Origin of the sequence: Bacillus sp. 95MFCvi2.1 (assembly GCF_000374965.1) — a bacterium.
GTDB classification, from domain to species: Bacteria; Bacillota; Bacilli; order Bacillales; family Bacillaceae_G; genus Bacillus_A; species Bacillus_A pseudomycoides.
This window is the reverse complement of sequence record NZ_KB895721.1, coordinates 1-42,016: the sequence shown is the minus strand read 5'-3', so window position 1 is coordinate 42,016 and position 42,016 is coordinate 1. Positions and strand designations below refer to the sequence as shown.

Below are 42,016 nucleotides of genomic sequence, written 5' to 3'. Positions count from 1 at the left end.
CAACTGCTGCTGTTCATAACAATACAGATTATATTGAGACTACAACTACAGAATATTCTAGTGCTAAAATGACGCTTGATCATACTGGTGGATATGTTGCTCAATTTGATGTATCTTGGGATGAAGTCTCATATGATCAAAATGGAAAAGAAGTACTAACCCATAAAACTTGGGAAGGAAACGGCAGAGACAGAACTGCTCATTTCAATACAGTTATACCACTTCCGCCGAATTCAAAAAATGTAAAAGTTGTAGCAAGAGAATGTACAGGTCTTGCATGGGAATGGTGGAGAACAATTATCAATGAACAAAATGTTCCATTAACAAATGAAATGAAAGTTTCAATTGGAGGAACAACATTATACCCAAGTGCTAATATTAGTCATTAGGTAAAAGTGAAGCGCCCTGTTTACAGGGCGCTTTTTTACTTGGTCGCAAGGGTTCTGGTGCAAAGATAAAATAAAAGAGAATATAGCTCATATATTTCTAGCGGAATTCTATTTTATGCTGTAAGCCCAAACAATCGATGGATGAATTCTTTCTGGTTTTGGACAGACTGATCCCGTAAATCAATCTGTCCAAGTTTAGGAGATTACTTGCAAAAGTTTTAGAGTTTTTGCACCAGAACCAGACTTTTTATGGATAGTGCAACTTTATTTTGGATGGATAATTTTCACAATACACGTAACGTTCTGCTTACGATAGATCCTGCAAATCATTTATCCGAAAATTTACAATAAATACATAAATAATTAAAAATTAATAGATAAAATAATACAAGAAAAGTGTATCTGTTCTAGTTAACGGGATAAAGAAAATTATTTTTTTCAAGGGGGAACTACAAATGTTAAAGGAAATATCAACAGTTGCTTTAATGACGAGTGTATTATTTTTAACAGTAAATTCTACACCGAATTTGGTGGGGGAATTTTCAAATCCAAGTGTACAAGAGAAACAAAAACATTCAAAACTTGTAAAAGTGGAAGCAAAAGAGGAAACAGATGCAGTTGCCAATGCGGGTGATGCAGCTGATGATCCAGCAATTTGGGTTCATCCTCATGATTCTGAAAAAAGTAAAATTATTGGAACGAATAAAGAGGGGGGGATAGCTGTCTACAATTTAAAAGGAAAACAACTACATTCGTATAACTTTGGGAAACTAAATAATGTTGATGTACGATATGGATTTCCAATTGGAGGTAAAAAAATTGATATTGCGGCAGCTTCAAATCGTTCTACAAATACAATCGATATTTTTGCGATAAACCCTAAAACAGGAGAATTAGAAAATATTACGGGATCTCCCATTCAATCTAGCATGAAAGAAGTATATGGGTTTAGTCTCTATCATAGTCAAAAAACGGGTGTTTTTTACGCATTAGTTGTAGGGAAGGATGGAACTTTTGAACAATATGAGTTATTTGACAATGGAAAAGGAAAAATAGAAGGAAAGAAAGTACGTGAATTAAAGCTAAGTTCTCAATCAGAAGGAATTGTAGCAGATGATGAGTATGGAACAATATATATCGGTGAAGAAGATGTGGCAATTTGGAAATTCAATGCGGAACCAGACGGAGGAAACCAACCGATTGCAAAAGTAGATGGTGCGGATGGAAACCATTTAACAGCAGATATTGAGGGTTTGACGATATATTATGGAAAAAATGGGACAGGGTATTTAATTGCTTCTAGTCAGGGGAATAATAGTTATGCAGTGTATGACCGTAAAGGCAACAATGAGTATATTGGTAATTTTACTATTGTTGATGGTAAAAATGCTGATGGAACGAGTGATACAGACGGTATTGATGTAATGAGTTTTGGATTAGGAGAAAAATATCCAAATGGCATTTTCCTAGCACAGGATGGAGAGAATATGGATCATGGGAAAATAGTAAATCAGAATTTCAAAATGATAGATTGGAAAAGGATTGCAAAAGGATTCGACTCAAAATTACAGATAGAAAATAACGTAGATCCTCGTAAACTAAAATTTAGAGAAATATTTAGCAAATAGTTAAGGTGAATAAAAGATCATTTCATAGTATATTGAAATGATCTTTTTTAGAATTTTATAATGCCTCAAAACAAAAAAAGTGTACATTTTCAACTAGAGATGTCAATTTTCTCGTTTGGGGGGTATTTGCTTTCCTAAGCTTGATGACGATGGGATAGCACCACATTCCCATCAACTTAAGAAATTGGTTGTTCCCCAAAACGAAATTTCTATCTAAGGAATAAACCATTAAATGTAAAATTAAAACAAATGTATTTTATTTTAATTTCTTAAATACGCATAACCCCGTTCCAATTTTAGAACGGGGTTAAAATAAACTTTTTTAGTTTCTGGTGTGATATAATTCCATATTAAAAATATAATAACACACATTCGTTTAAATATGGTTTGGGTTATTCCACAATCACGCCTGATTGCTATAGATCAATAATTTTTTTAAGGTTCTCAATTTAACAGGGTAAATAGTGATTTATCGGTAATTGTTATGAATTGGTTGAAACAAATCCTCTTGGCTGGTCCGAACAACAGAAAAATTGTCAACATTGTAATGACCATGAAGTATTTCATTATGATGACTTATTATCTTTTCAGCAGATAGGATTGAAGAATCTGTCGTTGAATGACCATCCCCAACTAAAGTAACATCAAAATGATTCACCGTTGCAGTTCTAACCGCTGTGTCAATACAGTGTTCTGTTTTACATCCCATGATAACAAGATGTTCGATCTCGTTTTCCTTTAAAAAATCCATTAATAGTGTACCATAAAACGCATTTGTAGCTACTTTATCAAATATTTTTGCATTGGTTGGCACTTTTACTGTCTGGTGTATTTGAAAACCTGGACATTTGCCATCAGCAACATCTTTATCCCTCACAAAGATAATCAAAGCATGTGATTCTAGTGCTTTATTAATAACCAAATTAACATTATCTAACAATGCTTCTTTATTAAGCACATTTTTAGTTTCGTTATTACCATCAACTAATTCTTGTTGGACATCAATAATAAGCAAAGCTTGGTTCAATATAAAAACTCCTTTATGCTATAATTTATATATATGTTCTCCATATCTTTCTTCATTCTAATAATCATAATATCGCCCCCTTTTATCTTTTGAACCTATTTCGTTACGAACCTAATAAGTAATATTGTTATATGTTAAGAGAGCAGACACTACTAGATAGGGGTCTAGGTCTTTTAACAAGTTCTCCTTGACAATTAGGACATACATAATTCATTAATTTTGTACACTCCTCACAAAATGTACATTCATGTGTGCAAATAAAAGCCAAAGATTGCTCTTCAATCTTATTATTACATTTCTCACAACATTTCCTCATCTCAAGTCCCATTTTTATTCCTCCAATAACATTTTTTTCATTATATACATAAAATTATAAATATAATATAATTTTGTTTAAATACAAATTATTAGCTATTTCATCCAAAAGACTTAAAAAATTTATTCATTATAAGCGTTTTGCTTTAAATAAAAAGGGGATGTTTAGAATAGACCATATTGACCGAAAGATTTTACATATTCTTCAAGAAGATGGACGTATATCTATGACTGAACTAGGAAAAATGGTGAACTTATCAACACCAGCTGTAAAAGAAAGAGTAAAAAAATTAGAGGATAAAAATATTATTACAGCCTATAGGGCAGTTATAAACCCAGAGAAATTAAATAAGAATGTAACGGCTTTTGTTTTGTTTGAATCAAAAAAATGTCAACAATTCAGAATTTTTTGCAAAGAAAATCCTATGGTCTTTGAGTGCCACAGATTAGCCGGACAATATAGTTATTTGGTGAAAATAGTCACTGAATCGGTGCAACATTTAGAAGAATTTATAGATGCTTCAATGGAGTTTGGCTATCCATCAACTTTAATTAACTTATCATCACCAGTAAAATATAGATGTATTTTTTAGAATAGAGTTCTTCGAATTTATTTAAGGGATGCTGCCACACATCCATCAACTTAAGGATTTAGACTATTCTTGAAGTTAAAAGCACGTTACTATTCTCTTATGTTAATGAGAAGGGGTGACGTGCTTTTTATGAATATGCATCAAAAACAAGAGTTGTCTTTATTTGCCGAAGAGTTATATCGCTATATGTCTCCCGCTACACTTAATCAATTAGCTATAGAAGCAGGCGGAATGAAACGAAAACGTAAGTGCCATGGGCACCATTTTTTATCTTTGTGTGTATGGTTAAATCAACAAATCGCTACTACCTCTCTTACTCAACTTTGTAGTCAATTAGAAACTTCAACAGCAATTTTATTAAGTCCTGAGGGACTTAATCGACGATTTAACGCGGCTTCTGTAGCCTTCTTTCGAAATGTATTTACTACACTTCTACAAGCTAAAATTGGAGGGTTATCTAGGATTTCTCATTCTCTTTCTGCTTACTTTGAGCGTATTCGCATTCTTGATTCTACAACCTTTCAAGTTCCAGATCGATTCGCAGCTACTTATCCTGGTGCCGGAGGATGTAGTCATAAAGCTGGTGTAAAAATTCAACTAGAGTATGACTTGTTGAGTGGAGAATTTTCTGATGTGAAAATTGAACCAGGAAAACGAAGTGATCAGGCGTATGGTGCGGCTCGAACAGGCATGGCACAAAAGAATGAACTATATATTCGTGACTTAGGATATTTTCGTTTACAAGAACTTTAAGTCTATTCAAGATAAGCAAGGATATTATTTATCACGTCTTAAGTTACCAACTAAGATATATAGAAAAGAATTCGAAACAGTCGTATTTAAAACAAAACCCGCTCAACTGAGACCGTTATAGGATAGCACCACATGTCTATCAAGCTAAGAAATCGAGTCACCCAAAAAAACGAAAAAGCTCATTTCTTATCTGAAAAAAGATACTAAGTGAGCTTTTTCGGATACTACCAATAATGATAGGTTATGTAAACTTCACATAAATAAGATATATAATATAAAAATAACGATTAACTGAGGTGAGAGTATGGAAAATACATATGAAATTCCCAAATTAGAAACAAAGCGTCTTTTATTAAAAAAACTAGATTTTGATGATTTAGATGATTTATTTGAAGTCTATTCGGATCCTCAAACAACTACATATGTACCTCGAGAAGTACACAAAAATAAAGATGAAACTCGTATTTTTTTAGAAAACACGATGGACACAGCTAAGAAAGGTAAGTCCTTCATATGGTCTATTATCTTTAAGAGTGATCAGAAAGCTATTGGAACCTGTGGGATCTGGAAATTATCACACAGTAGCGCTTCTTTAGGAGCTGTTATTAACCCACTGTATTGGGGAAAAGGAGTTATCGTCGAAGCTTTAGAAGAACTAATAAAGTTTGGCTTTCAAGAATTAGATTTAAATCGTATTGAAGGAAGATGTGACATAAGGAATACAGCGTCTGAACGAGTTATGCAAAAGCTAAAAATGACATATGAAGGAACATTGAGACAAAGTGTAATGATCAATGGTATGTATTGCGATTCTAAGATATATTCTCTTTTAAAACATGAATATGATAACTTTCGATAACGGAGATTATATAAAAGAAAGGTCCCTTCGAAGATCTGAAGGGACTCTTTTAAGTTTCTAGATATAGAGACTGCTGATAAGTAGGATTATGTTAACTAAGTTTGTATATGAGATGTAAAAAACATTTACAATATATATCCAATAATGTTAGTATATATGAAATTAAATGCAATGAAGAGAAGAGTAAATAAAGTGAATTCTATACAGAGAACCCTGGTAGCTGAAAAGGGGTTAGAATTTCTTTATTGAAGCAAGGCTCAGAGCAGCACATTGGAACCGACTATAGGGGGATAGTGTGACGGGCGCTCCCGTTATAGAGCTAGGGTATAAGCATTTTTGTTGTACCTGATAAGGTTAATATGGCGACATATTAATAAACTGGGGTGGTACCGCGATCTAAAATCTCGTCCCCAAGACACTTAAGTCTTGGGGGTGGGATTTTTTTATTTTGTTTTAAGTGTTGCATTCTATCTGATTATATTTTAGGAGGAATTCAATTGAGTTTAAAAAAAACATTGGGAAATTGGCGGTATCCATCTATCTTATTGTTTAGCATTGGTGTTTCAAGTGTTGGAAGTTGGGTTTACTTTATCGCTCTAAACCTTATCGTTCTTAACATAACAGAGTCGGCCATTGCTGTCTCTGGTTTATATATTATTAGGGCTTTATCAACGTTGTTTACTAATATTTGGTCAGGAAGCCTTGTAGATCGTTTAAATAAAAAATATCTCATGATAGCACTAGATGTTTTTCAGACTGTGCTAATTGCATTATTACCTTTCTTCTCTTCTTTAGGGCTTATATATGCTATGGTCTTTCTTATTACAATAGCGAGCTCTATGTACCACTCAACATCGGTAACTTATATCACGAAGTTAATACCAATAGGACAAAGAAAACGTTTCAATTCTTTACGTAGCCTACTTGATTCCGGAGCTTTTTTGACTGGACCAGCAATAGCAGGAATGATGTTTACAATTGGTACACCTAATATGGCTATTTATATCAATGCTGTAGCTTTATTTTTATCTGCATTCATTACAGTAGGAATGCCTAATGTTGAATCCTCTGCACAATTAGAAAAAACATCAGATACAACAAAATTATCTCTTAAGTTATTAATAGATGATTGGAAGCTTGTTATTAGATTTAGCCGTAAGTATTTATATATCATGATGATTTATCTTTTGTTTAGTGCGATGATAGTCATGATGACAGCTACAGATTCGTTGGAAGCTGCTTTTGCAACTAGGATACTTTCCTTATCTGAAGGTGAATATGGAGTCTTAGTCAGTATTGCTGGAGCAGGAGTATTAGCAGGTTCTTTATCCAATGCAATAATTATTGAAAAAATACCTACCTCATGGCTTATTGGTATGGGTTCCTTAATAACTGCAGTAGGTTATATGGTTTTTACATCCTCTAATACCTTTTTTATAGCATCTATAGGAGTTTTTGTTTTGTCATTTGCTACTGCCTTTTCTAATACTGGTTTTTACACATTTTATCAAAACAATATACCTGTTGATGTGATGGGGAGGGTTATAAGTATTTACGGGTTTATTGAGGCTTTTTTAATTATTACCGTTACTGCAATCTTTGGTATTTCTTCCGAGCTTATATCTATACGATTTGTTGTAGTTTCAGGAGCATTTATAATGTTTTTGGTATCTATTACACTATTTATTTGTAGTGTTCAACCATCAAAAGCGAAATTCTATTCTAATTCACCTGAGCTTAAAGATTCATTCCAATAAATTCTTTTTTTAATGAATAAAATTAGATAATAGTTATGAAATAAAAAGGATCTTTATTCAAAGATTCTTTTTACTACCGATAACGAGAATTATGTAAAAAAGTTAGTATGGATCTAACTTTTTCTTTTTTTGTTACAAACATTATATCCTCTTTATTCACAGTGTTTTGAATGTATACTTTTCTTGATGTTTTTGAAGAAAATGATTAACTCACGATAAAATGAGTTATTATCTATTTATGATGGTAATAAGTATCGCAATGATAATTGTCGTTTTTTTAGGGGATGGATTTAAGTTAGGCTCTATTTTAAAATGGATTGTGTGTATTATATGGTTTTTTGTATTTATAGGGAATCTTTGTTATTACATTAAAAGTTTGAGAAAAAGAAATTTTAAGGATTAGATTGATATGTAAAAGCCTCAATTATCTAATATACATTTAGATAATTGGGGCTTTTGATTTTGTTATTTATCTTTTATTAATGTAAGCGTCAAAGTGTGTCCTGAAGGATTTCTTGCACGAAAAGGAGTGAAAAAAATGCGAGAAATTCATGCTTTGTAAGAGATGAGGGAAGGCCCCCATATCCATCAAGCTAACAAGGACGAGTTACCCCAAAACGATAAAAACGATCAACATGCAAAGATTTTTCGTTCTGGGGGTATTATGATATCTTAACTTGATGGGTGCACGGTTAGTCCCCTTTTATAAACTCATTATTTACCAGACAGGTCTTAACCTCGATGATGATTTACCCTCATTTGCTTCATAAACTAACTTTGTTAAATCTTCCTTGAGCATTTGCATTCTTTCATCGCCTATGTTTTCAATCCAACGTTGTTCCATTTCAGTTAGTATCTTCTCTTTTGCTTGCACTACTAGCCAACCTTTTTCGGTCAAAACAATAATTTTCCCTCTCTTATCAGTTGGATGAGCTTTGCGCATTACATAACCACTTTTCTCAAGATAATCCACCATTTTACTCACAGCTTGCTTTGTAATTCCTAAATATTCGGCTAGTTCTATACCTGTCGCTCCATTAGGAGTGATGCATTTAAACATAAAACCGTGTACAGGTCTAATATCTCCAAATCCCAATTCACTCAATTTGTCATGTAGTTCATTGATTGATGCGCTAAAGGATAATGACAAAAGTGACGTAAGGTCCAATTCACTAAATACTGGATGACTCATACATAAAACCTCCTTAAATAAAGTCAATACGGTTGACTACATCTGATTTCTATTGTACTATATGGCATATAGTCAATCAAATTGACTATAATTAGTTATAAGAGAAATAAGGGATTCAACGAAACAAAAATTAATAAATTATGGAGGTTTCTCATGGCTAACATCGTGAAAATTAGAGGAAGTGTGTTTGCCCCGTATGCTTGGTTAGAACCTATTAAAGATCCTACAACAGGAAAACTTTTTGAATATACTGGTGATGCACGTGAATTTACACCTTATGCTGTAAACACAATGCGGTCAAGATTAGAGCAAGAAGTGATTATTGATTTTTATAAAAAAGAAATTTTTTCACATGCAAATGCTTGTATCGTAACTGTGAAAATTACAAATCCAGATGGTTCTATCGAGTATAAAAAAGGGAGAACAAGCACAGAAAATATTGTATGCACTAATGTTGTGTGGGGTACTGATGAAGTTTCTTTTAAAATGAGTGCAAGTGCCAGCAATCCTTTAAATACAGCAGCACCTGCAGCTGACTATGTATTAACTATACACGTTAACAAAAGTGGGGTTGCACAAATTGAAGGTGCACATGATGGGTTCCCCTGCTATGAATTTTATAAACAAACAGATTTTGGTCCATTTGAATTAATATATACACATGATTTCAGAAAAACTGGTGACACTCCAGCAGCACTAGCTGGGGAAATGGAATACAGTTTTAAAACGACAATCTAGATATAAATATTGAATAGAAGTTTACAAGCAGCAAAATTATTTATACGAAAGAAATTGCGATCTGTTTTGCTCAATGGGTCAATATTATTATTACCCAAAATAAAATTAAGAATTGCAGAGGTGTGTCTCATGACTAATATCGTTAAAGTTAGAGCAAGTGTATTTATTCCAATGTCTTGGACTGAACCTAAGAAGGATACTCAAACAGGAAACGTGATTCAATTCGAAGGTGACTCACGTGAATTTACACCATATGCTGTAAATACTATGCGTTCTAGAATTGAACAAGAAATAGTTGTAGATTTTTATAAAAAAGAAATTTTCACATATGCGAATACCGGCATAACAACAGAAAGAATCACAACTCCTGATGGTTCCGTTAATAAGAGAACAGGAAAAGCTAGTACGGAAAATATTTTGTGCACTGATGTTGTATGGAAGTCAAATGACGTCAAATTTAAAATGACTGCAAGTGCTAGCAACCCATTAAATGTATATGCACCTCCTGTTGACTACCTATTAACTGTACATGTCCAAAAAGATGGTACCGTCGATATTGAAGGTGCACATGATGGATTCCCTTGTTATGAATTTTATAAGCAACTAAATTTTGGTCAGTTTGAGAAAATTCATACACATGACTTCAGAGAAACTGGTGATACAGCTGAAGCTCTAGGTGGAGACATGGAGTATAGTTTTAAAAAGATATTATAAAGAACAATATAATACCCTTTTTATTAAATAAATATATAACAACATCAAAGAGTGAGTAACAGGAGGAAAAGCGAATGACAACAGTTTTATTTGTAAAAGCAAACAATCGTCCAGCAGATCAATCAGTTAGCGTGAGATTATATTATGCTTTTTTAGCAAGTTATAAAGAATCTCATCCAAATGAGACAGTAGTAGAGCTTGATTTATACAACGAGGAATTGCCATATGTAGGAGTAGATATGATTAACGGCACATTTAAGTCTAGTAGAGGATTGGATTTAACAGCAGAAGAAGCAAAAGCAGTAGCTGTTGCTGATAAATATTTAGATCAATTCCTTGCAGCTGATAAAGTTGTTTTTGGTTTCCCATTATGGAATTTAACAATCCCAGCTGTATTACACACATATATTGATTACTTAAACCGCGCGGGAAAAACATTTAAATATACGTCAGAAGGTCCAGTAGGTCTTATTGGAAATAAGAAAATTGCATTATTAAACGCAAGTGGCGGTGTATATTCTGAAGGACCAAAAGCCCCAATGGAAATGGCTGTTAAATATGTAGCAAGTATGATGAGCTTCTTCGGTGCAAAAGATATAGAAAAAATAGTAATTGAAGGTCACAACCAATTCCCAGATAAAGCAGAAGAAATTATTGCTGCAGGGCTTGAAAAAGCGATTAAAGTAGCAAGTACGTTTTAATTAACAAAACACTTGTCACTCTATATGGCAGTACCAACACTTTTATAGCGGTGGTACTGCTTTTTTATTCGCTTAGCTCGCATCAATTGGGTAGTAAGGATCCAATTGATGCGAGCTTTCCATTCTCAACTTATTAAACGAAAGAAAGCAGGATTACATTACAATGGAACGTTTATGGACAAAAAACTATATAATGCTGACCATTACAGCATTATTACTATTTAGTGGTTTTTATTTACTCATGCCAACACTACCTATGTTTATTAAACAATTAGGTGGAAGTGAATCTCAAGTTGGATTTATTATTGGGGTGTTTACAATATCGGCAGTCATTTTTCGTCCTATTGTTGGAGGATTAATGGATCGATATGGTCGAATGGTATTTATAATAAGCGGACTACTATTTTTCGCAATTACAATGTATTTTTATGATTGGGTAACAGGGGTTATATTTTTAGTGGTCTTACGTATTCTCCATGGAATCAGCTGGGCAGTTGCTACAACTTCGATAGGAACGGCTGTGACTGATGTTATTCCACAATCTCGTCGTGGAGAAGGAATGGGATGGTATGGACTTGCCGTGACTTTAGGTATGGCTTTAGGACCAGTATTAGGTCTTTGGGTAATAAAATCATTTTCATTCCATTATCTATTTCTTCTATGTACAGGATTAGCACTTGTTGCATTCATACTTGCACTTGGTACAAAAATACCAGCAATTCAACATGCATCAAAAAAACCAATATCATTTTTTGAAAAAACACTCTTACCAATCGCTATTGTTACATTTTTCCTATCTCTTACTTTTGGTGGCATTACAACATTTTTACCACTGTTTGCGGCAAAAATTCAAGTTAATGCTGGTACTTTTTTCTTAGTTTATGCTGTCACACTTACAGTAGTTAGACCATTTGCAGGGAAGGTATCCGATAAATATGGAGAAGGAATCATTATTATTCCTGCGCTGTTTACACTGATAGCCGCACTATTAGTTCTAGCAATGACAAATGGGATTGTTGGACTAGTTATTACAGCTATTTTGTATGGGATTGGATTCGGATCAGCACAACCTGCTCTTCAAGTAGCCATGATACGATTAACTTCACCAGAGAAAAGAGGAATAGCGAACGCTACATTTTTTACTGCTTTTGATTTAGGGATTGGTTTAGGGTCCATTCTTCTAGGATTTGTTTCACAACTCATGGGATATCAAATGCTATTCATTGTTTGTGCTGTCTCTGGGTTTGTTAGTCTGTTAATTTTTATTTTGTTTGTAAAAAAGACGCTAACATAACTTTTAAACTTACGAAAAAAGCGCTATTCTTTTTGTAGAAATATACAGAAAGGATGGCGTTTTGGCTATGAATTTATCGATTTCTGATGAACTAGAATTGTTTTCTAAAGAGTTGCAGCGATATATGTCACCACATGCTTTGGAGAAATTTGCTAGAGAGATAGGATTTGTTCAACGAAAAAGTAAATATCGTGCACAAGATTTAGTAGCTCTTTGTGTTTGGTTAAGCGAAAACATAGCAAACACTTCATTGACACAACTAAGTAGTCGATTAGAAGCTAACACAGGTATTTCTATGAGTCCAGAAGGACTCAACCAACGTTTTAACTCTCGAGCTGTACAGTTTCTGCAACAAATATTAGCTTCTTTACTCCATCAGCAATTTTGTTCTTCTAGCAAGATTCCAACTTTGTATACAAACTATTTTCGACGTATTCGTGTATTGGATTCTACACATTTTCAGATTCCGGATAAATTCACTTCTACATATCAAGGTTCAGGTGGTAGTGGTCAAAGTGCCGGTGTGAAAATTCAATTAGAGTACGATTTGTTAAGTGGCCAGTTTCTATATGTTCATGTGGGTGCTGGAAAGCACAATGATAAAACATATGGTTCTACTTGTCTAAAATCGCTCCAACCGCAGGATGTATGTATACGTGACTTAGGGTACTTTGACTTAAACGATTTACATACTATAGACGAGCACGGTGCCTATTTCATCTCACGGCTTAAGCTCAATACTCGTATATATCAGAAAAATAAAGATCCTGAATACTTTCAAAATGGAACTATAAAAAAGCACTCTGAGTATATCCAATTAGATATGGAGCAATTCATTGACCAATTACAGTCAGGTGAAACATATGAAATTCCCGAGATTTATATTGGAATGTATCAAAAGCTTCCTGCAAGACTAATTCTGTATAAATTAACTGAAACGCAAATGAAACGTAGACAAAAGGATTTAGCACTTAAAGAACATAAGAAGCAAATTACCTATAAAGAACGCAGTAAGCGGCTTAGTGCAATTAACTTTTATATTACGAATATCTCTCCGGAACACCTACCCAAGGAACAAGTATACGATTTTTATTCCTTACGGTGGCAAATTGAACTGATATTTAAAACATGGAAATCATTTTTTCGTATTCATCACTGTAATTCTGTAAAATTAGAACGACTAGAGTGCCACTTATACGGACAATTAATAAGTATCCTTCTTTGTTCTTCCACCATGTTTCAAATGCGCCAATTACTCCTCATCAAGAAGAAACGAGAATTAAGTGAATATAAAGCGATTTATATCATAAAAGATTATTTTTCACTTATTTATCAATCTTTACAAGAAGACACTCAAGAATTAATAAAGATATTGTTTCGTCTGTTTAATCTCTTACAGAAAAACGGCCGAAAATCCCATAGGTATGAGAAGAAAACAGTCTTTGATATCTTAAGCGTCGTATACAACTTTTCTATGTCTCACAATCATGTAGCGTAATCAAAAAAAATGAAACCCGATAGGTTTATTTGGTATGCAAATCTTTAAAGAACTTACACTGGATCTTTAGAAAAAAGAAAAAATCTCACCTGAAATTAAACTTATATAAGCTTAGGTTGATGGGCATGGGGAGGGCCCATCAAAATCAGTATTCAGGTACAGGTTTCAAACCACCTTTGGGTGCTGCAATCAAAAGTTGTGGTACTGAGCGCAAATGGAAAAGGCTAACAGAGATTAGTCAGGTGTGTGCCATAAAGCTGAACGAGAGTGAACAATCCGATGAAGCGTCGTTACTACTTCTATACAGTCAAAACTAGGGGCCTTTGACACCTCTAGGAAGAGTCTGAAAGAAACCTGATTACTGTTCAGATGGCTGTCGGCGTAAAGGTTGCAGGAGTATGGCACAGGTTTTTACAAGGAACAGGAGAAGTTTGTATTCTGATGATAAGCGAAAAATCCAAGCGATGAACTGACAAGGATGAAAGTAGTGATGCAGAATACAGATGCGGAAGAATCCGTAGTAGTGATGAAATGGCTGTAATGGCAATGGAGCGAAGGGACTCTGTTATCTATACTTCAGAAATTGAACAACCAGAAATGGGGGGATTTAATGAAAGAAGGAAAATCGTTTGAGATTTCACAATATCAAGTACTGGAAGCATACAAACGTGTAAAAGCGAATCGAGGTGCTGGAGGTATTGATGGAGTTGACTTCACAGAGTTTGATAAGGATTTGAAGAATAATTTGTACAAGCTTTGGAATAGAATGTCTTCGGGTAGCTATTTTCCTAATCCAGTAAAAGGAGTAGAAATACCGAAGAAGAACGGGAAAAAGAGATTGCTAGGTATTCCAACTATTAGTGATAGAATTGCCCAAATAGTAGTTCGTATGAATTTTGAGCCACTTGTTGAACCGATATTCTGTGTAAGTGAGGCAAGAAAGATACTAGACTTTGTGAATCTCACATTAGTCAGATTTATCAGGTTTAAGTATAAAACGGTGAAAAGAAGCAAAGCTAAAGCCTTTAGATATTTAGTACGTATGGCAAAAGCACAACCAAACCTGTTTTATCACTGGCAAATGGGGATACGTCCGACAATTGGATAACAAGAGCCGAATGAAGGGAGACTTTCACGTTCGGTTCTTTGAGAGGCTCAGGGGGAAATCCCCTGGGCCTACTCGACTATTCCCCACCTGCCATTTGAAAATAACCCATGAGATAATCTCCTTACATACTACATGTGGAGGTTTTTTTATGGAAAAACATCTATTAAAGTTACTTGACGTTTACAAATAAAAGGAGTGCTTATTTTATAGAAATAAGCACTCCTTTGTTTATTTCAAATTAAGAATTTCACAGCAGTCTTCAAAGAGATACAAGAGGAACCAACTGTTCGTAAAAGTTCGGTTCAGAAGGCTGATAATCAGCGAGGACAAACATAATATCCTGATATTAATCTTTAACGAAAAGTGAATGCTAGGATATGTACAAATCTTTCGACTTTGTTATAAAATGGGAATGTTGAGAAAAAATTCTTAAAGTTGTTAAGGGGAAAGGTGGAAATGCAGTATGAAGATTAAGCAGTTTATGAGTGTTTGTTTTGCAGCTATTCTTACAGTAGGTTTTGTAAGTGGTTGCGATTCATCCAAAAGCTCAACGGAAGTAAAAGAGAATAAGGTATATGGAGTTGGGGATACAGGAAAAACACAAAATATTGAGCTGAAATTAGAAAGTGCGGAATTTGTCTTACCAGGACAATTTGCGAAGCAAACAAATGACAGAGTTTTAAAGGTGAAGGTGAGTTTGAAAAATAAAGGTGATAAGGTAATTAAAATGTTGCCACAAGATTTTTCACTATACCAAAAAGATGAAAAAACGAACCTTTATTATACGTCAGATCCAAATGAGTTAAAAGGAGGAGATGTCGATAACGGGAAAAAAGTATCTGGAACCATTTATTATAATGTGAAAGATTCGTCTTCTTATGAATTGGTTTATAAAAAGTACATTATGGATCCGAAAAAAGAAAAAGAAGAGAAAATTTCATTTAAAATCCAAGGAAAAGAATTGGCGGAAAAAGCAAAAGAGCTACAAAGACCTGCTGAGGCTTTGACCGCATATTTAAATGCAGCCTTCTATGATAAAGATTCTAACAAAATTAATGATTTATCAGGCGAAGATGGTACTGCGTTTGTGAAAGAAGTAGAATCTTCTTTTAAAAGAACAAATGAAAGAATGTTTAACAATCAAATCGATGAGCAAGGGATGTTAAATTACTATAAAACTTTAAAAACAGCATTCCAAAAAAATGTGAAATTTGAAACGAAGGTAGTATCCCTAGATGGAGATAGAGCTCAAGTTGAACTAAAAGCGAAACCAATTATGTTGAACGAGTTGAAATCTAGATTTCAAAGTGAAGCGATGACAATCGCAAATCAAAATCCAAATATCACCAAAGAGGAGTTGACGAAGAAATTATTCGATTATGCAGTACAGTTAATACCAGAAGCAAGACCTGGTGATACGGAAGAAACAGTTAAAATTACTATGCTGAAACACGGAAAAAATCAATGGCGTTTAGATACAGCCTCCGCAGATCAAATTATGAAAGTATTTATTAAATAATCATAGTAAGCATTTCGTTTTAGGATGTGTGCCCCTTATAAGTCAACGTAATACCACTTAAAGGATTTGATGGTGTTATAAACGAAGTCTGTTCATTTACCGTTATTGCAAAATCTATATATGTTTTTCAAGAAAACGGTAAGCTTCAATTAAATGACGGTAAGGCAAAAGATAATATTAGGTTAGTAAAGCAAAAATAAATGTATCATGCCAAAAGGGGACTAGTAAACTATGAAACGAAACAAAGTACTATCGGTAGCAATCCCTATCATGCTATTAGCGGGATGTGGTGGGGTAAAGCATCGACTGATAATAAGTCAAAAGTTGAAGCAAAACAAGAAAATAAGAAAGTAAAGCTTTCAAAAGAGGACTCCCCTAACAAAGTCTATGAACTTTGTCTAGATTATGACACCAGATATCTATTTTAAGATGTTTCTATAATGAGAAAAGACACCTGTGAGGGTGTCTTTTTTTGTGTGTTATCCTTTCTTATTAATCTAGAAAGAATAACGTTTTTAACAATAATGGGTAGTAAATATTCTTAAGTTGATGGATGTGTGGTACCGCCACATGCCCATCAACCTAACAGAACAGCTTGCCCCAAAAATGATAAAAATGAACTTCGTTGCTATAAAAGACACAAAACCATAAACACTTACTTCATATTTACTTTTGTTGTGGCCGATAAAAGGCATCTACCAATTGATTATACTCGCTTCTTGAAATTTCTTTATTATACAGTTTAATTAATAACTCTTTATGCGCCTTCGAAAACGCCATTTTGTCAATGAATTTTGGATACATATGATTATTCTCTCTCCGTCTGATAAATTATTATGTTGCATTTCGTCTACTACCCTTGAATATTATAATAGAATAAACAACCAATGTTTTATGAAATATTACATAAATATATAATTTATATATTTAATTAAAAAGATTAACTAGAAATCTAATGAACATGCGGGTTTCCTTTTTTGTTAGTTTTATCAGCAAATACGTCAGACCTTTGAAAGGTTTTTGCAACATTTATAAAAGTAAATTGAAAGATATATATAATAAGATAAATATATCGAAAGTGATTTTATGGTTCTGTTGCAAAGTGTACTTGAGTTTCGAAAAATTTGCAACAGAACCGCAAAAGTAGAAATGTATACTTTTCTACTTTTAGATAGATAACAGTGGACTTAGTAATAAGTTAATATTATATGAAGCAGATACTTATTAATCCGATTTTAATAGCATATGAGTAGGAGATGGTTTAATGGGGAGCTTTACTATCAACCGTTTTAATGGAATTGAGAAATACGAAATTTCTGAAGCTAAAATATATGCGGTGAAGAAGCAAGAAAATGAAATAATGCTATGGCTTGAAGTAGAAACAGAGCAAGAACCAATTCAATCATTACCTGATACAGTAGATTGTAAAATGAATCCTAGTGGAGAGGTAACTGTTTATATGGATAACTTAAAACTCGAAAATTTTGGAGAACAAGAATTTATTATTTCTAAAGGATATGATGAAGACAGTAACGATTTAGCAGTAAGAATATATTACTTTGAACACCAAGAGGTTAATAATAATGTACTGAAAATGAAATACAACGGAAATGGGATTTTTCATATTAATTGGACAGGGATAACTAGGGATATATCTTATTATGATGGAAGTAAGCCAGATACTACTATCGAGGTCAATGGAGAGTTTATTTTTGAAGAATTTGAAGAATGGTTATAAAAGAGGAATAATAAAACTATTAAAACGCCGTCAAAGGTTTAATCCTTCAAGACCTATTGACAGGGTTGCTGCTCTAGTCCACAGTGATTTTCCCATAATAAGGAAATGTATATCAGGATATAATCAAACCACTTATTTTAAATCGTGTATCTTCCTATATAAAGAAGATCTAGATACACTCGTAATTTCACAAATTTGTTTCACTGTCATATTTCCTTCTTCATACAGCTTAAGTGCATAATTCATTCCAGCATGCTTTTCATGATATTTTGTAACTCGTCCTTGATAATTTCCTTCATTTGTTGTAATTGTCTCTTTGGGTTCTGATCAACAGAACTTACTCGTACGTAACCTATTTTTCTCATATTCTACTCTCCTATTTTGAATCTTTGATTAATGTTCCATAAAGGGGTAGTAAGACGATTCGTGCTCTAGTCCGTCAGATATTTAAATAGAATAAAAAACAAATTGTGTACCCATTAAAGCCTCTGTAAGAGTTTTGTAACATTTATGAGAGAGTTTTATAACATTTATGAGAGAGAAATGAGAGATATGTTAGATATGATGAAGTTAATCTTACTAGTAGGTGTTCGAACTCACCTGAAAATCAAGGAGGAAAAATAACAATGAAGAAATTGAAACCAGCACTTAGTGTATTAGGTAGTGTAACGATGGCACTGACTATAGCATCCCCTGCTTTAGCAGACGTAAAGCAGCCGACTGCAGGAAGCACAGTTGAAATGTTCAAAGAGGATGCAAATGCAAAAGAAGGAAAAGATCTTATTTATGGAACTGACGGAAAAAAGGGAAAGATGTCTACTGAAAAAATTGACTTACAAAATAACGATTGGGATAACGATGGTATTTCTAACGACTTAGAGATAAAAGGCTATAAAATTGAATTCAATGGACAAACTGGGAAAAATGAGGCTCGGGCATGGAATCCAGAGACAGACAAAAATAAATTAAAATTTATCACAGATCCTATGAAGGGGAATTCGGATGGAGATCCTTTTTCAGATGCATATGAAGTTCAGTACTATGGCAATAACTCTGATACTGAGTTTAATCCAATGGTTGCAAATATGCCGAATTTACAAATTGGCGTAAAACGTATTAAGATTACTCCTGTTGCGTCTATTACGGATTCAAACGGTGGGTCCATTAATCAAGGTTGGGAAAAAAGTGTATCGACACAACATTCATTTGGTATAGGAGCAGGTGTAGAAGGTGGTGCTGAAGGTTCAGCAGCTGGTCCTGTTCCTTCTGGAAAGGCCTCAGTAAATGTAAGCTATGGATACTCGAGAACAGCAACAGATACAGAAAGATATTCTTCTAATCTTGATTGGTCTACCGCAAAAACTGTTGATTCAGCAAAAGCAGCGCAGGTGAGCATACAGTTAGAATATAAAAATACAGGGACGGCGTCTGCTGAAAATGTTTCACCTCATTTTAACATTCGTTTAGGAGAAGATATTATCCATACATCAAAGGGAACACAAGAACGTTATAAAGCAAATCAGTTAAGTACAGAAAAAGGTGGAAGAAATACAACAGAAGTATTGGTAGACAGTGTAGAGAATAACCCAGATGTAAAGATTTATTTATCGTTAGAGCAATTAAAAGCTATTGAACAAGGTGCACCTCTTTCTGTTGAAGTACTACCTACAAGTACAATGGACTTATATATTGAGAAAGATGGAGAATTTATGAATTTAGGAGATTCAGGGAAAATTGAATCTCGTGTAAATGCTGCTACTGCATTACTAGAGACTGATATCGGGAATAAACCGAAGTTTAGAATGTATGCACCAGAAGGTGTTGGAAGTGAGACAAATTTAACGTTTAACGAGGTTCTTAAGCATGTTAAAGTGGACTCTGCAAAGATAAATGAATTTATAGATAATACCAAGGGAGATCAAACTATCATTGCGAAAGATAATCTAGAAAATGCTAAAGAATCTTATGTTTCGAAAAGCGCAAAAGTTGGTGTTTTCACAAAAATTCAGCAACCAGAATTGTCACATAGTGCTTATAATCCATTTACGAAAAAGGTTTATGCATCAGTCGTACCTGGCTTATTCGGAGCAAGTAATGAAATCTCCGCTTCTTTTGAAAATAAAAAGTCCAAACAAACACAACAAGTAACATTAGTGAAAAAAGGAAACGTATATGAGTCTAAAGAAACTGTAAGTTTGAATGATTTCAATCCAACACAAAAAGTTACATTTGAAATCAATGATGCACAAAAGAAACTTCCGACACAAAAAATTTCTACAGTTGTTACGTATGATCAAGAATATGACAATTATGTGACAGAAAAGGGCAGCGACGCACTTATTGTAGAAGGAACTCCTTATACTATGAAATCTAATGGATATGCTGTGCAAAGTTATAAAGGAAATAATAATTGGCAATACCTTGCGGTTACTGGGAATTACCTTAAACCAGTTAATCTAATTATTGAAAGAAAAGGGCAGCCTAAACCTGGACAACCAATCAAAACAGGTGAAGAGGTACACATTAAAGTTCAAAATAGTGCTTATTCAGGCTATGAATATTTAAAACTTCAAGATGGTTATATCCATTTTGACCAAAAACAAAATGCAAGTACTTTTAAAATTGATCATTTATATGGCAAGGACGACCGTTTTTACAAGTCTGCTTGGAAACTACAATCTGATGGTAACGATATAGGTCTGCCTTATAACGGTTATGTGTCATATGGTAATAAGAATTTCAATAGCTGGACTTTCGAAAAAGCTAAGTAAAAGGGAACGGTTTTGTTGCAAAGTTAAAAAAAACACCGGTAATGAACGGAACCCAAAAAGTTAGACACAAGAATGTAGGCTGATTTTGGACTTGTCAACATTTACTGGACCCTAATTTAGGTGAATATTGGTTTTGTTTCTGTAAAGTGGACATCTCTAAAAAGGCGAAGCTATCAGTGTGTTTCGATATAGAATCGGGGCACACTGATTTGTTTTTTTCTGTAATTTTTTGTTATTGTAGAACTATATATCGCTTTCAATTGTTTGAACCCATTGTTCTTTGACTTGACATTCTAAAAATTGGCTGTCTCTGTTTTTAAATGTGAAAAAAATATTCAATATAAGCATGATCCAAATCATTTCCTTATGGGAACGACTTCTTATCAGATTGTAAGCTTTTATACGGTAGGTTAGATGTATATATATTGAAAAGCTGATTCAGAATGCAGAGTAGCGTCTTATATAGGCCTTTTCAAGATACAATCTTATGATTATAAAGATCTTGGACAACAGATACATCATAAAGTCGATTCTGACAGGATAAATGAATAATCTTCGTAAAAAAATCTGATTTAAAATTTCTGTTTGTATGACTAGATAAATACGACGATTTAGATTGTTTATCTAGTCATATAAATAAACCAATGTTAAAATTATCATCTGGATCACATAGTATTTTTCGAATTTTTAGTTATTGAAAGGCCGAAGTGTGAGATTCTGATTTAGTGATACGATCAGTTGTTACATCTTCATATCTAAATTTTATTTTCCAAACGAGTGGTTAAAAACCACCGTCTTTAGACGGTATCAACTTTAGCCTTATAAGTTTTGTTTGTTGTAACGAACTTTAGTCGGACCTTAGCCGAGTGTGATGCCACCTACTTGAGTAGGGGGATGTTTACATATTTATTAGATGAAAGCATATAAGAGAACCTTTTGTATTATGGGTGAAAAGGAAGAGATGATTACAGATGAAAAAAAGAATTTTAATCGTAGAAGATGAAGAAAATATTCGAGAAGTATGCAAACGGTACTTAGAAAGAGAAGGATATGAAGTATATACAGCTACGAATGGAGTAGAAGGCTGGGATTTATTTCTTATTCATCAACCAGATTTAATTATTTTAGATTTGATGATGCCGAAAAAGATGGATGGGAATTATGCGAGGAAATTCGTCAACAATCAAATGTCCCTATTATTATGTTAACTGCCAAGGGTGAGGAAAGAGATCGAATGTTAGGCTTAACAATGGATGCAGATGATTATCTATCAAAGCCGTTTTCACCTCGTGAATTAGTATTAAGGGCTCAAATTATACTAAGAAGAGGCAACCAGATACCGATACAAGCAAAAGAATCCCTATCAGAAGTGATAGAATTTCCAGATTTAAAAATTTATCCAAAGACGAGATGTGTACTTGTTTGTGAACATGAAGTGGATTTAACAGTGAAAGAGTTTGAGGTACTTTATGTCATGGCAAAGCATCCAAAATAAGTATTTTCTCGCTCACAACTTCTTGAACTCATTTGGGGTACTGAACATGAAGGGATTACAAACGCAGTCACCGTGGTAGTGAGTCGTTTACGTGACAAGCTGGAGAAGCATACGATAAAGAGTCGTTGGATTCACACGGTTTGGGGGATAGGATATCGTTTTGAACCAAATGGAGGAAGTGAAACATGAGATTACGTATTCAATTGTTACTGATGAATGTATTAAGTACCAGTATCATGGTACTGGCTATATGGTATAGTGAGACGAAAATGTTACTTGAACCGGAACAAACAAAATTATTAACAATAATTGCGGTTGTGGCATTCATGATTTCAACGTTTATTTACTGGTTAATGACACGCCCTATCATGAGATCTATCAAAAATTTAATGGCATTAACGAAACAATTTAGTGATAGACAATTTGAAACAATGTATATAATTGGAAAAGAACCACAGGAGTTTAAAGAATTAGCAACAGCCTTTCAACTGATGGCAAAAAAGTTAGAAGAAGGGTTTACTAAGTTAGAAGAAGGGGAAAAAGCACGTAAAGAGCTGATTACGAATATTTCACACGACTTACGCACGCCTATGGCTAGCATGCAATTAATGATAGAAGCAATACAAGATGACCTCATTGAAGATCCTGAAATGAAAAAGCAGTACTTAGCGACGACCTTAAAAGAAATAAAACGATTAAGTGGATTAATTAATGACTTATTTGATCTTTCAAAGTTAGAACTTGGACAAGTAGATTTTTATCCAAGTTTCACACATATGGACAAAGTCCTATTAGATGTACTTGAGTCATACTCTGTCTTATCAGCAAACAAACAGATTGATTTACAATTGCATGTTCCTGATACATTACCTCGACTTTTAATCATGCCATGTAAAATAGCACGAGTTATCAGTAATTTGTTAGATAATGCGATTCGGTATTCTCCTGTCTCCGGAACAATTGAGTTGATTGTAGAGGAAAATAAGCAGAAGCAACAAGTCCAATTCATTTTGCGTGATGAAGGAGAAGGAATTACTCCAAATGACCAATTACGTGTATTTGAACGCTTTTTTAGAACAGATCAATCCAGAAGTTCACAATCTGGAGGATCCGGTCTCGGACTCGCCATTACAAAATCATTAATTGAAATGCACAACGGAGAAATTGGTGTGAGAAATCGCTCAGATGGAAAACAGGGAAGTGAATTTTGGTTTACTCTTCCCATCACATCAGAAAAAAATAAGACTGCTGAAAGATCTGTGTAATATTTATATTATAGAAATAAAAGGTCTCCTGTAACGTACCACTAAACAGTGTGTTACAGGAGGTCTTTTACTTGATAAAAATAAAATATGTATTTTTAAATATCTGTGCAGTTTTGTTTTTCTTTCCCCCTACTTCTTCTTTGTTATATAAAATCTACACAATAAACGTGAAATTGAACAAATTAGATGCTTTAAAAAATTTCACACTTATTCTAGGTACTATACTTTCAGAGTCGAAATGTTTTAAACAAATGTTCGTTTAATGTCCTCACAATTGATGCTACATCATATAAGTAAAAAAGAGATAAGAACACTTTTATTAAGTGCATTATCTCTTTTCGAATATGTATTTCATATCCCATGTAAATTTACCACATATTTCAATGGGACTTACAGATTGCTCTTCAATAATAATTACATCTTATTTTTGTAAAAAATATACAAATTTAACTTTTCTCAAAATACATTATAGAAATAGCTGTACTTTGTTTGTGTTAAAAAATTATAGTTATCTTTACCTATCATCACATATTTTTATAACTTCTATAAACTGAATGTAAATATAGTTAATTAGGTAAGAATTTTATATATACACATTTATAGGTGTTTTGGATACAATTATCATTTTCCCTTTTCGCAATTATATCTTTAAATGAAATGCATGTAATCTGCATTTCATCTTTATATAACGGATATATATTATTAATATATCCAATGGGATGTGAAAAAGTATACGAGGAGAAAAATAAAAAAGAAAATTTCATCAATCCATGCGATGGCGCTATTAACAGTAGAATATTCGGTAACAAGTGCGTTTCCTGGAACAATGACACCACATTGAAAAAAGGAGTTGGTATGTTTGTAAGTGATAGTACTACAGCTCCTTCTGAAAGTGGTCATACTGTACGAAGTGGACAGCGTGATACAGTTTTTACAGAGCTAGGAGAGGTGATAGAGAAAGTACGCCCCAAACTGAACATTCTCCAGTATTTATTCTTTTAGAAATGGTATATAAACAGAACGTATCTAAACATACGAGGAATCAATTGTTAAAACTACCATCTGGATTATAGAATCGCTTTTAATAATTTTTAGTGAATAGAAGACCAAAGTGCTGGCTTCTAACCTAACAATACTATCAGTGATAACAGCTGTATATCTAAGTTTCATAGATTTATTAGATGAAAGCAGATAAAAGAAACATTTCTTTTGTGATTGATGAAAAAGAAGAGAGGATTATATATGAAACAAAGAATTTTAATCATAGAAGATGAAGAAAATATTCGAGAAGTATGCAAACGATACTTAGAAAGAGAAGGATATGAAGTATACACAGCTATGAATGGAATGGAAGGCTGGGATTTATTTCTTACTCATCAACCAGATTTAATTCTTTTAGATCTGATGATGCCGAAAAAAGATGGCTGGGAATTATGCGAGGAAATTCGTCAACAATCAAATGTCCCTATAATTATGTTAACTGCTAAAGGCGAGGAAAGAGATCGAATTTTAGGCTTAACAATTGGTGCGGATGATTATGTAACAAAGCCGTTTTCACCTCGTGAATTAGTATTAAGGGTTCAAATTATACTAAAGAGAGGTAATCAGATACCGATACAAGAAAAAGAATTCCTATCAGAAGTGATAGAATTTCCGGATTTAAAAATTTATCCAAAGACGAGATGTGTACTTGTTTGTGAAAATAAAGTGGAGTTAACAGTGAAAGAGTTTGAGGTACTTTATGTCATGGCAAAGCATCCAAAACAAGTATTTTCTCGTTCGCAACTTCTTGAACTCATTTGGGATTTTGAATATGACGGGGATACACACACGGTAACCGTGTTAGTGAGTCGTTTACGTGAGAAGCTGGAGAAACATACGATAAAGAATCGTTGGATTCATACGGTTTGGGGGATAGGGTATCACTTTGAACCAAATGAAGGAAATGAAATTACGCGTATTTGAACGTTTTTTTAGAACAGGTCAATCCAGAAGTTCACAATCTGGAGGATTCGGTCTCGGACTCGCCATTACAAAATCATTAATTGAAATGCACAACGGAGAAAGTGGTGTGAAAGATCGCTCAGATGGGAAACAGGGAAGTGAATTTTGGTTTACTCTTCCCATCACACCAGAAAAAACTAACAACTTATCGAATTTCATTATTAAAGAAAAGACACTCATTTGGATGTCTTTTCTTTATGAAAAAATCCCTACACAATGTGCTGGGACCAGGAGCGACTGTATCGTATCTTTATCTTAGTACATACACCCTCCACTAGCAAAACTGTATCACGCCATTTTTGTAAATTAAAAAACAAATTATTTAACACCACTTAAATAATGCCCACTAACACATAACCACTTCAAACATTATCAACCTCTACCAAAAGACACCAAAAAATTATCAATGATAATCACTTCATCTGTTTAATTTTCTATAGAAAAACGGGCGGAAATCCCATCGATATGAGAAAAACAGACATACACTTTAATGAATGTATATTGTGTCTCCTTTTGTAGATAACAATCTTTAAAACAAATGCATGTTATCTGCATCTAATCTTTATATAAAACTTATACCATATAAATATACCCAGAAGGTATTACAGAATTTATAGGGATCTACCATTTTGAAAAAAACATGCTAAAAGTTTTTGAGTCATTTTAACCGTGTTTTAAGTAAATTGTGTTGTGTTGGTGACCGATTTCAATAGTTTTTCTCCATATAATGCAACACAAATGACATTGTATTGCACTACATGCTCTTAGCGTTGTTAAAATTACTTGTTTTAATGTCGAAATTTGCTTAATTCTGATTTGCGGTCTGTGCCCATTATAGATGGTTCAAGAAGGAGGAATTTTATCAATTTACCGTCTGCATTTATATTTGTAAGAGTTTTGTAACGCTCACGATATTATTTTTATTTTAAAAAAATCTATTAAATTGTAAACATATTATCAAAAGCAAGTTGATCCAAAGGGGATTTTTTTATGAACAAAAAAATGATTATATTTCCTCTACTGATTTTTATATGTATTACATCGGTCTATTTTTTATTCAGTCCAAGAGTAAAAGGAACAATGTATGAAGATACATTATCGAAAAAAGTTATCGTCATAGATCCAGGACATGGAGGAAATGATCCTGGATCTATTGGATCAAAAGGAACAAAAGAAAAAGATATAACTCTCAAAACAGCTAAAAACATTCAACAAAAGCTCGTGGGAAAAGGAATGACTGTAATTTTAACGCGTGAAGATGATACGTTTGTACCACTAAAAAATCGCGTAGCTATTGCTCACAATAAATCAGCTGATCTCTTTCTTAGCATTCATTATGACGGTTTCACAACTAATGATGTAAAAGGAGTAACAACATACTATTACAAGGGATTAAAAGAACAAGCATTGGCAGAAACGATACACGAACATTTATTCAAACATATACAGGCAAAAAATAGAGGTGTAAAATCTGGCGATTACTATGTATTACGAGAAAATCAAAAACCATCAATTTTACTTGAGCTAGGTTATATTACAAACCCAGAAGATGAGGAACGAATGAATTCACAACAATTCCAAGCAGATGTAGCCTCTGGAATTGTTAATGGTGTTATAGAATATTTTAAAAAATAGTAGTCTAGTTAAATCAGACTACTAAACAAAAAATAAAATTCAGTATCTATCAAAAATTTTATTTTTAATAGATACAATTATTTAGTAAAAAATATATAACTAAAGGTTACTAGAAAGGACATACTAGAATGTTTACAAAAGGACTAAAAATAACGGTGATTATATCAATAGTTGCTTGTATCACACTAGGAATTTTTATGTTTCAATTCTTCACATCACCTGCCAAAGGGGTAATGAACCAAGAAAATACTGTTCAACTGGCAAGTGAGCAAACAAAAGGAGAAATGAAAAAAACAGCCCCCGATAAATATAATGGTCAGGTTCGGAAAGTAGCATACTTAACATTCGATGATGGACCAAGTCAATTTCAAAAAGAAATCTTAGATATTTTAAAGAGTAATAATATAAAAGGAACTTTCTTTATGATTGGTGGAAATATCCCAGCTCATAAAGAAAGCGTAAAACGCTTAGTAAATGAAGGTCACTATCCAGGTGTTCATAGTATGACACACGATAATAAAAAGCTGTATATCCAAGGCAAATTTGTTGAAGAAATGCAACAAGCGCAAAATATCATGAAAGAAGTAACTGGAATTCATCCAAATCTTGTTCGTTGTCCATATGGGAGTATGCCCGGACTTACACAGGCATTAAGAGACAAAATGGTAAATGTCGGTATGAAAGAGTGGGATTGGACAATAGATTCTTTAGATTGGCAGTTCACAGGAAATCCAGATGCTGTTGTTCAAAAAACGATTTCTCAGGTCAGTGAAAATCGCGAAATCATTTTAATGCATGAAAAATCACAGACAGTGCAGGCGTTGCAAAGAATTATTGATGATCTTCGTAGTAAAGGTTATGAATTTGAAGTATATGATGAAGCCTCTCATTTCCCATTAAATTTTTGGAAGGATAATCGCATCTAAGTAGGAGGAATTGCAGTTGATATATAGAAACCTAGCACTTATAACAGCCTTATCAGTAACCTTGTTGTCAGGCTGTTCAGGACAAAAACCAGAAGAAAAATTATATGTGGCATTTGAAAGTGCTACAAAACAAGAAAAGACAATGTTTGAAGATACAAAAAAGTTAGCAACATTAGAAAAACAAGGACAAGAATTATATACTCAAATTACACTTGAAGGAAAAGAGAATAATCAAGTAGTAAAAGAAAAGTTAGATCAAGCTGTAACAAACATACATGATCGTGAAAAGGTATTAGAGAAAGAGAAAAACACCTTAGAAAATGCACAAAATGAAGTGAAGTCTGTTGATAAATATATAAAGAAATTAGAAGATAAGAAATTACAAGAACAAGTTGAACAAGTTCAAGATATGTATAGAAATCGTGCTGATTCTTTCAAAAAATTGCATGATAGTTATAAAAAATCATTACAATTAGAACAAGAACTGTACAAAATGCTACAAGCAAAAGATGAAAAACTTAAATCAATTACTGAGAAAGTAAAAACGATCAATCAGTCTTATGAACAAATTCATTCAGATCAGGATAGATTTAATAAATACACGAATGGGTATAATCAGAACAAATTAGCATTTTATAAACAAGCAAATATTAAAATTAAAGAAAGTAAAAAATAAAACGATTGTAAAAAACGAAGTGTATTGTGAGAGTTTTTTATAATTCAAACCCACAAAAGCCAAATTCTTGCTAATCAAGAGCAATTTGGCTTTTTGTGTTCGATAGTCATTTCAATTAGATTTAGGATATGAAGTATTAGAAGCAATAGATGGGAAAGACAGTGAACTACCCACCACTTAAATTCTAACGAATTAAATCCAAGAGTGTTATAATCATTGTTCGAGCAGTTTGTAAATTGGAGGATATAGTATGAAAAGAGGGATTGTATTAAAATTATTTATATTAACAACAGCGTTATGTATGTTGATCTTGGCAACTATTTTTGTTGGACAAACGATATTCTTTAAACAATTTTATGCGCATAAAAAAGTGGATGATATCAAAAGAAACATGAAATCTTTTGAAACAGATTATTTAAATAGTGGAGGAAATTCACAAGTCATTCAAAAGTTAGAACAAGATTTTTACCGAGAACATAATACATGGATTACAACATTAGATAGTAATGGTAATTTAAAAAATGTAAATGATTTTTATATAGAAGTAAAATTAAATCAGTCTAAAGATAAAGAAAATCAATTCGCTAATTCTACAATTACCATACCGCTGTACAATTTCAAGGTTGAGGACGATCATGCGAGGAATATTGCAAATGAAATATTCCCTTTAGGAGAAACAGTTACTTTGAGGGGGATAGAAAAAAATGCTACATTCATTCCTTTTTCTGCATTCTTTAAAACAGAAACTCCAAATTTGGTAAATACGACATTAGATAAAAAAGTAAATGAATTTGGAGAAAAACTTAAAAATAAATATACAACTAAAGACTTGTCTAAAAAAGAGGACATTGATTATAAAAGAAAATATGAAAAAGAAGCGCCTGTAAAATATCTAGACGGGAAAATTACAAAGGTTCAACTTTCGGGTGGGAATGAACAATCGAATTTTGTTTATACAAATAACTTATTTATGGAAAGGATACAAGAGTTTCAGGCAGACTTATTGCTAAATGAAAAGACTACTAACTATGATTCCTTACAAGAAATCGATTATGAGCAGAATGATATTAAATATAAGTTAATAATAAAACCGATAAAGGATAAGAGCGGTGCAATAACATACATTTTTTCAATGACTTCGTTGCAGCCAGTTGATGAAGCTGTACAAATGATACAAGAGTATTATGTCTATATTATTATGTTTGTGTTGCTTCTTATTTTTCTAGCTTCTTTTTACTATTCAAAAAAGATTGCAAGGCCCTTATTACAAATAAATAAGACAACCCAAAAAATTGCAAACTTAGATTTCTCAGAAAGGGTTCCAATTATGTCAAAAGATGAAATTGGTGATTTATCTCAAAATATTAATTTACTTTCAAATACATTGCATTCACATATTGAGCAATTGCAACTAGACATAGAGAAAGAAAAAAAATTAGAAAATACAAGAAAAGAGTTTATTTCAGGGGTATCGCATGAGTTAAAGACACCTCTAAGTATTATGAAGAGTTGTATTTCTATTTTAAAAGATGGTGTTGCAAGTCATAAGAAGGAGTATTACTTTAAGGCAATGGAAAAAGAAGTAGATAAGATGGATATGTTAATTGTGGACATGCTTGAGTTAGCAAAATTTGAATCTGGTACGTATAAAATGCAGATGGATGTTTTTTATATTGACCAAGCCATTCAGCATATCTGTGAACAATTATCTTTGGAGATAACAAAAAAGCAATTACATGTTCACACACATCTTGCTGCAACTGAAGTCATTGCAAATCATCGTCGTATGGAACAAGTAATCACAAACTTTATCACGAATGCTATTCGTTATACGCCAGAAAAAGAGGATATTATTATTTCTATAATAGATGAGCCAAGTCGCATAAAAGTTTGTATCGAAAATAAAGGGACCCATATTGAAGAAGATCAATTAGATAAGATTTGGGATCGTTTTTACCGAGTTGATACAGCTCGTAAACGCTCACAAGGTGGAACAGGTCTTGGACTTGCCATTTCAAAAAATATTTTAGAACTTCATGGAGCAGAGTATGGAGTACACAATACAGTTGATGGCGTGTTGTTTTATTTCTATTTACAGAAAAAAGTGTAGAACGGAGGTTCTACACTTTTTTTCATTTATTTTGATAGTATCTTTACCTTTTCTTTAACGTAAAGAGAATAGGTTGATTTGTATCTAAATGTATAAAATTCCCGAAATAATATGGTGCGTTCTGTTGCAAAAAGATACAATTTTATTTAATACGTAGTTGTGTTTCGGTATCAAAGAAATGTACTTTGTCCATATCAAATACAAGTTGCATAGCCTCTCCTGTTTGATAATCATTACGCGTATCTAAACGTGCAATAAAGGATTGATTGTGTAACGTAGCATAGATCATCGATTCGGCTCCAAGCAATTCTGCAACTTCAATTTTTATATTTATAATATAATCAGGCAATGTTTCTAGCATACTTGGATTATCATAGATATGTTCCGGGCGAATGCCAAGAATTATGTTTTTATTTTCATAACCTTGTTCACGTAGTGCTTCTAATTTTTTTTCTGGAATACTCAGTTTGATATGACCTAAAATAAAATTTCCATTTTCCACTTTTCCCGTAAAGAAGTTCATGGCTGGTGAACCAATAAAGCCACCAACAAATACGTTTTCGGGATATTCATAGACTTCTTTTGGTGTACCAACCTGTTGTATCCGTCCATCTTTCATAACCACAAGGCGCGTTGCCATTGTCATAGCCTCAGTTTGGTCATGCGTAACATAAATGGTTGTTGTTTGTAAGCGATGATGCAGTTTTGAAATTTCAGAGCGCATGGTAACACGTAGTTTTGCATCTAGATTTGATAATGGCTCATCCATTAAAAATACTTTTGCATCACGGACAATGGCACGCCCTAAAGCAACACGTTGTCTTTGACCACCGGATAACGCGTTTGGCTTCCGTTTTAAAAGTTCTTCTAATCCAAGAACTCTTGCTGCGTTTTGAACACGACGCTCAATTTCATCTTTTGGTAACTTACGAATTTTTAAACCAAATGCCATATTATCATACACGGTCATATGAGGATAGAGGGCATAATTTTGGAATACCATTGCGATGTCACGGTCCTTTGGTGGTATGTCATTCACATATTTTTCATCAATGTATAAATCTCCTTGTGAAATCCCCTCTAATCCGGCAATCATACGTAAAGTGGTCGACTTACCACATCCAGAAGGACCAACAAACACTATAAATTCTTTATCTTGAATATGAAGATTAAAATTCTCCACCGCTGCTACTTGATTGTCATATATTTTATAAATATTTTTTAATACTACCTCTGTCATGTTGTTACCTCCTGCAATAAAAAGCTATATATGTTTTTATCATTTTTGTTTTCCTTGTATGTTTAAAGATATAGTATGAATTCAAAATTCCCGTATTCATGCTCAACCTCACACACTTTTTCCATCTATTCGAACGAACAATAATACTTTAGAAACTCTATTGTATAGATTTAGGGGACCAGTCTGTATTTCAAGCCATAAGACAAGTATAGGAAACCAAAAAAATCCCTTGGGCTCAAAAGTAGAATAAGAGAAACCGCCGTCTAATTTTGTGCAGTTTCTCTTATTCATCGTGGATTTATATGAAACAATGGTCCTATTGTAACCATATATGGCACGGTTTATTGGGCATGTCGTCTTATTGAGTAACTGAATAGTTACATTTATTTTTTGTTAGCTTCATTCTGGCTAATCGCTTCCATAGAAAATGTTATAAAACGAGAAACTTGTAATGAATTTACTTCTTTCCCCGGCTTCTCAATAGGTTGAACTCGAACCAAATATATATCCTTTTCTTCAAAAGTAGGTTTAATAAGGAAAGTTTCTTTTAACATTTCAACTTGATAAAAATCCTTCTTCAGTGGATCTTTTGCACTTGGATCTGGTTTGATTACTTTTCTATCTTTTTTAATGTCTAGTCCTTTTTGCCCTATAGCTTGGTTCCATACTGTAAACTCCGGTTCCGCAACCTCATCTAGATACGCTAGGATTTCTTCATCACTAATTTCTTGTTTTTTTGCTACTTTACTTTGTAGTTTTTTTGCTACAGTTGTTTTTACATCTTTTCTAAACTCCGGCACTTTCTCTTTCAGTTTTGCATAGAAATCATCCGTTTCATTTGCTTCTTTTTTGAACTCTTCAAGAGTATAAAGACCCTTATTTCCTACAAATATTCCTTTAAATAAAACCTCTTTATTATCTGGTTTCACATAAAACTCCCAACCGCCTAATACCTTTCCTTCAAAATGCACTTTATAATATTCTTTCTCCTTATTATCCGTTGAATTTAGATTGGGTTTTGTAACTTCTGCTGTTAATGAAACCGTGTATTCTTTGTCTTTTTGATAATATGATTTTATCTCAGGGACCGTATTAAACAATACATCAACAATTTCTTGATCTTCTTTTGAAAGTGTATCTTCTATAGAAAGTTTAGTTTCCTCAACAGATGCTTCTTTAGAAGCTGATTCCATTTTTTCTGCACTCTTTTTTTGATCAACAGTTTTCACTGGACTCTCATCACTGTTGTTACTACATGCCACCATACCAGTTAGCAATATGCTACTACATAACATCAGAATCATTTTATTCCTCTTCAATTCTAATCCCCACTTTGCTAGTTATTTTCACTTTAATTGCTACTACCTGTCGTGAATTATATATAGTTTATTCGTTTATATATGTCGTCACTCGATTTTGGATTAGTGCTGCTACATCCTTAGCTGATTTTTGACCACTAAAGTATGACTTGGACTCCTCAGCAATAATGGATTCAATTTTAGTACTTTGTGGGCTCTGAACGCTTATTTCAGCAACCATTTTCTCTAATCCTTGTATATCGCTCTCAGTAACGTTAATCGTAGAGCCACTTATATGCTCAATTTTCCCTTTTTCCTTCAATGTTTTGATTTGTTGTTCATATAAAGCTTTATTAATTGGAAATGCATTCCCTTTACTTTGGACCTCATCAGACATTAAAAACTTAAGAAAATCCCAAGCTTCCTTTTTAACCGGAGATTTCGCATTTATACCTACTGTTGTGTTCGGTGTAAAAGCAACTCCCTTTTTTTGTCCAGCTATATGTGGTTTTTGATACATTTTTGACTCTGTTATACCCAAGCTATATCCAAAACTGAAATATTCTTCTACCGACATGATTGGTGCTGGGACAAAATATGCTTCTCCTAAAGCCACAGAATCTGCAGTGACTATTTTCTGTTCATACATCTTCTTTACGTCTTCCAGCATCTGTACAAATAAATCAGACTGGAACTTTGCTTGTCCACTTGCTTTATCTACTAACTTACTGTAATGATCTTGCACCAGAAATTGCAGCATTTGTTCCGGAGGAGTATTTCCAATAACATGTGTATGTGTTCCTTTGCTTGCTAATTCTTTTCCAATGCTTGTGAACTCACTCCAAGTCCACTCTTTGTCATTCACTTTTACTCCAGATTGTTGTATCGCTTTATCATCCCCAAGCAGTCCACTCAACCAAAAATATAATGGAATACCATATAGTTTTTCATTGGTTTTCGAATTATCTAAAACTTTATTAAAATATTGATTTTTATCAAAAGATTTATCCTGTTCCATCATTTTACTCAGATCTGTAAGCAAGCCTTTCTTCCCATACTTGTCCGCAGGCAAACCGTCTAGTACAATCACATCGGATCCTTTACCCGATAAAAATTCTGTATTCACCTTACTAATGATTTTCTCAGCAGAGGTCTCGTCTGTCTTTGATGCTTCTGTCTTTGATCCATCTTCCGGAAAAGCACCTTTTATCTGGATGTCAATTTTAGGATTCTTTTGTTCATATAGTTTCTCTGCCTGTTTTAGGGATTTAGTATCACCTAAAGTCGACACTTCGACTATCGTTTTTCCATCTTTTGTTTTTCTCTCTCCTTTACTATCATTATTTCCGCAACCTGCCACGAAGCTGATTGATAGACTTGCTACTAGCATCATACAAACCTTTTTCATTTTAAATTCGCTCCTTATTTTTGTTATTTTATCTTTACTCGTTCTCCTTTTTTCAAAGGTTCACTGGTTTGTAAAACAATTTGATCTTTCTCATATACTCCTTCTAACACGACTGTTTCTTGTCCATTGGATTCACCAACAGTAATAGGAGACTCTTCTATATAAAAGGCATTACCTAAAGGGCCTTTTTTTTCTTCTATTGTATAGACAAATGTTCTCTGTCCTTCCTTCTTAATCACCTTATTTGGTATAACCACGCCTTTAGTCAATTGTTTAGTCAGTGTAGCTTCTACCTGCTCCCCTTTTTTCAGTTCTTCTCCTTGTACTTTTACAAGAATACGTTTCTGTGGTTGTGGAGTTGCTGATGTTTGTTGAAATTGCTGTTCATCTTTTGGTTCACCTTTTTGTTCATCCTTTTGTTCATCTTGCTGTTTACCTTGTTCTTCTGGTCTCTGATTTTCATTGCTTTCTATATTTTTAATCTCTATAAGTTCACCTTCTAAGGATTTAGCATTTCCTTTCAAATTTATCTTTTCTCCAACCTTCAAGTGCGTGGCTAAATCAGCAGGTACTTGTACTTCAACCTTAAAGCCTTTACTCTCATCAGAGAGAATTACATCACCTTCATCTCTCGTAGAAAGCTGATCCTTCTTTGCATTTATTTTTGTAACAACTCCATCGAAAGGAGCGATCAGCTTCTTGCTCATTTCTAATTCTTCTTTTAAACTTTTAATTTTTCTTTCTTGCGTACTAATCTCAATTTTTTTGCTCTCCACAGCTGTTTTGAGACTTTGTAAACTTGTCTCACTTATCCCCCCATTGGGTTGACTATTTGATTTGTTTTCTTGCTGATTATTTGGTTGATCATTTGATTTGTTTTCTTGTTGATTTTTTTTGGCTTCATTATAATTTGCTTGAGCGTCATTCAGTGCTAACTTTTGAATTTGAAGAGTTGCTTCTTCATCAAGAATCATTTGTTCACTCTTTTTACTATCGTATGTCATTAATAATTGATTTTTTTTGACACGGTCTCCTTCTTTTACATGTACCTCTTTCACTTTCGCCTCTATGCTACTATTACTTAACTTTGCTTCTTCTTGTGGCTGTAATTCGCCATTACCTGTAAACGTTTGTTTAAGCTCACTATTTTTTGGCTTCTCTGTAATAACCTTTGGCAAATTCCAATTCGCTAACGTATTGCTAAAGAGTGTAAGGATAATTAAAAGCCCTATAAATACACTGGAAATGATTTTAATATTTCGTTTTTTCCTTGTTCCGTCTTGTTCCGTTCTATATTCCATTGTGTCCCCTCCTAAAATCTTTCCGAAGGAATGTTTACATTGTAATTCTTCATTATTCCTTCACACCTGATAACTGAATTCCCTTAATAAAATAGGACTGCGCATATAAAAATAAAAGTATCATTGGGGTCATATACAGAATAGAAGCAGAAAACCCAACCCCACGTGCCTCTTTGTTAATTTTTGATAAATAGAGCGATAATGGATGTTTGGATTCATCATTCAGAAAAATAAGCGGCTGTTCGATCATATTCCAATAATCCGCAAATAATAAAACAATAAGAGCAGCAATTCCAGGACGAATAAGAGGAAGAATAATCTTAAAAAAGATTGTAATATGGCCAGCTCCATCCATCTTAGCTGCCTCTATATACGCATCCGGGATATGCAACATGAACTGCCGGAGCATAAATACACCGAATGCCCCAAAGATTCCTGGAAGAATAATAGACGCTATACTGTTCAAAATTCCAAGTTTATCCGCCATGATATAATTTGGTACGAGCGTAACTTGGAATGGCATGAGCATCGTCAAAAGATAAACGATAAACAACTTGTCTCTTCCTCGAAATTGAATCTTAGCAAAGACATAGGCTGCAAACGATGCAACGATTACTTGACCTACTATTATTGGTACAACCATGAATACTGAATTCCAAAACATTTTTAAGAATGTCGGATTTTTCACTAATACTGTTCCATACTGTTCAAATGACACTAAATCTGGGATTAATTTTAAATTAATGAAAGGTGTATCCTTTTTCACTTCTCCAATAGAATCATAATTGGATCCAATCTCATGCTCAGTCATGAATGAATTGGTCAAGGTAAATACGATTGGAAATAGCATCATGACCGCTAATATTGTCAAAAATAGCGTTAAAATCCATTTACGAAATACATTTTCTTTTTTCATCTGCTTTTCCCACCTAATTCATAAACTTTCGAAAACGACGTTCTATTGCAAACAATACGAATACAAGGATAGAAATAACCGCCACCATCAACGTGGCAGCCGCTGTCAACTTTTGAATATCAAGCGACACGAACATATTGTTCATATAATGCTGCATCATGTACATACTGTCATGTGGTATACTTCCAGCAATCAAGTATGCTTCTCGAAAGACTTTAAACGAATTGATAATGGACATTAATATGACAAAGAACATTGTTGGTGTTAAATAAATGAGTGTAATATTTAAAAATGTATGCATACGACCTGCACCTTCAATTTCTGCAGTTTCGTAATACTCTTTTGGGATATTTTGTAAAGCTGCTAAGAATAAAATAATGTTGTACCCGATATTTTTCCATAGATATACAATTGATAAGACAATAATTGCCCAATTTGATTTCATCCAATCAATTCGTTCAAACCCCATATTGTGCATCCATACGTTAAACGTACCGTTCCAATCGAATAAAATTTGCCAGAGCATGACAATGGAAGCCACAGGAACAACAAGCGGTAATACAAACGCGCTTCGTAACCAATTTTGAATATATACATTTTGATTCAAACAAAGCGCCAGTAATAAGGAGATAATGATGATGAGCGGTACACTCACTGCGGTAAACCAAAACGTATTCGTTGCTGCTTTGAGAAAAGAAGCACTACCTAGCAGTTCTTTATAATTGGCTAAACCGACAAAAGAACCATCAGTAGTGCCGTCCATTAACGAATAAATCATTCCCATTACAAATGGAATCAGATAAAAAATTGAAAAACCAATTGCACTTGGTAGAAGGAACAATAATGCTATACTTGTATCCTTTTGCATAAAATCCCGAAATTTTGTTGGGGATTTTTTTTTATCTTGAAGTTTATTCAAGGATCGATGGTCGCGATCCAAAAAAACATTCCCAATATATGATCGACTTTTGTTTATTTTCATTCGTGGATCCCTCTTTTTTATGAGTCTATTTTCATAAATACATCTTACAATTATGTAGTTTAGTGGACACAGATGCAGATGAAATGCAGATAAAATAAAGAAATGAGGGATTTTAGTTCCGATGTTCATAAAGCGGAATAAAAAAATGAAGGTTCCCCTTCCTTGCTTAGAATCATAAGGTGAAATCGAAAAGATAATAGATAAGCTTTATCAACTTTAGATAGGCTGGTGGGTGGTTCTGTTGTAAAGGTCATGAATGGTTTCAATGCTTTTTATTGTATAAGGGGTATGGCGAAGGTTTAAAAGTAAGTAGAAAAATGAAAAAAATAGTAAAATACAAGCAGACCAAATGTAGAAAAAGATAGACTCTCAATTGCATTACCTATGTATGATAGTCAGAAATCCTACATTAAAGAAATAGTTGAAGGAACTGGAATCCCTTAATATTCTTTATATAGAACGATTAATCATCCGAAACTTGAAAAAACACAGATGTGAATACCTCTGTGTTTTTTACTTTGCGTTCTACAGCAAGAACCTTGTCACTAAGCCGACAGGGAACTAGTTAATTTATGTCCAAATTGCGTCTAAACGTACAATTTTCTTTTTTCGTTTTGGTGACACTTTAAAATATTAGCTTGATGGCTATGTGATGGTACGCCAAATAGTGTAGTTAACAATCTTTTATATGTTGTGTAACTCAAACTAAAATGTTTATAAACTTAAGACTACCAAGGTATTTAGAGTTCGAGGCAGTTACACAAAATATAAGATATGGGTAAGTAAAGGAAAGAATTTTATGTTTTTTCAAATTCCTAAAAGAGTTCTATAGATCAATAAAATATGTTTTTTTGAAATTGTCACTTTTCTGTAACATAAGTGATTTATTTTATATAGGTAACTAACATGGAAAGAGGGAGAAGTTATGAAAAAAATCATACCGATAGTTGCATTAATGGGCATACTAAGTTTAGGGATGCAAGAAATGAATGTGAAAGCTGAGACATACAAATGTGCAGATTCCAAAATGGATTTTTGGAATTCTAAAAGAACAGGTACTAATTTTATGAATAGCACTTCATTACCTGAGAATTACAAGAGTGCAAAGGAGGCTCATATTGAGTATGTTCGTTTAGCACCTGATAAATGGGCAAAAGATAAAGCTTTCTTCTCTGGTGACAAACCAGATACACCAGGAAAAGATTTTCTTATCGGTAATGCAGATAACTATCAAGGATTAGTGAAAGAGGATGTAGCAAAATTAAAAACAGATTTAGATGCTGCACAATCACAAGGGATTAAAGTTGTACTTACAATGCTTTCATTACCTGGTGACCGTTGGCGCCAATTTAATAATAATCAGAATGATGATAGAATCTGGGAGGAAGAGAAATATCAAGAACAAGCAAGCCAATTTTGGAAGGACCTTGCTCTTGAATTAAAGGATCATCCTGCTGTGGTTGGTTACAATATTATAAATGAGCCACACCCAGAAACATCTAAGAAAAATAGATATAATGATTTTTGGACGGAAGATTATGAGAAATGGTATTCAAAAGTGAAGGGGACCCCAGCAGATTTAAATAAATTTTATCAAAAAGTTGTTACTTCAATTCGTGAAGTAGATAAAGAAACACCCATTATTTTAGATTCAGGCCTATATGCCACACCTTGGGCTTTTAAATATCTTAAACCAGTTAAAGATAAGAAGACATTGTATGCATTTCATATGTATGAGCCATATCAATTAACAAGCCAGCGTGAAAATCAAAATAAAGAGTATCAATATCCTGGAATTGTAAAAGTAGGAGATGTAGAAAAACCTATGATGTGGGATAAAGATGGATTAAATAAATTCTTACAGCCTGTTCAAAATTGGTCTAAGAAGAATCATGTACCATCTAATCGAATCATTGCTGAGGAATTTGGAATTAACCGTACTGTTCCTGGAGCACCTCAGTACATGCAGGACTTAATTTCTATATTCAATCAGAAAGGGTGGCACAAATCATTCTATGCATTCCGTGAAGATACTTGGACAGGAATGAATTATGAATTAGGAACAGGAAAAACAAAATGGGACGAAGAGGGTAAACCAATACGTCAAGATAACCCTCTCTGGGATGTAATTAAAAATGATTTACAAGCTCATAAGAAGTAAATTATTACTAAGTAATATAGTGTGTTAGGAACTGGACGGATATATTATCCGTGTTTGAGCATCTGATCTATTAGGATTAGATGCTCTTTCTTTATCCCTTGATATATAAAGGGTACACCTTATGTTGTACCTTTACGGACAAAAAATAACCAAAAAGAAATAAGGGGATATTTAAAAGTTCCTTTTACTCCCGATGTATTGACAGAAAATTTAATTATTATTATAATAATTAAATATAAAGATATAAAGTTATTAGTGAGGGATAAATATGTTTACAAATAAAAAAGGGATTCGAATTGGTCTAGGTTTATTTATCTTTTTATCTATAATTCAATTTACTATTGGCTATATAGAGGGATATTATAAATCTTCTACAGGTAATGAGTTAGTAATTTCAGGAACATGGAAAACTGTGTTATTAGATGCTCCTGAAGGTATACTTGTTATTTTAGGAGCAATTGCTTTATATCAATGCACGAAGAAGTTACCAGAAAAAACGGCATCTATGTAGATTCCGTTTTTTTCTGGTTTGCTACCGGTAAGTGGGGTTATGTTAACGCATATATAGGATATACAGTTTGTTTGTCTAAAAAAAAGGAAAGCCGATGGCTTTCCTCAGAAATAGTATGTTGAACCAAACGGAATTGTTGAGAAATCAGTTGGATGTATGACATGATGTACAACATGATGATGTATAACATGTGTAAAGAAGGGATTTTGTGCCATCGTTTGGTGAATTGCCTGTTCTGTCACTTCTCCAGAATGTAATGTGATAGCGATTTGTCGTGTGTTATTAAAGTATGGGCTTATCATACTAATTCGTCTCACTCCTTTATAACAGTTGGCTTGCCTTTTTACATGTTATGTCTATGTACTGAACAAAGAGCTTATTTTATTGAGATTTGGTTACCGAAAAGCCGAGCCTAATTTGTGTACCGCCAGTATTTCAGAAAAAACCATGCTAAGGGTTTGGAATATTGAAAGTAACAGGAGCATTATAATATTTCGTTTACTACCGATAACTTGACTTATGTAAAAAACTAGTATGGATCTAGTTTTTTCTTTTTTGTTTATGGATGTTTTAACCTCTTTATTTAAAGTGTTTCGAATGTATACTTTTGTTAGTGATTTTGCTAAAAATAGCTAAATTCGGATAAGGCTAATGAAATCAATGTTTTGAAAGTAAACTAATAATAAAAAGTTTACTTTCATTTTTATTGAAAATATTTTTTTGAATGGTATGAGATATATTTCAACTAAAAAACTGAAAATTAAAATATTTAAATGTATAATAAAGTACAGAAGATATTGAAGAAAAAATAGAGAAGAGGGAATATCGTATGACTAGTTTAAAAAATGTTCTTGAGCTTGATTTTGCATATCTTGAAACCTTTACTAGCCGAATAGAGAAATCATGGGGTTCTATATTTTGTAATGAAAGTAACCCATATTATTATGATGCAAATCATGCACATGTAAGTGTAGTAAGTTTAAATCCACAAATGATAGTAGATGAAGTAGTCCATTTCTATAAGACTAAAAATATAGTACCTAGATTTTATATATATAACTTAGATATGCAAGAAAAACTGATTTCTGAATTACAAATAAAGAATTTTGGGTTTGAAGAATTAATAAGTCCAATCCAATTATGGAATAAGAAATTAACTGAAAAAGATAAAAATGAAAAAGTTACTATTGAAGAGGTATCTGAATTAAATTTTGAAGAAGCTTTAGATATTGAATGTAGTATAAAAGAGTTAGGAGGCGAAGTTAGAAAAAAAGCTTTTCAAGATGAATTCCAACATCCAGCATTCACTCACTATCTACTTAGATACAATGGAGTAGCATGTTCCATCGCTTGTATTTTTGAACATGAAAAACAGGCCCGAATGGAAAGTGTAGCTACAATTGAAAAGTTTAGAGGTAAAGGGTTAATAGGTGAACTTATTCACTTTATTCAAAGTGAAGTAATGAATAGAGGACTAGATAATCTTTGGGTGAT

The 42,016-nt window shown here is 33.3% G+C and carries 35 protein-coding genes, 6 pseudogenes and 1 other annotated feature; of the genes and pseudogenes, 28 read left to right on the top strand and 13 right to left on the bottom strand.

Translation table 11 applies throughout. The annotated features are described in order from the left end of the window. On the top strand, nt 1-389 hold a 389-nt coding region (locus C568_RS0126245), incomplete at its 5' end, for a thiol-activated cytolysin C-terminal domain-containing protein (RefSeq protein ID WP_018783178.1). Between the two features lie 113 nt (nt 390-502). On the opposite strand, the pseudogene C568_RS34420 reads toward C568_RS0126245, so the two are convergent. Beyond that, nucleotides 503-586, bottom strand: a pseudogene (locus C568_RS34420) (IS6 family transposase); the annotation flags it as partial. Nucleotides 587-844: 258 nt separating this feature from the next. On the opposite strand from C568_RS34420, the gene C568_RS0126240 reads away from it, so the two are divergent. Continuing rightward, nucleotides 845-2,017: a phytase gene (locus C568_RS0126240; protein WP_018783177.1), complete on the top strand. Its 1,173-nt coding sequence runs from the start codon at nt 845-847 to the stop codon at nt 2,015-2,017. A 469-nt stretch (nt 2,018-2,486) separates the two neighbouring features. Here the strand turns inward: C568_RS0126240 and C568_RS0126235 are convergent, their stop codons facing one another. Continuing rightward, complete coding sequence (locus C568_RS0126235) at nt 2,487-3,044, bottom strand: isochorismatase family protein (RefSeq protein WP_018783176.1); 558 nt, start codon at nt 3,042-3,044, stop codon at nt 2,487-2,489. Nucleotides 3,045-3,171: 127 nt separating this feature from the next. Then, a complete protein-coding gene (locus tag C568_RS0126230) occupies nt 3,172-3,372 on the bottom strand; it encodes a DUF1272 domain-containing protein (protein WP_018766997.1) in 201 nt (66 codons plus the stop codon). Between the two features lie 157 nt (nt 3,373-3,529). Here C568_RS0126230 and C568_RS0126225 point away from each other — a divergent pair, with 157 nt between their 5' ends. The 4 genes and pseudogenes from C568_RS0126225 (at nt 3,530) to C568_RS0126210 (ending at nt 7,321) form a co-directional block, all read left to right on the top strand. Next, on the top strand, nt 3,530-3,952 hold the full coding sequence (locus C568_RS0126225) for an Lrp/AsnC family transcriptional regulator (protein ID WP_029427798.1): 423 nt from the start codon (nt 3,530-3,532) through the stop codon (nt 3,950-3,952). Between the two features lie 129 nt (nt 3,953-4,081). Further along, nucleotides 4,082-4,823 (top strand): annotated as a pseudogene (locus C568_RS32140) (IS4 family transposase); the annotation flags it as partial. Nucleotides 4,824-5,009: 186 nt separating this feature from the next. Beyond that, entirely contained in the window at nt 5,010-5,564 is a 555-nt protein-coding gene (locus C568_RS0126215; protein WP_018783173.1) for a GNAT family N-acetyltransferase, read from the top strand. A gap of 162 nt (nt 5,565-5,726) precedes the next feature. Continuing rightward, nucleotides 5,727-5,979 (top strand) — a binding site (T-box leader). An 82-nt stretch (nt 5,980-6,061) separates the two neighbouring features. Next, entirely contained in the window at nt 6,062-7,321 is a 1,260-nt protein-coding gene (locus C568_RS0126210; RefSeq protein ID WP_018783172.1) for an MFS transporter, read from the top strand. A gap of 718 nt (nt 7,322-8,039) precedes the next feature. On the opposite strand, the gene C568_RS0126205 is transcribed toward C568_RS0126210, so the two are convergent. After that, nucleotides 8,040-8,513 (bottom strand): MarR family winged helix-turn-helix transcriptional regulator, encoded by a 474-nt coding sequence (locus C568_RS0126205; RefSeq protein ID WP_006097468.1) that lies wholly within the window; start codon nt 8,511-8,513, stop codon nt 8,040-8,042. A gap of 153 nt (nt 8,514-8,666) precedes the next feature. Between C568_RS0126205 and C568_RS0126200 the strand changes: the two genes are divergently transcribed. The 8 genes from C568_RS0126200 to C568_RS0126160 all read left to right on the top strand — a co-directional run bounded on the left by C568_RS0126200 (nt 8,667) and on the right by C568_RS0126160 (nt 16,513). Then, the gene (locus C568_RS0126200) at nt 8,667-9,251 is read left to right on the top strand and encodes a DUF3238 domain-containing protein (RefSeq protein WP_006097469.1); all 585 of its coding nucleotides are present in this window, start codon (nt 8,667-8,669) and stop codon (nt 9,249-9,251) included. Between the two features lie 129 nt (nt 9,252-9,380). Further along, nucleotides 9,381-9,965: a DUF3238 domain-containing protein gene (locus C568_RS0126195; RefSeq protein ID WP_018783170.1), complete on the top strand. Its 585-nt coding sequence runs from the start codon at nt 9,381-9,383 to the stop codon at nt 9,963-9,965. A 74-nt stretch (nt 9,966-10,039) separates the two neighbouring features. Next, nucleotides 10,040-10,666, top strand: coding sequence for an FMN-dependent NADH-azoreductase (locus C568_RS0126190; protein WP_006097471.1), 627 nt, complete (start codon nt 10,040-10,042; stop codon nt 10,664-10,666). A 163-nt stretch (nt 10,667-10,829) separates the two neighbouring features. Next, nucleotides 10,830-11,960 carry an MFS transporter gene (locus C568_RS0126185; protein ID WP_018783169.1) on the top strand — a complete coding sequence of 377 codons (1,131 nt, stop codon included), beginning with the start codon at nt 10,830-10,832 and terminating at the stop codon, nt 11,958-11,960. Between the two features lie 67 nt (nt 11,961-12,027). Continuing rightward, entirely contained in the window at nt 12,028-13,458 is a 1,431-nt protein-coding gene (locus tag C568_RS0126180) for an IS4 family transposase (protein WP_018783168.1), read from the top strand. A 610-nt stretch (nt 13,459-14,068) separates the two neighbouring features. After that, nucleotides 14,069-14,566, top strand: coding sequence for a hypothetical protein (locus tag C568_RS0126170; protein ID WP_018783166.1), 498 nt, complete (start codon nt 14,069-14,071; stop codon nt 14,564-14,566). Nucleotides 14,567-15,029: 463 nt separating this feature from the next. After that, nucleotides 15,030-16,085: a DUF5105 domain-containing protein gene (locus C568_RS0126165; RefSeq protein WP_003202754.1), complete on the top strand. Its 1,056-nt coding sequence runs from the start codon at nt 15,030-15,032 to the stop codon at nt 16,083-16,085. A 200-nt stretch (nt 16,086-16,285) separates the two neighbouring features. Next, nucleotides 16,286-16,513: a hypothetical protein gene (locus C568_RS0126160; protein WP_018783165.1), complete on the top strand. Its 228-nt coding sequence runs from the start codon at nt 16,286-16,288 to the stop codon at nt 16,511-16,513. Between the two features lie 238 nt (nt 16,514-16,751). On the opposite strand, the gene C568_RS34910 is transcribed toward C568_RS0126160, so the two are convergent. Continuing rightward, complete coding sequence (locus C568_RS34910; RefSeq protein WP_003202758.1) at nt 16,752-16,889, bottom strand: hypothetical protein; 138 nt, start codon at nt 16,887-16,889, stop codon at nt 16,752-16,754. A gap of 460 nt (nt 16,890-17,349) precedes the next feature. Here C568_RS34910 and C568_RS0126150 point away from each other — a divergent pair, with 460 nt between their 5' ends. Continuing rightward, nucleotides 17,350-17,823 (top strand): hypothetical protein, encoded by a 474-nt coding sequence (locus C568_RS0126150; RefSeq protein WP_003202760.1) that lies wholly within the window; start codon nt 17,350-17,352, stop codon nt 17,821-17,823. A 132-nt stretch (nt 17,824-17,955) separates the two neighbouring features. Here the strand turns inward: C568_RS0126150 and C568_RS33725 are convergent. Further along, nucleotides 17,956-18,132: pseudogene (locus C568_RS33725) on the bottom strand (helix-turn-helix domain-containing protein); the annotation flags it as partial. Between the two features lie 317 nt (nt 18,133-18,449). Between C568_RS33725 and C568_RS0126140 the strand changes: the two are divergent. The 10 genes and pseudogenes from C568_RS0126140 to C568_RS0126090 all read left to right on the top strand — a co-directional run bounded on the left by C568_RS0126140 (nt 18,450) and on the right by C568_RS0126090 (nt 30,705). Then, nucleotides 18,450-20,594 (top strand): binary toxin-like calcium binding domain-containing protein, encoded by a 2,145-nt coding sequence (locus tag C568_RS0126140; protein ID WP_018783163.1) that lies wholly within the window; start codon nt 18,450-18,452, stop codon nt 20,592-20,594. A gap of 971 nt (nt 20,595-21,565) precedes the next feature. Beyond that, nucleotides 21,566-22,278 (top strand): annotated as a pseudogene (locus C568_RS32135) (response regulator transcription factor). Next, on the top strand, nt 22,275-23,354 hold the full coding sequence (locus tag C568_RS0126130) for a sensor histidine kinase (RefSeq protein ID WP_018783162.1): 1,080 nt from the start codon (nt 22,275-22,277) through the stop codon (nt 23,352-23,354). The pseudogene C568_RS32135 and the gene C568_RS0126130 overlap by 4 nt, the downstream one beginning before the upstream one ends. An 825-nt stretch (nt 23,355-24,179) precedes the next feature. Continuing rightward, nucleotides 24,180-24,314, top strand: a pseudogene (locus C568_RS0126120) (class D sortase); the annotation flags it as partial. Between the two features lie 282 nt (nt 24,315-24,596). Further along, nucleotides 24,597-25,319, top strand: coding sequence for a response regulator transcription factor (locus C568_RS0126115; RefSeq protein ID WP_018783159.1), 723 nt, complete (start codon nt 24,597-24,599; stop codon nt 25,317-25,319). Further along, nucleotides 25,273-25,518, top strand: a pseudogene (locus tag C568_RS35785) (ATP-binding protein); the annotation flags it as partial. The gene C568_RS0126115 and the pseudogene C568_RS35785, both read left to right, overlap by 47 nt. A gap of 830 nt (nt 25,519-26,348) precedes the next feature. Further along, nucleotides 26,349-26,993: an N-acetylmuramoyl-L-alanine amidase family protein gene (locus C568_RS0126105; protein WP_018783157.1), complete on the top strand. Its 645-nt coding sequence runs from the start codon at nt 26,349-26,351 to the stop codon at nt 26,991-26,993. 128 nt (nt 26,994-27,121) lie between these two features. Next, nucleotides 27,122-27,919, top strand: a complete 798-nt coding sequence (locus C568_RS0126100; RefSeq protein WP_018783156.1) for a peptidoglycan-N-acetylglucosamine deacetylase — start codon at nt 27,122-27,124, stop codon at nt 27,917-27,919. A gap of 16 nt (nt 27,920-27,935) precedes the next feature. Next, on the top strand, nt 27,936-28,595 hold the full coding sequence (locus C568_RS0126095; protein ID WP_018783155.1) for a YkyA family protein: 660 nt from the start codon (nt 27,936-27,938) through the stop codon (nt 28,593-28,595). A 250-nt stretch (nt 28,596-28,845) separates the two neighbouring features. Then, a complete protein-coding gene (locus C568_RS0126090; protein WP_018783154.1) occupies nt 28,846-30,705 on the top strand; it encodes a sensor histidine kinase in 1,860 nt (619 codons plus the stop codon). Nucleotides 30,706-30,847: 142 nt separating this feature from the next. Here C568_RS0126090 and C568_RS0126085 read toward each other — a convergent pair whose 3' ends face one another. The 6 genes from C568_RS0126085 to C568_RS0126060 all read right to left on the bottom strand — a co-directional run bounded on the left by C568_RS0126085 (nt 30,848) and on the right by C568_RS0126060 (nt 37,850). After that, nucleotides 30,848-31,945 carry an ABC transporter ATP-binding protein gene (locus tag C568_RS0126085; RefSeq protein ID WP_018783153.1) on the bottom strand — a complete coding sequence of 366 codons (1,098 nt, stop codon included), beginning with the start codon at nt 31,943-31,945 and terminating at the stop codon, nt 30,848-30,850. Nucleotides 31,946-32,328: 383 nt separating this feature from the next. After that, nucleotides 32,329-33,249 carry a hypothetical protein gene (locus C568_RS0126080; RefSeq protein ID WP_018783152.1) on the bottom strand — a complete coding sequence of 307 codons (921 nt, stop codon included), beginning with the start codon at nt 33,247-33,249 and terminating at the stop codon, nt 32,329-32,331. 82 nt (nt 33,250-33,331) lie between these two features. Continuing rightward, a complete protein-coding gene (locus tag C568_RS0126075; RefSeq protein ID WP_018783151.1) occupies nt 33,332-34,651 on the bottom strand; it encodes an ABC transporter substrate-binding protein in 1,320 nt (439 codons plus the stop codon). A gap of 23 nt (nt 34,652-34,674) precedes the next feature. After that, nucleotides 34,675-35,952, bottom strand: coding sequence for an efflux RND transporter periplasmic adaptor subunit (locus C568_RS0126070; protein WP_018783150.1), 1,278 nt, complete (start codon nt 35,950-35,952; stop codon nt 34,675-34,677). A 52-nt stretch (nt 35,953-36,004) separates the two neighbouring features. Beyond that, nucleotides 36,005-36,868, bottom strand: a complete 864-nt coding sequence (locus tag C568_RS0126065; protein ID WP_018783149.1) for a carbohydrate ABC transporter permease — start codon at nt 36,866-36,868, stop codon at nt 36,005-36,007. Between the two features lie 13 nt (nt 36,869-36,881). Continuing rightward, nucleotides 36,882-37,850 (bottom strand): carbohydrate ABC transporter permease, encoded by a 969-nt coding sequence (locus C568_RS0126060; RefSeq protein WP_018783148.1) that lies wholly within the window; start codon nt 37,848-37,850, stop codon nt 36,882-36,884. Between the two features lie 925 nt (nt 37,851-38,775). On the opposite strand from C568_RS0126060, the gene C568_RS0126055 reads away from it, so the two are divergent. Together C568_RS0126055 and C568_RS0126050 are read left to right on the top strand one after the other, a co-directional pair. Further along, a complete protein-coding gene (locus C568_RS0126055; RefSeq protein ID WP_003202802.1) occupies nt 38,776-40,011 on the top strand; it encodes a glycoside hydrolase family 5 protein in 1,236 nt (411 codons plus the stop codon). A 268-nt stretch (nt 40,012-40,279) separates the two neighbouring features. Beyond that, on the top strand, nt 40,280-40,522 hold the full coding sequence (locus C568_RS0126050; protein ID WP_018783147.1) for a DUF3937 family protein: 243 nt from the start codon (nt 40,280-40,282) through the stop codon (nt 40,520-40,522). 104 nt (nt 40,523-40,626) lie between these two features. On the opposite strand, the gene C568_RS0126045 is transcribed toward C568_RS0126050, so the two are convergent. Then, nucleotides 40,627-40,839 (bottom strand): hypothetical protein, encoded by a 213-nt coding sequence (locus C568_RS0126045; RefSeq protein ID WP_231399028.1) that lies wholly within the window; start codon nt 40,837-40,839, stop codon nt 40,627-40,629. A gap of 512 nt (nt 40,840-41,351) precedes the next feature. Between C568_RS0126045 and C568_RS0126040 the strand changes: the two genes are divergently transcribed. After that, nucleotides 41,352-42,016 (top strand): GNAT family N-acetyltransferase (locus C568_RS0126040; RefSeq protein ID WP_018783146.1); only part of this gene is annotated, 665 nt, incomplete at its 3' end.

Coding starts and splice junctions, on each gene's coding strand:
- C568_RS0126240 (WP_018783177.1), top strand. CDS start 845: ATGTTAAAGGAAATATCAACAGTTGCTTTAATGACGAGTGTATTATTT.
- C568_RS0126230 (WP_018766997.1), bottom strand. CDS start 3,372: ATGGGACTTGAGATGAGGAAATGTTGTGAGAAATGTAATAATAAGATT.
- C568_RS0126215 (WP_018783173.1), top strand. CDS start 5,010: ATGGAAAATACATATGAAATTCCCAAATTAGAAACAAAGCGTCTTTTA.
- C568_RS0126205 (WP_006097468.1), bottom strand. CDS start 8,513: ATGAGTCATCCAGTATTTAGTGAATTGGACCTTACGTCACTTTTGTCA.
- C568_RS0126200 (WP_006097469.1), top strand. CDS start 8,667: ATGGCTAACATCGTGAAAATTAGAGGAAGTGTGTTTGCCCCGTATGCT.
- C568_RS0126195 (WP_018783170.1), top strand. CDS start 9,381: ATGACTAATATCGTTAAAGTTAGAGCAAGTGTATTTATTCCAATGTCT.
- C568_RS0126190 (WP_006097471.1), top strand. CDS start 10,040: ATGACAACAGTTTTATTTGTAAAAGCAAACAATCGTCCAGCAGATCAA.
- C568_RS0126185 (WP_018783169.1), top strand. CDS start 10,830: ATGGAACGTTTATGGACAAAAAACTATATAATGCTGACCATTACAGCA.
- C568_RS0126180 (WP_018783168.1), top strand. CDS start 12,028: ATGAATTTATCGATTTCTGATGAACTAGAATTGTTTTCTAAAGAGTTG.
- C568_RS0126170 (WP_018783166.1), top strand. CDS start 14,069: ATGAAAGAAGGAAAATCGTTTGAGATTTCACAATATCAAGTACTGGAA.
- C568_RS0126165 (WP_003202754.1), top strand. CDS start 15,030: ATGAAGATTAAGCAGTTTATGAGTGTTTGTTTTGCAGCTATTCTTACA.
- C568_RS0126160 (WP_018783165.1), top strand. CDS start 16,286: ATGTATCATGCCAAAAGGGGACTAGTAAACTATGAAACGAAACAAAGT.
- C568_RS34910 (WP_003202758.1), bottom strand. CDS start 16,889: ATGTATCCAAAATTCATTGACAAAATGGCGTTTTCGAAGGCGCATAAA.
- C568_RS0126150 (WP_003202760.1), top strand. CDS start 17,350: ATGGGGAGCTTTACTATCAACCGTTTTAATGGAATTGAGAAATACGAA.
- C568_RS0126140 (WP_018783163.1), top strand. CDS start 18,450: ATGAAGAAATTGAAACCAGCACTTAGTGTATTAGGTAGTGTAACGATG.
- C568_RS0126130 (WP_018783162.1), top strand. CDS start 22,275: ATGAGATTACGTATTCAATTGTTACTGATGAATGTATTAAGTACCAGT.
- C568_RS0126115 (WP_018783159.1), top strand. CDS start 24,597: ATGAAACAAAGAATTTTAATCATAGAAGATGAAGAAAATATTCGAGAA.
- C568_RS0126105 (WP_018783157.1), top strand. CDS start 26,349: ATGAACAAAAAAATGATTATATTTCCTCTACTGATTTTTATATGTATT.
- C568_RS0126100 (WP_018783156.1), top strand. CDS start 27,122: ATGTTTACAAAAGGACTAAAAATAACGGTGATTATATCAATAGTTGCT.
- C568_RS0126090 (WP_018783154.1), top strand. CDS start 28,846: ATGAAAAGAGGGATTGTATTAAAATTATTTATATTAACAACAGCGTTA.
- C568_RS0126085 (WP_018783153.1), bottom strand. CDS start 31,945: ATGACAGAGGTAGTATTAAAAAATATTTATAAAATATATGACAATCAA.
- C568_RS0126080 (WP_018783152.1), bottom strand. CDS start 33,249: ATGATTCTGATGTTATGTAGTAGCATATTGCTAACTGGTATGGTGGCA.
- C568_RS0126075 (WP_018783151.1), bottom strand. CDS start 34,651: ATGAAAAAGGTTTGTATGATGCTAGTAGCAAGTCTATCAATCAGCTTC.
- C568_RS0126070 (WP_018783150.1), bottom strand. CDS start 35,952: ATGGAATATAGAACGGAACAAGACGGAACAAGGAAAAAACGAAATATT.
- C568_RS0126065 (WP_018783149.1), bottom strand. CDS start 36,868: ATGAAAAAAGAAAATGTATTTCGTAAATGGATTTTAACGCTATTTTTG.
- C568_RS0126060 (WP_018783148.1), bottom strand. CDS start 37,850: ATGAAAATAAACAAAAGTCGATCATATATTGGGAATGTTTTTTTGGAT.
- C568_RS0126055 (WP_003202802.1), top strand. CDS start 38,776: ATGAAAAAAATCATACCGATAGTTGCATTAATGGGCATACTAAGTTTA.
- C568_RS0126050 (WP_018783147.1), top strand. CDS start 40,280: ATGTTTACAAATAAAAAAGGGATTCGAATTGGTCTAGGTTTATTTATC.